The organism is Streptococcus hillyeri, assembly GCF_003686955.1.
GTDB lineage: Bacteria > Bacillota > Bacilli > Lactobacillales > Streptococcaceae > Streptococcus > Streptococcus hillyeri.
This window is the reverse complement of record NZ_RCVM01000009.1, coordinates 1-57,671: the sequence shown is the minus strand read 5'-3', so window position 1 is coordinate 57,671 and position 57,671 is coordinate 1. Positions and strand designations below refer to the sequence as shown.

The following is a 57,671-nucleotide window of genomic DNA, read 5'->3' as shown; positions in this document are numbered from 1 at the left end:
TTTGATAAAAAAGTCTGTAAAGTCTGCCACTTGAAGACTTCTTTCGATAATCCAGTGGTTGCGTCAAAATCACAATTAACTTATCAAAACCCAAACTTTTCGCAAAATCTACGGGAATCGAATCCGAAAGACCACCGTCTAAATACTTTTTCCCCTTATAAGAGACAATTTCATTGGCTAGGGGCAAAGCAGAGCTGGCACGAAGGGCTTCCATTTGTTCAAAAACATCATCAATTTTAATATAATCTGGTTTGCCTGTTTCAATATCAGTTGTAACCACATAAAAAGGAGTCCCTGACTGAGCAAATCTTTCCTGGTCAAATTTATCTAATTCCATAGGAATTTTATAGTAAGCCATATCCTTATTGACAACATTTCCTGTTTTCACCCAAGAACGAAATCCCATGTAATTTTTATCTTTGATAAAACGCTTGTTATAACGAAGAGCTCTGCCTTTTTGCTGAGAAAGAAAATTAACACCAAAAAGAGCACCTGCAGATACAGCTACAACCCCATCAACTTTGATTCCTGCATCCAAAAACGCATCTAAAACGCCAGCGGTATAAAGTCCACGCATACCGCCACCTTCCAATACCAATCCAACAGTCATCTCCCTATCCTCCTTCATGGTTTTGGTGATTATTATAACAAAATTTCCAAAAAAATGGTTAAAAAGAAGGCCGTAGCCTCCTCATTTATTGACTGATATTGCCATACATCTCTGGGCGTCGGTCACGGAAGAGCCCCCAGTTCAAACGCTCATTGGCACCTTTGTCAAGGTCGTAAGTTACGATAAGAACCGCTTCTCCTTCACGCTCAGCAACAGTTAATATTTCTCCTGTCTCGTCTGTCATAAAGGACGAACCGTAGAAATTCAAGCTCGATTCCTGTCCACCATTTTCCACAGATGGCGTCACATGCTCCACGCCAAAGCGGTTAGCTGAAATAACTGGTGTAATATTAGCTGCAGCATGACCTTGCATGGTGCGTTGCCAGTGATCTTTACTGTCTGTATCCAAAATAGGTTCTGATCCAATTGCTGTTGGGTAGAATAATAATTCTGCACCGTTTAAAGCAAGGCTTCGTGCTGTTTCTGGGAACCATTGATCCCAACAAATGCCAATCCCAATCTTGGCATAGCGTGTAGCCCAAACTTTGAAACCAGTATTTCCTGGAGTGAAGTAAAACTTCTCTTGATAATAATGGTCATCTGGAATGTGGGTCTTACGGTAAACACCTAACACCTCACCTGTCGCATCAATAACAGCAATGGAATTATAGAGGACATTACCATCTTTCTCATAAAAGCTAATCGGTAAAACCACCTGCAACTCTTTAGCAATTGGTTTGAAGTGTAAAATAGCCGTATTTTCTTCTACGGATTGAGCATATTGGTAATACTCATACTGGCGTTCTTGGCAGAAATAAGGACGTTCAAACAATTCTGGCAAGAGAATAATCTGCGCCCCTTGCTCTGCTGCTTGGCGAACCAAACGCTCTGCTGTTTTAATGTTTTCAGCCACATCAAGCTGACACTGCATCTGAATGGCAGCAACGGTTACATGTCTCATCATTTTCCTTTCTCTACAATGGAATTTGCTGGGTGATACAGTGAATATTTCCCCCACCTAATAAAATATCACGTGCTGGAATACCTACAATTCGGCGATAAGGGAACAACTCTTGCAAAAGTTCACAGGCCAACTTGTCTTTAGAGTCATTAAATTGAGGAACAAGCACAGCGTCATTGGTAATGTAAAAATTCACATAGCTAGCTGCAAGACGTTCTCCAATTTCACGTTCGTCTTCCCCTTCAGCAAATTGATAACCTTGCAAATCATGTTCATCAATGACCTGAGTTTTATCTGGAATATGCATTTTATAAACCGTTAACGGGCGTCCTTTGGCATCTGTTTCTGCTTCTAAGACTTTAAGATTAGCTAATGACATGGCATATTGAGGATCATTTTCATCATCTGTCCAAGCAAGGACAACCTTGGCTGAGCCAACAAAGGCTGCAACATTATCCACATGCTCATTCGTCTCATCTTGGTAAATGCCGTATGGTAACCAGATAACCTTTTCCATTCCTAAAAATTCTTTTAAGCGTTCTTCAATCTCTTCCTTGGTTAATTCAGGATTTCGCCCTGGGCTGAGCAAACAAGACTCTGTCACTAATAAGGTTCCTTGACCGTCTGTGTGAATAGCTCCGCCTTCAAGCACAAAAGGTTTAGCATTATAAATAGGCATATTCAGATGACGAGCCACGGCATCCGCTAGCAAATTATCTTCCTGATAGTCTTGATAAAGACCGTCAAAATCACCGCCCCAAGCGTTAAATTCCCAATCAAGTGCCAATTTATCACCTTGTGTATTGGTCAAGATTGTCGGCCCCGTATCACGCGCCCAAGCGTCATTACTTGGAATATCAAGGTAGGTAACCGCATCTCCTAGATAGGATTTTGCTTCCTCACGGTGGGCATCATCCACAATCAAGTACACCTTTTCACTATTGGCAATTTCTGTCATGATACGCGTAAAGGCTTCCTTAGCACCTTTTCCATCATAGGCCCACGAACCAGGTCTTGTTGGCCAAATCATCAGGGTGCCGTGGTGAGGATAATACTCAGCAGGCATGCGAAAGCCTAATTGTTTCGGTGACGTCATTAAGATAACCTCCCCTTGAAATCTTCGTAGCCAAAGGCTTTGATCAAACGGCAATCCCCATTCTTATCCATAAGGTAGAGACTTGGTAGTCCAATACCGTTAAAGGTATTATTTTTAACAAAAGAGTAGATGGCCATATCTTCAAAGTAAAGGCGGTCGCCGATTTCGACAGGCTTTTCAAAGCTATAATCACCGATAATATCCCCTGTCAAGCAAGTATTTGAAGACAGGCGATAGGTAAAGGGCTTTTCATTAGCCTCAAAACCATTGCGAAGTGGAGGACGATACGGCATTTCCAAAACATCTGGCATGTGACAGGTCGCTGATGTATCTAGAACCAAAGTATTGATCCCATTTTCGACGATATCCAAGACCTCTGTCGCCAGATAACCAGCATTAAGGGCAATAGCCTCGCCCGGTTCAATATAAACGTCCACATCGTACTTGGCTTTGATGCGCTTGATTTCAGAAATCAGTAAGTCAACATCATAATCCTCACGCGTCACATGGTGACCACCACCAAAATTCAACCACTTGACTTGATACAAATACTGTCCAAACTTCTCCTCAACTGCTGCCAAGGTTGTGACCAAGTCATCGGAATTTTGCTCACAGAGGGTATGGAAATGGAGACCATCCACCAAATCCATCACCTCTGGATTAAACTTGTCAATCGTCACGCCAAAGCGTGAACCGTAGGCACATGGGTCATAGAGGGCATGGTCACCTTGCGTTGAACACTCTGGATTGATCCGCAAACCGACACTAACGTTAGCCGCTCTGCATTTATCACTATGCTTGCGCAACTGGCGCTCCGAGTTAAAGACGATGTGGTCTGAGATTTCCAAAACCTCATCAATCTCACTGTCTTTAAAAGCTGGAGCAAAAACGTGAACTTCCCCAGGAAATTCTTCACGTCCTAAACGAGCTTCATAGAGCCCACTGGCTGTTGTTCCAGAAAGGTAACGGCTAATCAAGGGATAAGTCGCATAAAGGGAGTAAGCCTTCTGAGCCAATAAAACTTTACAGCCTGCTTCCTCCTGAACACGCGCCAAAATCTGTAAATTCTTTTCCAACTGCCCTTCATCAATGACATAAGAAGGCGTTGGGACTTGTTCCAATCTCATTAGTCCACCAATTGAGGATTTTCAACCACTACCCACGGAAGTCCGTATTTGTTCAAAGCTTCCATGAATGGGTCTGGATCCAATTCTTCCAAGTTAAAGACGCCAGGCTGTTTCCACGTACCGTCCATCACTAATTTTGTTCCAATCATAGCTGGCACACCTGTTGTGTAAGAAATGGCTTGAGAACCCACTTCTGCATAGCATTCTTGGTGGTCACAAACATTGTAGATATAGATGGTTTTTTCAACCCCATCTTTGATACCAGTAAAGATACAGCCGATATTTGTCTTACCAACCGTACGTGGGCCAAGGCTGGCTGGATCGGGAAGTAAGGCTTTCAAAAATTGAATTGGGACGATTTCTTGTCCATTAAAGTTGATTGTGTCTGTACGAAGCAAACCAACATTTTCCAAACATTTCATGTGAGTGAGATAGCTTTGACCAAAGGTCATAAAGAAGCGAATGCGTTTCACACCTGGAATATTTTTAGCCAAAGATTCGATTTCTTCGTGGTGAAGAAGGTACATGTCTTTTTGACCAACTTCTGGGAAATCATATTCACGTTTGATTGACATCGCCTCTACTTCAACCCATTTACCATCTTCCCAATAAGAACCTGGTGCTGAAACCTCACGAAGATTGATTTCAGGGTTAAAGTTTGTCGCAAATGGGTAACCGTGGTCACCACCATTACAGTCCAAAATGTCAATGTAGTGAATTTCATCAAAATAATGTTTCAAAGCATAGGCAGAGAAAACGCTCGTCACACCTGGGTCAAAACCAGAACCAAGTAGAGCAGTCAAACCAGCTTCCTTGAATTTCTCTTGGTAAGCCCATTGCCATGAATAGTCAAAGTAAGCTGTGAAACCAAGTTCCTCACAGCGTTTTTCATAAATGGCACGCCATTCTGGATCCTCAGTATTTTCAGCCTCATAGTTAGCTGTGTCAATATAGTGCACACCCGTTGCCAAGCAAGCATCCATAATGGTCAAATCTTGGTATGGAAGAGCAACGTTCAAGACTGCTTCTGGTTTATAGCTGTTAATCAACGCAATAACTTCATCCACATTATCCGCATCAAGGGCTGCTGTTTCAATTTTCGTGCTTGTTTTCCCCTCTAGTTTAGCCTTCAAGTCATCACATTTTGACTTGGTACGGCTGGCAATCATAATTTCTTGAAAGGTATCGCTATCCTGACAGATTTTTGAGATAGCAACTTGGGCAACGCCCCCACATCCAATAACTAATAAACGACTCATTTTCTTCCTTCTTCCTCTTCTAAAATATCCTCAACGTACTTGGGCAACATAAAGGCCCCCACATGTAAATTGGCAGTATAATATTCGGTAAATAGCTGGCGCTCTTTCCATTGGTCTTTTTTAAAATCCTCAATGGGATGGTATTTTTTTGACGCAAACCCAAACAACCAATAACCAGCTGGACTGGTTGGAATATGCGCTTGATACACACGACTAATTGGGAAAGACTGGGTAGCCTTACGATGCATGCTGCGGCAAGCCGATTCATCCTCATCAAAGAAGGGACTTCCATGCTGATAAATCATAATCCCATCTTCTTTCAGTGCGCGGTAACTATTGCCATAAAATTCCTTGGTAAACAAACCTTCCGTATGTCCAAAAGGATCTGTAGCATCGTTGATGATAATATCGTACTCTGCTTCGCAATTTCTCAAAAAACGCAGACCGTCTTGGTGGTAAATGTTCACTCGAGGGTCGTCCAAACCCTGAGCAAAATCAGGGAAATACTGGCGACAAACCTCAACCAACATCTCATCAGGCTCAACAATATCAATTTGTTCCAACTCTGGGTACATGGTCAATACCTGAGCAACACCACCATCACCACCACCTAATACTAAAACTTTTTTAGGATTAGGGTGAACTGCCATCGGTACATGAGCAACCATCTCATTGTACACAAAGTCATCTGCGTCTGAGAAAAGGACATGCCCATTCAAGACAAGAATTCGACCAAAAGCAGGTGTTTCCAACACCGCAATATCTTGCCATTCGCTTTTTCCTGAGTACAATTGCTGCGCGGTACGAAGCGATAATTTCACATCTGGTGTGTGAACTTCTGAAAACCACATATCCATCTAGCAGCCCTCCTTGATAATATTGATGACATTAACATCTGGATCTTCTGTTCCTTGAAGCGAACAGCCTCTGTCTTTGGCAAATTGAATGTAATCAACCAAGTCCTGTGTTACTCGCTCACCCGGAGCTAAAATAGGAATCCCCGGTGGGTAGCACATGACAAATTCACCACAGACAGACCCAACAGCCCCTTGCAGGCTAACACTCTCTCGGCTAGCATAGAAAGCTTCTTGTGGCGACATAACCACCTCTGGTTGAATATACTCTCCCGTAATCAAGTCCTTGCCATCTCGTGAATAGAGGCGTTTAATATCTGCTAAAGCACCGACCAAACGTTCAATATCCTGAATACGGTCTCCAATCGAAATGTAGGCTAGAATATTACCAATATCGCCAAACTCAATCTGGATATCATATTCATCTCGCAAGAGGTCATAGACCTCAATACCAGTCAAGCCAATTCCTTGTGTATAGACTGATAACTTGGTCACATCATAATCATAAACCGATACACCATCAATCAATTCCTTGGAATAAGCATAATAGCCACCAATCGCATTGATTTCACGACGCGCATACTCCGACAGTTCAATAACTTTTTCAAAGGATTCTTTGCCACGAAGAGCCAGATTGCGTCGAGAAATATCAAGACTTGACATGAGCAAGTAAGATGCTGATGTGGATTGTGTCAGGTTAATGATTTGACGCACGTATTCCGCATTCATATCCGGTCCAAGCAGAAGAATCGAGCTCTGTGTTAAGCTACCGCCTGATTTGTGCATGGATACTGCTGCCATATCAGCGCCAGCATCCATTCCAGAAATCGGTAATTGCTCCGTAAAGTGTAGGTGGGCACCATGTGCCTCATCAACCAACACTTTCATTCCTGCTGCGTGTGCCATCTCTGTCAGACCTTTCAAGTCTGAACAAATGCCATAGTAGGTTGGATTATTGATTAATACAGCCTTAGCATCTGGGTGTTCCTTGATAGCCTGTGCCACTCGGTCATTTTCCAAGCCCAGAGCAATTCCAATTCGAGGATTAACGCTCATCTCAATGTAAATCGGAATCGCACCGCAAAGCACCAAGGCATTGATCGCAGACTTATGCACATTTCGTGGCAAGATAATCTTATCTCCAGCCTTACAGGTCGCTAAAATCATCGCCTGGACTGACGACGTTGTCCCTCCAATCATCAAGAAGGCATGTGCTGCGCCAAAAGCATCCGCCGTCAATTCCTCAGCCTCTCGGATAATCGACACGGGGTGGCCTAAATTATCCAAGGGTTTCATGGAATTGACATCAATCCCAACACATTTTTCGCCTAAGAGTTCCACTAATTCTGGATTGCCTCGACCACGTTTGTGCCCTGGCACATCAAAGGGAACAATGCGTTTCTTGCGTAAATTCACCAACCCATCGTAAATGGGTGCACGGTGTTGATTTTTTCTTGTCACTGTCTCTCCATTCCTACCATCTTCTCACGGTTGAAAATGCCTTTCCAAACCGTTTCTTTCTGTCTCTTGTCAAACAAAAAGAGCAGGGTATGCTCCTGCTCTACAATCGTTTTTTGTTCACGTTTTGATTTCTTCTTTATGAGTATCTGGGGCTAGATGTTTCCTACTCTCAAGTGCAAATATGACGTACTTTATTGACCGTTTCACAAGATGACGTGTGCTTTCACCACACTAAAATAACTATGAATTAGGAATCTTTCCTAACATCAACTGTAAAATTTGGGCTTCTAACCCAATCAATAATGGGAGCAGAACATTACTGTACGATTCCCGCTTCGGCATTCCCCTGCCTGTCCGTAGGCATTTTTTACTCGGGGTATATTTGCTAGAAACATCTTTTGGATACTTATTCTAGACAAAAAGTATTCTAACAGAATCTTAAGAAACCGTCAATAACTTTTTATCATTTTTGTATTTTTCTAAAATTCGTTCGTTATTGACGAACAAAAAAGAGATTGAGACAATTCTCAACCACTTTTGTTATCATAGATAGACCAACTTACAATTCAGCAATTTGATAAAGTTCCACTTCTGCCTGTGTTTCTGTACCAAACATGCTGAGCATTAATTTCACTTTATTACCATCAATTTCTACCACACGACCTTCTTGTCCCATAAAGGCACCGTCAATGATTTGAACAACATCACCAGCTTTAATATTGGTATCAATGATATCCACTTTTTGTCCCATTGAAATGAGAATAGCGCGGATTTCTTCTTCCAAAAGTGGTGTTGGTTTTGAACGGTTACCATGTGATCCAACGAAACCTGTAACGTTTGGCGTGTTACGAACAACAAACCAAGCTTCATCTGTCATCACCATTTCAACCAAGACGTAACCAGGGAAACGATTCTCTTCAACTTCTTTAGTTGTTCCATTTTTTTCAAAACTAACGGTTTGTGTTGGAATAATAACCTGTAGGATATTATCTAACATGTCATAAGTCTGAGCGCGTTGTAAAAGGTTCTCTTTTACCTTGTTTTCGTAACCTGAATAAGTTTGAAGGACAAACCAGCCCTTATCAAATGAATCTAACATTTCATGCTCCTTTGAATAATTATAGTCTTTTGTTTTTCTTGAATTTTAGATGGTACCATAAGACCTGAAAAAAAACGATATAAAAAAGCCGGCGATGCGGCTCTATGTCTTACTGATATTATACCACAGTTTTGACCAAATAAGCCATAACATCTGCTTATTTTATAAGACTTTTTCTTAGAATTTATCAAATAAACTCAAGAGACCACCTGAAATCAAACGGTCAAATAAGAAAATGATCAAAGTGAAAAATGCGGTATATTCAAGAACTGAGATAAAATCATACCAACGTTGTTTACGAGTTGGCCAAGTTGTATTTTTCAAAACTTGAAAAATGCCTTTGATAAACATAATATTTTTGTACTCCTCATTTAAATTAAACGGTTCATTCAAATCCGTATATTACTTTTAATAGGTATTGAAAACCTAGGATAAAACAACTTTAGCTATCGCACTACTGCGAAACTCAAATACTAACTGTTTTACCCCATTCTCAATCACCACTAGCGTGTTTCTTTATGTAGAGTATATCCTTTACAGTGCTTACAAAATTTTTTAACTTCTAAGCGTGTCGGTTTTGGATTGCTACCAACAGAGATGGAATAGTTACGACTACCGCAATCTGCACACGCTAAACTTGCTTTTTTCTGTGCCATACTGCCTCCATAACTGCCATTATACCATGTTAACATGCTCTTTGCAACTTATCTAAAGTAATCAACAATACTATTCCAAATATTTTCAGCATTCTCCTGAATAGATGAGTCTTGCAAAGCTTTTTCTAAGTCTTCTTTGGCCTTAGTCGCTGAATCTCTCAAATCATCAATAATGCTACGCGATTCTTCCTGGATGTCTTGTGCTGAGGCATCATAGACAGCCTCAATGCCATTAGCAAAGTAGGCATTCGTCACCGAAAAATCGGTCCCCTGTGTATAAGGTAAAACCGTGCTAGCTACCGCACTAAAGAGAGCTGAGGAATTTCCGTAAGGATCAACAATATAATGGCCCTCATCCGTCTTGTCATAACCAATCCACTGTGAAATCACGACATCGGGTGTATAACCAATAACCCACTGGTCACTGACTACATCTGGGTTGAAGCTTGCTTCGTTCGTGCCAGTCTTACCAGCCATCGTATAGCCGTAAACATTCGCCGAAGTAGCTGTACCATTAGTAAATGTTCCCAACATCATACTTGTCATCTTATCAGCGACAGACTTGCTTACTACACGTTGAGCTGATGGTGTATAGGCCTTAACTTTTTCACCACTAGCTGTTTCAATTCGAGTAATAAGATGCGCCTTATTCATCACTCCATCATTAGCAAAGGTGGCATAAGCTTGCGCCATCTGCAAAGGACTGACGGCCATACTAGAACCTAATGCTACTCCTAATTCTTCTGGGACATCCGACATATTAAAACCAAATTTTTTCCCATAGGAGAAGGATTTTTTCACATCGATTTGGTCTAGGGTATAGACAGCTGGAATATTATAGGAATTCGCCAAAGCTTGATACATTGGTAGATCCTCCGTCTCAATTCCTCCGTAGTTTGATGGGGCATAGCCATTAAAATCGCGACGAGTATTTGGCAAGAGCTCATCAATGCTCCAACCTGACGCAATAGCAGGGGCGTACACCAGAAGTGGCTTAATAGCTGAAGCTGGGCTACGGCGTCCCTGAGTAGCATAGTTAAAGCTTCTAAATGCTGCATTCTCACTACTATTAGAACGCCCAACCAAACCTCTTACTCCTCCAGTTTTAGGATCAAGGGCTACGCTGGCAGCCTGAGTGGTTTGCCCATCAGCTGCAACAAAAATATAATTATCATTATCCAACGTCGCCTGCATACCCGTTTGATAATTTTGATCAAGCTCCGTGTAAATTTTATATCCATTATTTAAGATATCCTTTTCACTCAGCCCATAAGTCTCAATCGCTTCGCTGATAACCGCATCAAAGTAAGAAGGGTATTTATAATCGTCCATTTTTCCAGAATAAGTATCTGCCAGACGGTTTCCCATTCCCACAGTCATCGCACTATCAGCCGTTTCTTGGCTGAGATAGCCTGCCTCAACCATTCCTTGTAAGACGGTATCACGACGATTGGTCGCCTGTTCAATAGAATAATAAGGGTTATAAATCTCCGGTCCTTTAAGCATTCCAGCTAGGGTGGCTGCTTCATCTAGAGAAAGATTAGCTGCGCTGGTACCAAAATATTTCTGGCTGGCATCTTCAACTCCCCAGACCCCATTTCCAAAGTAGGCGTTGTTCAGATACATGGTCAAGATTTCTTGCTTGCTATATTTTTTGGTTAGTTCTAGTGCAAGGAAGAATTCTCGTGCCTTACGCTTTACCGTTTGGTCCTGAGTGAGGTAAGCATTTTTTGCCAATTGTTGTGTGATGGTAGAGCCACCACCCGATTTCCCAAGGGTCAGCACTGCTAAAATCGTACGCTTAAAATTAATCCCTTTATTTTCATAAAAGGTACGGTCCTCCGTTGCCAGCACCGCATTTTCCAAATCATCAGAAATCGCATCGAGTTCAACATAGGTTCCCTTTTGTCCAGTCAAAGAGCCTGCATATTCCTCATTGCGATCATAAATGACTGTCGTCGCTTTGAGGGCTTCTTGAAGGTCAGAAACCTTAGCAGTCTTTGCGAGGTAAAAAAGATAACCACTAACCAGTAGGACAAAGCCTGCCATGGTAATCAAGACAATCTTCCCAAGATGGTAACGACGCCAGAATTGACGCAGAGGATTTTGAGGGGCTAGCTTTAAACGATCCGCCTGCTTCAAAAACTCAGGCTTCCTCACCTCTTTTTGCTGATGGTTACGGCTACGTTTATAGCGTGAAACTGGTTCTTCAGTCTCAGCAAGCTCAGGCTGAGCAATATCAACGTCATTCTGATCTACTTCTTCATCAGTCGCCATATCCATATCAACTGCGTCTTGTTGCCTTTGGAGCTCAGCCTTTTCTTTTTGATATTGGCTAGGTAAAAATTTTTTCTTCAATAATTCTAAAAATGTCATAAGAAAATTATATCACAGCTATTTCTTTCTTGGCTTAACCAACCATTTTGATTAAGAAAAAATCAGCCCTAAGGCTGATAAAATAATAAAAAGCCAGCTGCAACTGGCTTAGTTTGCTATTAACGAAGTTTACTAATCACGACGTAGCGGTTAGGGTCATCTCCTTCAGAGTAGCTTTCAACGCCTGCAATTTTTCCAACGGTTTTGTGGACGATTTTGCGTTCGCTGTTACTCATTGGATCCATCACATAGTCATGACCTGTTTCTAGGACACGTTTTGCCATTTTCTTGGTGAAATCAATGACAATCTCCGTGCGGTGTTCAACATAGTCATGAACATTAAGAACTACTGAGAAATAACGTGAATAGCGGTCATGCAAGAAATTCTGTGCTAAAAGTTGCATTGATTTCAAAACTTTTCCGTGGTAACCAATCACACGACCAGCTTCAGGCGTTTCAATTTGAAGGGTGATTTGACGACGATTAATGCCCACTTCCAAGGTTGCTTCAACATCCATCTCATAGATGATTTTTTCAATGTAGGCAGCCACTTCTTTAGCAGCAGTCTCAATCTCTTCTGAAACAACTTCTTCTTGTTCCGTTTGACTAAATTCACTAGAAACAAAGGCTTGGAAATCATCTTCTTTAGCCGTTTCTGTCAACTCTTCTGAAACAACTTCTTCTACTGCTTCAAGAGGCTCACCTGGTTCCTTACCTTGCAATTCTTTGAGGACTTCGATATGACCTGTTTCCTCTAAAATCGTTTGTGGCGATTTTTTATTGTTTAAAAATTGCTCTTTGACCTCTTGATCAACCTCAAGTTCCCCACGCGCTTCCATTTCCTTAATGAGACTAGTCACTTTACTCAATTCGATTGTATCTTCAAGACTGGTTGTCACAGGGGCATTTTGTTGGTTAACCTCATCTGGTACGCCTTTTACAGCCTTTTGATCTGCCTTATGCGCCGTTTTCTCATCAATGTTTTCAATTTCAACCTGCGCAGGCTTTTTGCCAAAACCAAGGAAACCTTTTTTCTCTCTTGAAACGACACGAATATGTGCTTTCATACGTGGCAAACCTAGCTCACGCAACCCTGCTTCAATAGCATCTTCTACCGTTTTTCCTGTAAAAATAGCCATAATTTCTCCTTATTTACGTCTATGTGCTTTCTTTTTAGCACGACGAATCCTAGCTTCTTTTTCTTTTTCGGCTTGCGCCAATTGCTCCCGCTCTGCAATGAGTTTGAACGGATTATTGAACAGTAAGGTTTGGACGACTTGGTAAGCATTTGACACGGTCCAATAAAGGGACACACCACTAGCAATGTTCAGGGAAACCATCAAAATCATAATTGGAGCCACAACTGACATAATGGTCATTGCAACATTTTTCTCTCTAACTCCCTTGTTAGTCAACCATGTTGATAAGAAGGTAAATGCTGCCGCCAAGACTGGAAGAATAAACAAGTGATCTGGCTCTGCCAATTTGAACCAAAGAAATGAACCTTCTTTAAGAAACTCAACCCTTAAGAGTGCTTGATAGAGGGCAATCATAAGAGGAAGTTGAATGAAAAGTGGCCACATGCTTGTATAAGGATTGACACCTTCTGCTTTGTAAAGAGCATTTGTAGCTTCCGTCAAAGCAAGACGACTTTCATTGTCCTTACCAGAATACTGTTTTTGTAGCTCTCTCAACTTTGGTTGCAACTCTTGCATTTTACGACTGGACTTGATTTGCATGTTGTACAGTGGCAAAAGCACTGTTCTAATCAAAATGGTAAAAAGGATTATCCCGACACCAATATGTCCAAACGACAAGCCATCAATCGCCTGCGCAAATAAATAAACTAATTTAGCCCAAAAGCCTGTACTTTCTGCTGTGATAGGAGCCATATCCTGAGGGTTACGACTACACGCTGAGAGTAGAACACCACCAGCCAACATCAACCCGCTGAATCTTAATTTTCTGTTCACCTTGATTTCCTTCCTGATAACAATTAAATCTTGTGTCATGCCTCATCAAAACTGTTTTCTGAGAGAGTAGCCTGATGGTCATTTTGATAAAGTTTTCCAAGTTTTAACACATGAACGAGATTACTTTTCATTTCCTGATAGGTCAGTGTTTCAACTCCCTTACGGGCAATGATGACAAAGTCTGTCGTCACAAGATGAGGCGACAAGTCTTTGACTAGGTGACGGAGTCTACGTTTGATACGATTTCTGACTACCGCATTGCCCAGCTTTTTACTAACTGAGAGACCCACCCTAAAATGGGGTTGATCTTTTGGAAGACTATAAACTACAAATTTTCGATTAGCGACACTCGTGCCTTTCTGAAAAACTAGCTTAAAGTCTTTATCACGCTTGACGCGATAGCTTTTTTTCACGATAAGACTCCAAGTTCTATATTTTTTTCATTATAACATATTTCGGAAAAAGCTAAAACCCCTAGAATAGAGGTTTTTCGCGGATTTTTTAACTGTTCTTAGGCTCTCCAATGTTTTGCAACATCAAATGGCTCACCAATCACTGCCGAATCGTCTAGTTCAATGATCCCACGAACCTGTGGTGCATTTGGCAAAGCAAGCTCACGCGGGCTACACATCATGCCAAAACTATCTTCTCCACGAAGTTGACCTGCAAAAATCAAACTTCCGCTTGGCATCATCGCTCCTGGTAAAGCAACAATCGTTTTAAGTCCAACTGCTGCATTAGGCGCTCCTGCTACAATCTGAATCGTTTTGTCTTCCGCAATTTTAACCTGACAAATATTGAGATGGTCACTATCAGGATGTGCCTCCATCTCTACAATTTGACCAACTACAAAAAACGGACCCTCATCATTCACAAGTTCTTCTTTGAAACCTTCTTTAGAAAGCTCCTGATTTAAAGTTGCAACATCCTCATCTGACAAAATGACCTGACCATTGCCTTCCACAGTAATCAGACTAGATACCTCAAAAATATTCCAAGCTAAGGTTTCATTTGTCGCTTCGGCATAAACACGCGCAACCTTACCACGGCGCTCAACGTTCCGTTTCACATCAGCTGTATCTTGTAAAATAACTAATAAGGTATCTCCGACCTGTTCTTTATTGTATGCAAAAATCATCCGCTTATGCTAACTCCTCTAAAAATCTTATAATTTCTTCTTTACTCTTACGCAGTTTATTAACAAATCGTCCCAACTCTTTTCCATCTTGAGTCACAACGAAACTTGGAATGCCAAAAATATTCCATGTTTGAGCCAGTTCAATATGCTCATCTCTATCCACTCTGACAAAGGTCATTTCTGGAAATTGCGCTTCAATTTCTGGCATAGCTGGATAGATAAATTGGCAATCAGGGCACCAATCTGCCGTGAAAAAGAAAACGACTTTCTCAGAACTCTCGACATATGTTGCCAATTCTTCTACAGACTTAGGAATAATCATTTATCCAAATCCTCCTCTAAGCGATAGTTAATATCACCATGATCATAACTAAAATAAAAGGTTACGCCATCTTCAAAGACTACACCACCTGTCACCAACCTCCTAATGGACTCAAAATCATTGACATAGACAACTGAAATGGTTCCAAAGGACTCAAAAAACTCACGCACTTCCATAAGGATTTGCTGCCGCTCTTTTTCTAACTGCTTTTGTCTGGCAACTACCCCAGCAGCTGCTAGACCACCTAGCCCTAATAAGCCTGCTAGGAAGGCAAATTTCTTTTGTTTCATAATCATTATTTTATCATAAAAGCACTGCTTTTGTCTCAATTGAATGAAGAAAGTTCGCTAATGTTTCGATAAAAAACTGACAAAGTGACCGTATAGTGATAAAATAAAACATAACTATTCAGATTGAGGAGACCAAAATGAATCATTTATTTTCAAAAATCAAAGAAGTTACGGAATTGCACGGGATCGCAGGTTTTGAGCACGATGTCCGTCACTTTATGCGCCAAAAAATCACCCCACTTGTTGATGAAGTCGAAACAGATGGCCTAGGGGGGATCTTTGGTATCAAACACAGTAAGGCTGATAACGCCCCTCGCATCATGGTGGCTGCACATATGGATGAAGTTGGTTTCATGATTAGCGATATCAAGGCTGACGGTACTTTCCGCGTGGTCGAAATCGGTGGGTGGAACCCACTCGTTGTCAGCTCACAGCGTTTTGTTCTCCACACACAAGCAGGTGACAAGTTGCCAGTTATCTCTGGTTCTGTTCCACCACACTTGATGCGTGGCAATGGCGGAGCTCCTAGTATACCTCGTGTGGCTGATATTATTTTTGATGCTGGTTTTGCTGATAAAGCTGAGGCTGAAAGCTTTGGCGTGCGCCCAGGAGATATTATCATCCCAGAATCTGAAACCATTTTAACTGCTAATCAGAAAAACATCATTTCCAAGGCTTGGGATAACCGTTACGGTGTCCTTATGGTAACAGAACTTTTAGAGCACTTAAAAGGTCAAGAGCTTCCAAACACGCTTATCGCTGGTGCTAACGTTCAAGAAGAAGTTGGTCTTCGTGGAGCACACGTGTCAACCACTAAATTTGACCCAGAGCTTTTCTTTGCGGTAGACTGTTCACCTGCCGGTGACATTTACGGTGACCAAGGAAAAATCGGTGATGGTACCCTCCTTCGCTTCTACGATCCAGGTCACATCATGCTCAAAGACATGAAAGATTTCTTGCTGACTACTGCCGAAGAAGCTGGGGTTAAATTCCAGTATTATTGTGGTAAAGGTGGTACCGACGCTGGTGCAGCCCACCTTAAAAATGGTGGTGTGCCGTCAACTACTATCGGTGTCTGCGCTCGTTACATTCACAGTCACCAGACGCTTTATGCCATGGACGATTTCCTAGAAGCACAAGCTTTCTTACAAGCTATCGTGAAGCGACTTGACCGTTCAACTGTTGATACAATCCGAGGTTACAAATGAGAATAGGGTTCATTGGCGTTGGCAAAATGGCTAGCGCGATTATCACCGGCTTAAAGACCACCGAGCATGAGCTAATCATTTCAGGATCTTCTTTAGCACGTTCTCAGGAAATTGCAAAGCAGCTTCATGTTGATTTTGCTCAGTCACATGAAGACTTGATTGAACAAGCCGATTTGGTCATTTTGGGAATCAAACCACAATTATTTGAAACCGTACTAGCTCCCTTGACCTTCAAACAACCTGTCCTATCAATGGCAGCTGGTATCAGCTTGAAATGCTTGGCACAGCTGACTAATCCTGATTTGCCACTCATTCGTCTCATGCCAAATATCAATGCGCAACAATTAGCCAGCTCAACGGCTATCTGCGCCAATGATAAGGTACCCTCAGATTTACTTGACGTAACTAAGGAAATCTGCAATAGTTTTGGAGCCACCTTTGAGATTGCTGAAAAAGACTTCGATACCTTTACAGCCTTGGCGGGTTCTAGTCCTGCTTACATTGCTTTATTCATCGAAGCTCTTGCAAAAGCTGGGGTCAAAAATGGTTTTCCAAAATCGTTAGCTCTGAATATCGTTGCCCAAACGGTTCAAGCAACCGCTCAGACTATCTTGTCTGGACCAGATAGTCCTCATGACTTGATTGACAAGATTTGTAGCCCTGGCGGTACAACTATAGCTGGTCTGATGGAACTAGAACGCTTGGGTATGACCCACGCTACCAGCTCTGCTATTGACAAAACCATCGAAAAAGCAAAAACCTTGTAGAAATCTACAAGGTTTTTCATTACTCAAAATTACCAAAATAATGGAACCAGACTATTGTTCAGTATATGAAGTGCTATGGGATAGGCTATATCGTCTGTTATTTCATAAACCGTAGCAAAAATCAATCCACTACCACCATAAATAATCCACGATGGAAGATTTGTTGGTCCATGCAAAGCTCCAAATAATAAAGAACTCGCTAGAATACCAATAAACCGCCAATGGGGAAAAAATAGCTTATTCAGCAAGCTACGGCAAATAACTTCTTCTGCAATTGGACCAAAAATAACTGTCCCTATCGCAGTAATCACAATAGGTAGTTTATCCGCTTCTTCAATGAGGGCAAGTTCATTAGCCGTTGTTACCTCACCTAGCGCGTAAAGCCATAATAAGCCAAGATAATCTACCAGAAACATCACGCCATAACCAATCACAACATAGCCTAAATAGCGCCATTGAAAATGTTCTAAACTAAAGGCTCTCACCTTATAATGCCTAATAACCCAAAAAATCAATGCGCTAAGTAAACCTAAAGTCATTGCATAGAGACCGTAGGCTAATAAGGGTTGCCAACTTTGACCCGTCCACCAAGCATTTGGAATATAGACTTCCGGAAAAGTCATAAACAGTATCGCTACTGTCAGTAATAGAAGTTTTCCCTTTTCCATCACCTGTCTTAAAATCATTTGATTGTATCCCTCTCGCTTTTTGTTACATCGTACAAAAAAGAATTGATACTGTCAATAGAACTTCACATAATTTATGAAATCTTAAGATTATCTTTAGAAAAATCATATCATCTAAAGATTGTTTTAATATTTCAACATCATCAAAGATTACTTTTCGTTTCTTTTCTTAATAGTTTAGATGCTAAAAAGGGGTAATAAAACTGACAGAACCATCTTAAAAAACCTTCCTAACGGAGTTTCTATTGCTTATTTTCAAACCCAAGATCTTGAGAAACTCCCACTCTCATTCCCCACAATCGTTAAGGTCTGAGAGACCTTTAGAGGTTGGATATAAAATGAACGACGTTCATCACATTCGTATAGGAGTTTATTTCCATCAACCTTCCAGTCGCATTTTAAGCTAATGCTAAGAAGTTTAACCTGAAAATAAGTTTTTAACAGGACTCTAATCCCCAATATAACCCATCAATCTGGTTGAATTTCCAATACAAATGATCGTCTGACACACTCTTATCATTTTACACCACACGATATGGGGTCTACAGTTTCAGATTGTAATCATTTTTACAGGTACTAGGACAAGAAAAGGAGAGTGGGACAAAAATCGTTAAATCGTCAAAAAATGACGATTTCGATTTTGTCGTCCCACCTCCGCACAGTTGATTAGGATGGCCGCTAACGATTGCGTAGCAAGGGTTTAGGACTTCCAATCAACCACTGCATCAATCTGTTAATACCATTAAGAATAGAAGGTTGAGATATTTATGTCCCAACCCCTGTAGGAATAATCATGCTATTTTAATTGACTAATCATAGTTGCCAATACAAGTGCATTGTGTATCGCATGTAGGATAATGCTGTATTCGATACGTTTCCCAAAATAGCGAACAAGAGCAAACACCATTCCCATGCTAACATACTGAATCACACTTCCTAAATCTGTTGGATTATGAATGAGCCCAAATAACACTGCACCAATGAGAAGCCCTACCCATTGCCATTTTTCAGGAAACATCTCTGGAATAAACCCTCTAAAGATACTCTCTTCAACAATTGGTGCCCCAAGGATTAGCATTATAACCATGAGCACCATCGGTACTTGTTGCATCAAATCATTGGCGATTTCTTGGTTAGCAGCAACAGCAGCATCTCCCATAATCAATTTAATAATAACCGCAATCAAACTGAAGGCAAAGATTGCCACCTCTCCTGCAAAAATAGCAAGTGCTAAATATTTCCAATTTAACTTATGCTTCAAATCTATTACTTTTGCATAAATACCTATGATCAATGTTATGACAATCAAAGTCAAATAAGCACCTATGGCAATAAGCGACTGCATGCTTGTTAATGCCGACTCCTTATTTTGCTCAAGGAAGTAAAAAATTGGTAGCTGGGCAAATTGAATGCCAAAAAATAAACCTAACGCAATTAGTCCAGAAATTAAAGATTTGGTAATTGTTTTTGTCATTATATTCCCCTATTCTTTCACTTTTTTACGTCTGATTAAAGCCCCAGCGATAAGAAGCGCCAGCACTAGCCATACTAGTAAGATGAGGAAGGTTTTGTCTGTCAAGACATACTCAGCACCCTCGACATTCCATTTTGTATAAGCACCTAGTGGGGTATAATGAATCATTTTAGCAAGTCCTTCATCACCCATTGCTAACATTGGTAAAAGCATGGTCGCAAACATGACTGGCATTGCTGCTAGACTCGCTTTTGATTGGGTGTCACATAGCAGAGCGACAATCATATATAAGGTTAAAATCACAAAACTAGTCACAATATTAACCGCTAAATAAGCCAACCAATTAGTCAAACCCACTCTCAGTAACAGTGGTAAGGTCAGTAAATAAAGAATAATGACCACTAAAGGAATGATGATATTCGCTAGGAGATACACTTCATAAGTCACACCAGACAACAGTAAACTGCGTTGGTTATGCTTCTCATCTTCTTCTGAAACGGTAATGGGAAGAATCATTCCTACCATTCCAGATAAGGTCGCTGTCGTAAACATGAAGATAAATTGATTACCATCAGGCATATCCTTATACATAAAGCTATAAATTGCCGTAAAAATCAAAGGAAATAATAGGGCAATAGAATTTTGCTTATTCGCTAAAAGGAGTTCTTTTCTGCTCCAAAGCAGGGCTTTCAGTTGTTTAAACATTTAAGGTACCTCCTGTCAATGTGATAAAGACATCTTCTAAGGTTGGTTCACATGAGTGAATGGTTTCGATAGCATTAAGCTCTAAAGTGGCTAGGTCTGGGTAAGCAACTTCTTTCGTGCTACCATCTTGATAAGCAACAACCACTTTTTTGTCAGTATAATATTTCTTAATAAGACTTGCTGGACTACCTGTTTCGACGAGTTTTCCTTGGTGAAGGAGGGCTAGATTGTCACAAAGTAGCGTTGCTTCGTGCATGTCATGCGTTGTTAAAAAGATCTTTGTTCCTTTCGCTTTTAAATCCAACAATAACTCATGAATCACACGAGACGTTGACGGGTCAAGTCCACTAGTTGGTTCGTCTAAGAACAGCACCTCAGGTTGATTGATGAGCGCACGCGCCAACAGCATGCGTTGCTTCATCCCTGTTGATAATTTCTCAGCTAGCTTATCCTTTGACTCATAAATGCCAACGGCTTTAAGCAAGTCATCCACACGTTCATTACTCACACCGAAAAGTTTAGCGTAAACCTGCATATTTTTATAAAGCGTCAGCTTTTCATAGAAGCCACTGACATCACTGACAATACCAATCTTCGCTAGGTCATCTGATGTTAAAGCCTGCGCAGCTTTTCCAAAAACCTCTGCCGAACCTTCTGTCGCCAACAACTGACCAGTTAAGATGTTGATGGTCGTGGTCTTTCCTGAACCAGAAGGACCAAGGAAACCAAAAATCTGGCCTTTCCCAATCTCAAATGAAATCTTATCCAAAGCCACTTGTGTTCCAAAATGCTTTGTTAAGTTTGATGCCTTAATCACCATAATTATTCCCTCCATTAACTATCCTTAGTTTTGTTTGTTAGTCCTCTTGTGCAGTAATGCTACTAGAGCAATGATAAAACCTGTCATGCTATAAAATGCCACATCTCCTAGAACTCCTTCTCTTACCAAGTAAGTGATGCTCAATTGAATCGCACATACGACTAACACCAACAACCAAGTTATAACCGTCTTTTTCATTAGTTTCCCCTTTTCTTGTATTGTCCCTTTGATGTCCTTAGTATATAATACCTATCACCTTTTTAAACACCTTTGTCCTGAAATGTCAGTTTTTTATCTTGAATGACTATTTTATACTTAACAAACATCAAAAATTACTTTTTTGTTTCTTTCTTAAATGTGCGGACGCAAGCAACCTCCTATGGAGTTTCATTGCTACTTTTTGAGCCTAAGTCTCAAAAAGTCCGTTCTTATCAGGCAAATTACCCTCGCTTTTTTATTTCTGAGCTTGGGCTAAAACTGTCCACTGGACAGTTTCACTAATAAGAATACCACTATAGCGAAAGAAACGTTTTAACCTCACTTCGTTCGGTGGTCTATCAATAATATTAGAAGTTCTAAAATGCTAATTTTGATTTTGGATGAGTATTAGGCAGTTATTTTTAAATTAATTTGTCTAAAATAGCCTTAATCACTGTTTGACCTAACAATGTGGTAAATAATAGCACAACCAGCAAGGTATGATAGTCTAGTTTTACCTGCCAAAAAGCAAACAAGACGATAAGAATCATGATAAATAAAACTAATAGGGCAAAGGTTAGCTGCGCTGCTAAATTTCTGATATGACGACTCCTCTCATCATAATAGGAAATGTAATAGCGATTAAAGGACTTCTCATTTCCGACTAAGATAAGAACTCTTAGACTGAGCGACAAGACACCAATGGCTATACCTATTAAAAATCCTAGCGTGTAAGAGCTTAATGATAAGCGAAAAAGCGATAGGAAGACCAGTAAACTAAATACCATCCCAAATTTTGCTTTTGCAGCCATCTCTTTTTTAAAACGCTCTTTGGGCTGTTGTTTTCCAAAGTTTTGTAAGACATCATTTAATATGTTTAACACGATTAACTCTCCCTTAATTTGCTTGGCGTAACTGTTTCATGACGACTTGTCCCGTAAAATAAACAAGACCCGCTACTATCACCATTCCAATACGTTGAAGTAGTGTATAGTCACTAATCGCATGACTTGCTCCAAAAACAATTCCCATCATTATAATAGTTTCTTTAAATGGTTTTTTCATTTCTCATGTCCTCCTAATCCTCAAATATAAAAACTTCTTCGATGGCTTTTCCACTATCACGTAATTTCTTAAGACCAAAAATGGCAACAGCGGCTAATATCACTAAGCCGAGCAAATTCTCCCAAATACTATAAAGTACAATTCCCATCGCAATACCAATAATAAATAGATTAAACATTTTTTTCATCTTTCATTTCCTCCTAATCTTCAAAGATAAAGACTTCTTCGATGGTTTTTCCAAAAAATTTAGCAATTTTATAGGCTAGCTCTAGTGAGGCATTGTAGCGACCTTTTTCAAGGGAGATGATGGTTTGTCTGGTGACTTCCATCTCATCTGCCAACTCCGCCTGACTGAGCTTTTGAGCTTTTCTTAGCTCTTGAATTTTAGTTTCCATAATAATCACACCTTAAGGTTCTAAGCATATCAATCCCTCGTTTACACCTAAACGTTCCTTTCTTTTTTATCAAAGTTGACGTGAATAATAATATTTGATTGCATGAAACAGTCCAAAAATCGCTAAACTAAATCCAAATATGACTAGTACAATCAGCCCTCTTTGTTCTACCGTTAGTTCATCATATAAATAGCCAAAAACAGTTCCAGAAAGAAAGACTCCTCCAACCATTAGGATTTGCAGCATTTTTCGATAAGTGAGATTCTCAACCTGAACATTTCGTTCATCATTCTTTTTAATAAGGTATCGCTTACGATAGGTTTTATCTAATAGTAAACGAGTATTTTTATAACCATCTGCTAAAACTAACAAAACTGTCATTACTATAAATAAAATCCAGTCATTGCTTTGGATAGCTTGCCACAGAAAAAATCCTAATAAAACTGGTATTGCAAATAGAGTTTGCTTAGCATCTGATAGAATCTTTTTTTCTGTTAGCTTTTTCATCTTGATTATCTCCTTTTTGTCAAGTTTGCTTTACAAAATAAGTATAGCTTGCTTTACATAAAATATCAAGCGTGTTTTACAAAAAATGTAAAATTTTTTTGACATTTTTTTGCTCTGCTATTTTCCCAAAAAGAAAAAACCGCCGAAGCAGTTTTTTGAATTAATCTTTTACCAAAACATTAACCAAACTTGTCAAGAGGAATAGGATAATAAAAATCATGGTAATCGTCGCACTAGCTGGTGTTTCCCAGTAGTAAGAAAGGAAAATCCCTGACACCATACCGATAAAGCCAACCACGATGCCTAAGCCAATCACGGAACGGAAATTATTGCCAAGGCGCATAGCGATAGAGGCTGGAAGAACCATGATAGTTGATACGAGAAGGGCTCCTGCCGCTGGAATGGTAAGGGCAATCGCCACACCCGTGACAACATTAAAGAGGGTAGACATGAGGCGAACAGGCAAACCATCCACAAAGGCGGTATCTTCATCAAAGGTCAGCACATACATGGGACGAATAAAGAGGGCAGTCAACAAAAGAACAACTCCTGCAATCACAAAGAGGGCAACGACCTGCTCCTGACTGATTGTGATAATCGACCCAAAAAGATATTGCTCCAAGCTCACACCTGACGATGAGTCTGATTTACTCATCAATATCAAAGATAAGGCCAGACCCATTGACATCAAAATCGCTGTTGAAATCTCCATATAGTGACGGTAAACCGTGCGGAGATATTCTAAAATGACTGCCGCAATGGTTACGACTAAAATCGTCGTCCAGGTAGGGTTAACACCACTGATGACACCAAGAGCTACCCCAGTCAAGGACACGTGACTAAGCGTATCAGACATAAGACTTTGACGACGCAAGATTAAAAAGGTTCCTAAAATTGGGGCAAAAATTGAAATGGCAACTACTGCCCATAGAGCACGTTGCATAAAATCATAGGCTAAAATCTCAGTGAACATGTGTCTCTCCTCCCTCATCAGTTTCATGTACGTTAAAGCAACGCCAAGGAAGGTCATGATTTCTAACCAGATGAATATTGCGATCCGTATAGTCTTTGACCTCTTCTGGGTCATGAGTAATCATCAAAACAGACTTGCCATGCTTATGGGCAGAATGGTGCATCAACTCATAGAAAGTCTTAGCCGTACCAGAATCCATTCCTGTTGTTGGTTCATCGAGGACGAAAATATCTGGATCACTAGCAAACATTCGCGCAATCACAACACGTTGTTTTTGACCACCAGACAAGGCTCCCAAACGTTTATGACGGTTTTCCCACATGCCAACCGCCTCAAGACTAACCTTGATGTGTTCTTCATCATGCTTGGTCAATCGGCGGAACCAACCTTGTCTTGGATAACGCCCTGAGCGGACAAATTCATAAACGGTACTTGGAAATCCTGCATTAAAGCTGGCAATCTGCTGGGGCAGGTAAGCAATTCGGAGCTTTTTTCCATCCTTATTTGTCTTGGAAATTGTCACCTGTCCTTGTTTAGGTTTTAAAACACCCAAGGTGGCTTTAATTAGCGTGGATTTTGCTGCGCCATTTTCACCTGTCAGCGTGACAAATTCCCCACTGTCTAAATAATAACTGACTTCACTAAGCACAGGTTCTCCATCGTACTGAAACGACAGATTTTCAACGGTAATATAGCGCATCTAATCCTCCAATTTCTGTGAAAATGTCGTAATAAATTGACTGATAACAGACTGGTCTTCAGGAGAAAATTCTGATAAGAGTTCGTCGTATACAGCAAGTGTTTTTTCGTGATGATGGCTATGCTCCTCAGCAATCGGAGCGGCATCAGCAGTCAATGTCAAATGTAGACTGCGACCATCTTCTTCTTTTTTAGTCGTCTCAAGCATCCCTTTTCCGACCAAACTTTTAACAGCTTTCGTCACAGCAGCCTGACTGATATTCAATCGCTTAGCAAGGTCAGAACTTGTCAAATTTTCTTGAGACAAAAGCATGAGAATGTGTTCTTGAGTATTGGTCACTTTCACATGACTTTCACAAGAACCAATCAGTAATTCATGCTGATTTTCTGCTTTTAAGAGAATGCGATTGATTAGGGCATCTAATTGGTGTGCTAATTCTGTCATCTTAAACCTCCAGGGAGAAATCATTTTGAAAATGATTCCTTTCATTCACATCATATGATTTGATTCTTTTTCATTGGTGAAGCATCACGCTTCATTAACTGGTTAATTATACCACAATAAAAAGGCAGGGGCAAGATTTACCCCTGCAAAATACGAACTTTATAAACTTCTTTACAAAATCCCTTCATGCTATTAACCACACGATCGGCACGTTTTTCTGTTGGACAAAGGGCGAAAACAGTTGGTCCAGAGCCCGTCATCAGTGTGACATCGGCGCCACATTTAAGCATACGGTCCTTGATTTTTTGGATAAAAGGCTTGCGCGCGATAGTCACGTCTTCCAAAGAATTCCCCATATGGCTTATCATGCCTTCGTAGTCTTTAGCCAGCAGCGCTTTTTTCAAAGCAGAAATATCAACCCTCGAAATGGTTTCTAAATCAATTTCAGGAAAAACTGTTCGTGTCGAAATGCCAAAATGAGGCTTGACGAGAACGACCCAAGAAGAAAGTGATGTCTCAAGGCGTTCCACAATCTCTCCCTTACCTGTCACCAAGGAACAACCCGCTTCCAAGCAATAGGGCACGTCACTTCCAATCTGAAACCCAACCTCAATCATCTCTTCCCTAGTCATCTCAAGGTTCCATAGCTTATTTAGGCCTCGAATAGTTGCGGCTGCGTCGCTAGATCCACCGCCTAAACCTGCACAAATCGGGATTGATTTTTGAAGCGTGATCTCAACTCCTTTTGTGATGCCGTATTTTTCTTTCAAAAGCAGAGCTGCTTTATAGACATCATTTTTTTCATTAAGAGGCATTTTGTGGCTATCAGAGGTCATTGTAATCGTGTCACTATCAAGCAAGGTTAAGGTCACATAATCATTTAAGTCAACACTGACCATAATCATCGACAGCTCATGATAACCATCTGGACGTTTCCCAGCAATGTCCAATCCAAGATTAATCTTGGCTGGTGCTTTTTCAATAACTTCCATCTTCATCCCCCTTCAAGTGATTTTTAATCATTATACCATAAAATAAGAGACAAAAAAGAGGGAATTGCACCCTCATCCTATACCTTATCAAATGCTATCTCAATTTCTAATCCAAAGTGGTCAGAAAGTATTGGGGTTACCTTGCCATCAAAAATAACTTTTGAAGAAACAACGTTCAATGCTTTACTGACAAAGGCGTGATCAACTTTTAGAGCCTGCTGATTATCTTCCCAGCCATCAATATCCGCTAAAATCGTATACTCTCCTGACACCTGACCCGCCGCTTGATGACTATCAACCAGATTTAAGGGACTATTGACAATCATCTGATACCCTTCTTGGTCAGTTGGATTGTTAAAATCGCCCATTAAAACGAGTGGATTTTGATAAGATAACAAGTGTTTTTCGATAATCGCCCACTCATCTTCAAAGCCTTTGCCAAACCATGACAGGTGAAGACTGGCTAAGGTCACCGCTCTGCCTTTAACCTCTGTCGTCGCCAAAAGAATCCTCCTCGTGTGGTAATCTGTCTCGTCATCGACCTCGGAAACCAAAAGTTCTTGAGCATCAATTGGCGTTTTACTGAGCAAAGCAACTCCCTCATGGTAACGGTCATAACCAATGTGATTATAAGACCAAGACCAATAGTAACGTTTGCCTTTTTGTGCTAGCTTCTCCGTCAAAAGGTAAGCATAATGATCCTCATGTAAAACTGGCGCAGAAGGCAAGGCTTGATAATCCGCTGGTGCTGTTATATGTGAAGTCGTCATCAACTGGTTAATTTCTTGAAGACAGACCACATCGTAGTCTTCTCGCAGAATATGCTCCACCAACTGTTCCAGCTTCTCTTCTGGGAACTCTTCCATCCAAGAATGGGTATTTAGGGTTAATAATTTCATAATCTCTCCTTTAGTCGCTATCAACTCTACTGTGTTTGTTAATAATGGAAAAAGCTGAGCAGACCATCACTCAGCTATTCCATAATCACGTTTATTTTTCAGTTGTCGGAATCGTCACACCTGAATCTAGGAGGTCTTGAATATCAGATTTTAGGATATCAGCTTTTGGTCCGTAAACCGCTTGAACACCGTTATCTTTCAAGAAGAGACCAAGGGCACCAACTTTTTTCCATGCTTCTTCATCGGCAACCTGTGACGCATCTTGGACAGTCACACGCAGACGTGTCATACAAGCATCAACGTCAACAATATTGCTACGACCACCGAGAAGGTTGATGATTTGAACACTTTGTGAATTTGTATCAACTGTAGCTGATTCGTCATCTTGTGACGCTTCTTCATTTTCATAGTTACCAAGACGACCAGCAGTTGCAAGTTTCATTTTACGAATCATGATATCAGAAATGAAGTACATCGCTACGGCAAAGAGAAGTGATACCCAAACAAAGTTAATCAAGTCACCACCCAAACCTGCCTTAATCGCCATTGGTGTACGTGTTAAAAGTTCAATATTACCAAATGAGTGAACACGAAGGTTAACAAGATCGGCAACCGCAAATGCAGCACCTTGAACAAAGGCATAAACAACATAAAGTGGCATTGCAACGAACATGAGCATGAATTCAAGTGGTTCGGTAACACCAGTCAAGAATACAGCTGCCGCTGCTGAGATGAACATCATTTTATATTGTTTTTTCTTATCAGCATCAACATTTTTGTACATGGCTAGCGCTACACCCATAAGTGTACCAGTCGCACCAATCATTTGTCCAACTTTGAAACGAGCTGGAGTAAATGCTGTAAACAAATCATTGTAAGCTGCTGTATCACCTGCATCTTTAAAGTTAATAAGGTCTGTTACCCAAGCCAACCAGAGTGGGTCTTGCCCAAATACTTGAGTCCCTTGAGCGGCACCTGTCAAAACATCATAAGTACCACCAAGCGCTGTGTAGTTCATTGGAATGGTCAACATATGGTGCAAACCAAATGGTAAAAGAAGACGTTCCAAGGTACCATAAACAAATGGGGCAAAGAATGGTGCTGATTCTTTTGAGGTCGCAATCCACATACCAAAGCCATTAATTCCTGATTGGATAACTGGCCAGATAAAGGCAAGAGCAAGAGCTGTTAATACTGAGCGCCAAATCACGATAAATGGTACAAAACGTTTCCCGTTAAAGAAGGAAAGCACATCAGGGAGTCTACGGTAGTTGTAGTATTTGTTAAAAGCTGTCGCACCCACAAAACCTGAAATGATACCAACAAAGACACCTGTGTTAAGCGCTGGCGCTTCAAGAACGCTAGTAAAGTAGTTAGCGACTGCCATTTTAGTGCCAAGGAAGCTCGTAACAACAGCTTCTGAGTCAGATAGCATAGCACTAGAAATACCATAAATCGCACCAGTAATACGGTTAATCAAGACAAAGGCAAGACCAGCAGCAAATGCACCTCCAGCACGTTCTTTAGCCCAGCTTCCACCAATAGCTAAAGCAAAGAGCAAGTGAAGGTTACCGATAATCGCCCAACCAATCTGTGCTACCACATTACCAATCGTTGCTAGAACAGCATTACCTGGTGCAATAAGTGGAATCGAGTTCCCAATACTGACCATCAATCCAGCAGCAGGCATAACAGCGATAACAACCATTAAACACTTACCGAACTTTTGCCAAAATTCAAAACCGAATTTTTCTTTTAAGGTTTTCATAATTCCTCCTATGCTAACGTTTGCATTTATTCGCAAACGTTTGCGTTGTTTTTGATAAGTTCATTATAGCACACTTTTTTGTTTTGTAAAGCGTTTTCTTGGAAAAATTTCATCAATTTTAACTGGATTAAATCTTACGTTTCATATCGGTCATATTTAGCACAAAAAGCCTAATCAGAAATTCCAATTAGACTTTTGAAGAGTTGCGTTCTATGATTTCGTGTACGACAATCAGGTTGTCTTGGGTGTCATCTGGGCTAACCAACTGTTTAGCGGCTAGTTCTCCTAATTGGTATGGGAAAACATCCACAGACGTCAGAGAGGGACTAGCAAGTTCTGTCATCATTGAATTATTGAAACTTATCATGGCATAGTCGCTCGGTGATTTGTCAATTCGGAATAAAAAGCGTTGTAAGCGTAGAGCTAGCATATCGTCAATGCTAACAAATCCTGTGACAGTTTCTTTGGCTAAATACTGTGACAACCGTTCTTGATTAGTATCATCTTCTTGCCTTGGAAGGTGAAGTAATTTAGGTGATAGTCCTGCTTCTTCCATCGCTAAACAGTAACCTTCAAAACGGTTTGCTTGGACCAGCTCTGCCATGTCTGTAAAGGCATAAACTAAGTCTTTATAGCCTTTTTCAATCAGAAATCGGGTCGCATCTTCTCCTGCTCTGCAATTGTCATTATCCACGAAGGTAACCCACGAAGGGACCTCACTATAGGGCTGCCCGACGACGACACAGGGGATTTTCTCTTTTTGTACAGCCTCAAAGACAGGGTCATCTTTTTTAGCGTAAAGAAAGATGAGACGACGGATGTTTCCACTACGAATGAGCGTTTCAACATTTTTAAGTAGCTCTGCTTCACTACGCCCGGTAGCTAAACTAACCATGAAATTATAATCCGTACAGACGCTGCTAATGCCTTGAATAATTTGCATGAAAAAAGGGTTATTACCAAGCGATTCCTGATTTTCACGCACTGGTAAGACAATTCCGACCATATTAGAATCACGTTTGACGAGATTTTGGGCTGAGTAGTTGGGAGAGTAATTCAACTCCTCCATTGCTTTTCTAACTTTGGCCTTGGTAGCTTCACTAATCATGCTATTGTTGTGGAGCACGCGCGAAGCGGTCGATGCGGAGACGCCAGCTAATTTTGCGACATCTTTGATAGTTGCCATATCACTATTTTCTTTCCTATTTTTTCTTAATAGCCTTAGGATAGCATTTTCTAAAAAACTGTCAACTCAAAAACTTAAAGTGCCCTACTATCTTAGAAAATAGCAATGATAAAAGTGAAAAAACATCTCACACTAAATGATTTTCAGCGGTGTTTTTTTGTAAAATAGCTGTGCGATTTCCCATTTTCTATGTTAGACTAGAAAATAAGAACTAATGAAAGGCATCCAGATGATTAACGTTGAAGAGATTCTCTCACGCATGACTCCTAATCAAAAAGTCAACTACGATAAGGTCATGCAACAAATGGTCAAAAAATGGCAGACAGAAAATACCCGACCAAGTGTCCTTATGCATGTCTGCTGCGCCCCTTGTAGCACCTACACTCTAGAATACATCACCCAATTTTGTGATGTGACCATCTATTTTGCCAATTCCAACATTCATCCTAAAGTCGAATATGAACGCCGTAGCTATGTCACGCAAAAATTTGTCAACGACTTTAATCGCAATACTGGTCAAAATGTGCAATTCTTAGCAGCCCCTTATGAGCCTAATGAATTTTTCCGAAAAGTTCACGGACTTGAGGACGAACCAGAAGGCGGTGACCGTTGTAAGGTCTGCTACGACTACCGCTTAGACAAAACCGCAGCCAAGGCTGTCGAGCTAGGCTTTGACTACTTTGGCAGTGCCCTAACCATCAGCCCACACAAAAACTCCCAGACCATCAATGCCGTCGGTCTGGAAGTGCAAAAAATCTATGATACCCAGTATCTCCCTAGTGATTTCAAGAAAAACCAAGGCTACAAACGCTCTGTCGAAATGTGTGCTGAATACGACATCTACCGCCAATGCTACTGCGGCTGTGTCTTCGGAGCCCAAGCCCAAGGCATCGACCTCATTCAAGTCAAAAAAGATGCCAAAACCTTTATGGCAGATAAGGACCTTGAACGCGACTACTCCCATATCCGATTTGTCGTGAGCGGGAAAGAAATCTAGCATCACCATTCAAAACAACCTCACCTATTTATGGCGACTATAAAACTGAATCAATCAAAAAAGAAACGAGGAATCTACTCCATTTGTCAGAGAGATTCCTCGTTTTTAGTTCTATTTATACTTAAGCAAATTCAAAAACTACTTTTTTGTTTCTTATTGCGCCATCTCCAAGGCATAACTCACTGCGCTTAGGGCGTAGAGCGGTGCCGTTTCGGTACGCATGATTCGAGGACCTAGACCAACTTTGATGCCACCTGCTTGTTCAAAGGCTTCGATTTCTTTTGGTGAAATGCCACCTTCTGGACCGAAGATAAAGAGAAGTTTGTCCCCTTCTTTCACCGTCTTTAATTCACGCGCCAAGGCTGATAATTCACCTGCTTTAGCCGTTTCTTCGTAGGCAATGAAAATCTTGTCAAAAGCTGATAGCTGCGCTACAAAATCTGCCTTTTTCTCAAACAAAGTGACGTTTGGAACACGATTGCGTTTACTCTGCTCTGCAGCGCCGAGGGCAATTTTCGCCAGCTTTTCTTCTTTCTTGGCTAATTTTTTGCCATCCCATTTGACCACAGACCAGTCCGCTGGAAAGGCCCAGATAGCACTGGCACCTAGTTCTGTTGCTTTTTGTGTGACCAAGTCTAGCTTGTCTCCCTTTGGAAAGCCTGAGGCGATGGTGACCTGCACTGGCATTTCCACATTGTCAGCTAACTCTTCTACCAATTCAAATTGATGGGCTGCGCTGTCTGACACTTTCGCCAAGTGCTTCACGCCATCTTCAAAGACCAAAACAACCTCATCACCGTCCGTCAAGCGCATGACTTGAAACATGTGCTTAACAGTATCCTTATCGGTGATGGTTACTAGCTTTTCTGCTTTGCCATTTACAAAATACTGCTGCATTTAGCCTCCAATCACGCCCGACATATCGTCGGTTTTCTTAAAGACCACACAGTTCCACTCACCCTGAATCATGTGCGTTTCGAGGAAAAAGCCTGCGCTGTAAGCCGCTTCGAGGACCATATCCAGTTTTTCGGCAATAATTCCAGACATGATGAGATAGCCCTCGTCCTTGACCAAACGGTATGCATCATCGGTCAGATGAATCAAAATATCCGCCAAAATGTTGGCAACGATGACATCAGCTTCTTGCGTCACGCCTTTAAGAAGATCTCCTGCTGCCACATGGATATTCTCCATGCCCGGGTTCATGTCAATATTTTCCTGAGCCACGCGCACCGCCACATCATCAAGGTCATAGGCGAAAATCTCCTTGGCCCCAAGGAGCGAGCTGGCAATGGAAAGAACGCCTGAACCTGTTCCCACATCAATCACCGTCTCCCCACCACGAAGCACCTGCGAAAGAGCAAATAGGCTCATCTTGGTTGTTGGGTGTGTCCCAGTACCAAATGCCATACCTGGGTCTAACTTGATGATTTTCTCCCCAGCCGTCGCCTCATAGTCCGTCCAAGACGGCACAATGGTCAAGTCACTCGTGATACGAGCAGGCTCATAGTATTTCTTCCAGTTCTCTGCCCAATCTTCCTCAGCCAAATCCTGACTGTCAATACGAACAGCCCCTGTCGCCACACCAAAATCAGGCAATTCCGCAAGACCAGCCTCAATCTCAGCTTTGACCGCCTCCAAATCCATAGTATCAGGATAGTAAGCCGTTACCGCAATCATCTCAGATTGCTCCACCTCAGGATACAGCTCGCCAAAACGATCCTCCTGCCCAATATAATCCGCCGAGTCACTAATCGCAACCCCCTGACTCCCTGTCTCAATCAATAAATTTGAAACAGCCTCCTCTGCCTCACGATGCACGTGAACCGTTAATTCCTTCCAGTTGTTCATCATTAAGATACCAAGCCCGTAAAACACAACGTCAAAATAGGAAAGACTCCGACGATGCTTGCATCTAGGAGAACTTTATCTTTTTGACACAGTGTTTAGGGCGGGTTCAGTTAGACATACTAACTGACCATTTCCTTTCTAGTTGTTTTTATTGAGAAATCAGTTCAGACATAATTTACGTGTGAACTTACGAGCTCTATCTTTTTTCCGAGGATTTAGCCCGTGTTCAGTTAGACGAACTAACTAAACGATTTCCTTTCTAAATTTATTTAGGGCGGGTTCAGTTAGATACACTAACTAAACTATTTCCTTTCTATTTGTTTTATTTAAGACAAGTTACCAAGTTCTATGTCTTCCAATGATTTTTTGAAATGCGGCACTAATAAATTCAATCATCATTTAGTACTAGCGCTTTTATTCCAAAAAATAATTGAGTCATTTTTCTCTCCTTACTTAGCTCCCCCTACCTAAACACCTCAATCCAATTGCGCTTTTGGTACAGCACTCGCAATACAGCGATGGCTTTGTCATCGACGATGTAAAAGACGAGATAGTTCCCAGCAAGTGTCATCCATAGCGTATGGTCCTTGGAAAATTGTCTCCCTATGCGTTCTGACACATCAATACCTAGGTCTGGCACTTCTAAAAGCCACTCTATTGCTAAACGAATGTTGGTCATGGTTGTTTCGGCAGCCTGAGGTGCTAAAAAACGCTTCAAAATATAGTGGTAAATCTCATCTAAATCAGCCTCGGCTTCAGGCATAATCCGCAACTTACGAACCATATTTTGAAAATACCTCATCAACCGACTTCCCTTTACCATCAAGGTAGCTGGTATAGCCTTTTTGAATTTCAGAGAAGAGGTCATCTACAATGCGATCTTTTTTTGACTTTTCATTGTCTAATAGCATAGCAGGCACACGCTCTTGCTCAACGACAGTCTGTAACAGATTATTAAACAAGGTCGTCATATCTAAGTTTTCATAACCAACAATCTCTTTCGCACGTTGCAATAAATCTGCACCCGTCCGAAAACTAAACTGAGAATTCTTTTGAATCGTAGCCATTCTTTCTCCTTTGTATATTTTGTATATACATTTTAACACATTAACCACTATTCAGCAATTTAAATCCCTATAAGACTCACCCTCATAGAACTACGAATTCTTTTATTTTTTGTCTCTAATACTTAACAAAAATCAAAAATTACTTTTTGTTTCTTTCTTAAAAGTGCGGACGCTCCAAAGGTCTGGGAGACCTTTGGAGGTGGGAAATAAGACGAACAGAGTTCGTCACAGTCGATAAGGTTTGGGGGAACCTTTTGAGCGCCCCACACCACATTAGGAGAAGTGCTAACAAAAATACTAAATAAAAACTAATTGACTTTAAAATGCTAATTTTGATTTTGGATGAGTATAAGGACATCATAAAATCAAATGTCAACAATCAAAATAAAAGCATAAAATCAGCTATTTTATTACTAATACTGATTCTATGCTTTTTATGTTTTATTTAGTTTATCAAGCAATCTTTCAGAGAAAAACGACCGCCTTTAATTTCTCTGTTCTAAATAATCCTTCAATCGCGCTTTGAGACTGCCATAAACTTGATCATCGTTTAAAAATGCTTCGATCGGCATCATCTTCCAACCCTGTCCCTCATCTCCAAAGACAATTTGATTAATGTCTGCTTGGCTAATCGTTCCGACCATAAAGATAGAGTCTTTTGTTGGATCGATCATACCTGGATATTGTTTAACCCAGCGGATGCTTTCTTTGGAAATCGTAATCCCTAACTCTTCAAACGTCTCGCGTTGGACACACTCAAAGGGCGTTTCGTTATCCTCACGACCACCTCCAGCTAGGTCCCAAGTATTTGGATAGGGGATGGTTGGAATATCATCACGCAAAATACTGAGAATATTGTCCCCATTTAGTAGGGCAATTTTCGCTCCCGAAAAGGGAAATCTTTCATCTAATAGATCCATGTTTTCCTTCCATTATTCTTGACAATAGCTGAGCGGTACTGTTAAACACAGTCATAATAGTATTTTTGAGCTCCTTAAGCTTTACCACTACGGTCCATGTTCCAGAAATCGGTAACAGCACCTTTTGCCGCTGATGACACGGTGTGGGCATATTTACCGAGAACCCCACGGCTATAAAGTGGTGGGATAACAGTCGTTTTCTTGCGCTCTGCTATTTCGTCATCAGAAACATGCATGGTGATTTCTTTCGTGTCTTGGTCAACAGTGACAAGGTCGCCTGTACGCAAGTAGGCAATCGGGCCACCATCCTGCGCCTCTGGGGCAATGTGTCCGACAACGAGACCATAAGTCCCACCTGAGAAACGACCATCGGTCAGAAGGGCAACCTTATCGCCTTGACCTTTACCAACAATCATAGATGATAATGACAGCATTTCAGGCATACCTGGGCCACCTTTTGGACCAACGTAACGCACAACTACCACATCACCGTCAACAATCTCATCGGTAAGAACCGCTTCAATAGCAGCTTCCTCCGAGTCAAAGACCTTAGCTGGACCCGTGTGGTTACGAACCTTAACCCCTGATACCTTAGCCACAGCTCCATCTGGTGCCAAGTTTCCTTTAAGGATGATCAATGGACCATCGGCACGTTTTGGATTCTCGAGTGGCATGATAACCTTTTGACCAGGTGTCAAGTCATCAAAGGCTTCCAAGTTTTCTGCGACTGTTTTACCAGTACATGTGATGCGGTCGCCATGCAAGAAGCCATGTTTCAACAAGTATTTCATGATAGCTGGTACACCTCCAACCTCATAGAGATCTTGGAAAACGTATTGACCAGATGGTTTCAAATCGGCCAAGTGAGGCACTTTTGCTTGAAGCGCATCAAAGTCTTCTAAGGTTAAATCAACATTAGCCGCGTGAGCGATTGCCAACAGGTGAAGGGTGGCATTGGTTGACCCACCGAGCGCCATAGTTACTGTAATGGCATCTTCAAAGGCTTCTCGCGTCAAAATATCAGACGGTTTCAGACCTAACTCAAGCATACGAACAACGGCACGACCAGCTTCTTCAATATCGGCAGTTTTCTCTGCTGATTCCGCTGGGTGAGATGATGAGCCTGGCAAGCTCATTCCCATGACTTCGATAGCCGTTGCCATAGTATTTGCCGTGTACATACCGCCGCAGCCACCAGGGCCAGGGCAGGCATTACATTCCAAAGCCTTCACTTCTTCAGCAGTCATGTCGCCGTGATTCCATTTCCCGATACCTTCAAAAACAGATACAAGGTCAATGTCCTTGCCATTCAGATTTCCAGGAGCAATGGTACCACCGTAGGCGAAAATCGCAGGAATATCCATGTTAGCAATGGCAATCATGGAACCAGGCATGTTTTTATCACAGCCACCAATAGCGACAAAGGCATCCACATTGTGCCCACCCATCGCAGCCTCGATAGAATCTGCAATGATGTCACGGGACGTCAAGGAGAAACGCATCCCAGGCGTCCCCATAGCAATCCCGTCAGCTACGGTAATGGTTCCAAACTGAACAGGCCATGCTCCAGCATCCTTGACACCCTCTTTGGCCAATTTCCCAAAGTCATGCAAATGAATATTACACGGCGTATTCTCAGCCCAAGTCGAGATAACCCCAACAATCGGCTGCTTAAAATTCTCATCCGTCATCCCTGTCGCACGCAACATAGCACGGTTGGGTGACTTGACCATACTATCGTAAATCGCAGAGCGATGACGCAGGTTAGTTAGATTATTTTCAGTCATAGCACTATCCTCTTACCTTGATTTTTATCTATTTTACCATAATTCTAAAAATTTGGTTGAATTTTCTGTCAATTTATTTTAATATTATTTTTAAAATTTTTAGGAGGAACAAAGTTGACGCTATGAAAGATATTATTCTAAAATAGGTTAAAGGCCCATCACACTAGGATGGACCCTTTAGTTACTATCAATAGCGTAGCTTGATTCTAGGATTCTGTTTTTGAAAATCGTAAATGATATCATCACGATAGACATTCCAATCAGTAATCTCAAATCTGATAGCTTTGTGGTTTTTGGACTTTATTGTCATAAACATACGACGTTCAACACCTCCCTGCGACCGATGCGTTTCTTTTTCAAATCTCAGAGACACAATTTCCTGCCAGCTTAGCTTTTTTCTCCAAAAAATAAAGAATGTATAATAGATAAAATCGCTATCTCCCCAAAGGCAAGGAGCATTTCTCAAAAATCGAGCCAAAGCAGCAAGTAAGATGATGCCATAAAACATAAGAATGACATAATAGAGTTCAGACAGAAATGGAAGAGCAGCCATCCACTCATTTTTAACATTCAAACCATAACAAGCAATTCCCATAAAAAAGATTGCCACAATCATAAACTTCACATCATTAGAACGACGAACACGATAAGTAAATTGCATAAAACCTCCCTTACTATACTATTCGTCATTCAAATTGCTTTTAGCATTTTCCGACGTTATGACCTTAGATTTGAAGGAAAGGCAGATAATTCTGATGGTTTAGGTTTCCTAACAAAAGGGAGCATCCGTCTCTCTGAGGCACCCATAACTGTAAAATTTTCCCTTGCTTCTATCAAGCTAACGGTATTGGCTCCACCGCGCATTGCAGGTTTTTGCCTTTGTTGCCAATCATCTTCCCAAAAACAAACCTCACAAATTTCATAAGAACCATCTGGTACTTCATCCAAGGTATAATAGCCACAACAATGACACTGATATTTTCGAATTAGCGGCACCCGGCCCCAGGTCTGCTCTGCGATTCTGCCGTCTCCCAACTGGTAGATGGCGTCTGCTTGCTGCGTGAGGGCGTCCCAAGGTTCTGCGCCGATTCGAGCGACGATTTCCACAGACTTTTTCACAGCTTTGAGGTGCTCGCGCCCTCTGTCGGTGAATCCGAGGATATGGACGGCTTCTGGTAGCGGTTTTTCCACAGCATTGACCAAGATATAGGTCAACAATCGTCGCACGCGCGCTTTGGTATAGCGCTTGGTGGCGACTTTTTCCACAAGGTCTTCTACCGTCGCTACGCTCCGAATGGCAGAGCGGATACGACTTGCTAGTTCCTCATTGACTTGAAAAACCTGGGTTAAATCTGGATTCGTCAAAATCTGATATTTCAACAATTGGAAATAGTTATTCCAAGAAACCTGTGGAGAATTGAGTATCAAGTCGCTACTTGGTACTGACTTTTCCACAAAGGATTGGTCAGAAAGATGTTTTCGGATGGCTGTCGCAGAAGCGATGGCTACCTTTTCTTCCGAATGAAAGCCTGCTCCAATACGCTGGATGGGCTGTAGTCGTATATTCTTTCCAGCGCAGGCTTTGGCGTAAGCAAGCCCTAGAATGTGATTTGGGGTATCTCCTGAAAAGTTTATCCCAGCAAAAGTTTCCCACATTTTCTGTGTTTTCTGTGGATAAGTCATGGCATCTGGTAGCGTTTGGACAAAAGCCTCCATCTGCTCTGCCATTTCCCCATAAATAGCCGAAAACCGCTGATAATCAAGGACTTCCTCCGTGCCAAATGCCAGTGTGTCGATGCCAAGGCGATGCAAGAGGTCAACTGCGCCTCGGGCGAAATGGTCGGCGGACTGGACAGAGACGAGGAAGGGGAGCTCCACCACGAGGTCAGCCCCATGTGCCAGCGCCATCTGCGCCCGCGTCCACTTGTCAATGAGGGCAGGCTCCCCCCGCTGCATGAAATTCCCACTCATGGCAACAATCTTCATCCCTTTAGTCTGCGCCAAAAGGTGCTTGTGCCCATTGTGGAAAGGGTTAAATTCGGCGATGATGCCTGTTACGGTCATGTGTGGCTCCTTAGTTTAAATGGTAACGGTGATTGCGATTGGTACTGCTCTGTGTTAATAAATCAATCTTGACAAACTTAGCCAGATAACAGCTGGCTGACGCTTCACTAAGCCCTTCTAGTTTTTGTAATTGACTATGTGAAATCTCATCGTATTTTTGTAGGTAGGTTCTCACTTGCTCAAAAACTGCGATTTCTTTATCGCTCATCGGCGTAAACGAATACTCCTGTAAGGTTTCTAAAATGGCATCTAACATAAATTCGATAAAAACAGTAGCATCATTCTGATGATTGCTGAGGGATAAGCTGTCAATTATGCCTATAACATTATTGAAACCAGAGAAAATATAGAGACATTTTTATCTTATATAGCTTCTATAATACTATTATTCTTTTCGAAACAAGTTTCATATTACTTTTAAGATACGATACTTAGTTCTCTTGTTTCGATAATAATTTATTAAATAATTCATCATACATACTTTCTAATAAAAGTGGTTTACTCACTTCAATAATTTGTACATCTTTCTTTTCAATATACTGTAAATTATCTTTTATTATAGCGAATATAGTTTGATTAGGTAGAGTCAAAAAGTAATCATTCACAGACTGATACATATTTTTCTCAGAGGCTTTATCTAACTCGTTTTTAGTAAATGAATCAATTGAAATAGGAAATCTGTAATTTGAATGTGCGCTTAAAAGATTAATGTAAATCAGGTATAAAGATAATAATTGCTTATTCTTTTCAGTGCCACTACCACCAACTTTAGAAAATTCACCATACTTACGATTTGAGATTCCTAATGTTCCAATACTTGTCTCAATATTATTTTTAAGAATTTCAAATTCTTGATTTATATCTGACTTCTTCTTTCGTATTTCAGTTTGAATTTTTCTTATCTCTTTAGCTAAATCATCATAGGTTGACTTTAGCGCCTCTTTATCATTATTTTCTTTTCTTCTTAATTTTCCAAGTTCATTTAATACATTTTGATTTACGTATTTTTTTATACTAATTAAATCATTAATCTCTGAAATTCTCTCTTTATATTCTGCAAATTCATTTTTTAATTGCTTAAGTTGAACTTTATTTTTTGTTCCAACGTCCTGTAGTTTTACAATTTGAAAATCAATCTCTCTTTTCTTTGCATAAATTTGTGATAAATCATCATTCAACTCTAACCTAGTTAAAGACTGTTCTCGTGTAAGTATTGAATGACAATAACTACACTCATAATCAATTGTATCCAATCTTTTTTCTATGTTTTTAGATATTTTTTCTAATTCTAGACTATCTTGTCTATTTATATCCATAAGAACTTGATTATCAGAGATTTTTTTCATAATATTTGAGATTTTACCAGACAATTCATTAGTTTTATCCAAAAATTCATTGACTTGATTTTCTAACTCCTGAATATCTATAGTATCTACTTCTGAAACATTATGTTGCTTTTTATAACTATTATATACATTATCAATTTCATTAATAGAAAGAGCTTTCCCATCTATTTTCTTTTTTATTTCTACTTGTTCTTGCTTATAATTTTTTAATTCCGAATCACCTAAACCTAAGTAATAATCTATGATATCCTTCTGAAAATTTGGAGACTTATACTGCCCTAAACCATTGAATGTATTTTTAAATAGTGTACCATCCCATGATGAATCTTGATCAATATATATTGGAGCAAAAATTGCACTAGCATAAGCCTGTGATATGATATCATTTTTAACCCCTACTAAAGTCAGATTCATCTTTAGAATTTTTTGCAACCAATCTGAATACTCTCTGAAATCCTTAAATATCCTAGTTGTTTTGTTTTCATTTACAGAGATTATTTTATTCTGTCGCTCAATTATATATTCAGTCTCATCAACTATTATGACTATTTGAAATATATAACCATCAATATTCCATCCAGTTGGCAATGATTTCAAATCTGTCCCTAAGGCGTAGTATATTGATTTTATCAAACTGGACTTTCCAGTAGTATTTGATTTGCTAACTATTAGATTAGTATGTTCTCCAAAATTAAACTTGTTTGCTCTTTTGGAGCCATAATCAATTATAGTCAGACTTTTAATACTGAAATTGACCAAAACTAACCTCCTCAATAATATCACAATACGCTGAAATAATAATTGCTATACTCATGTTATCATCTAATTCCTTCAATACATCTAGTTTTAAACACTTGGCTATTAACTCTACTTCTGATAACTCATCTAGCTCTGAAACAAGCTCGGTTTGGATGAACTTTGTAACACTTTGCTTTTCATACATTTGCTGAGTAGAAATTTTTGATTTTTCTAATTTGATTTTAGACTTCTTTAATGGACTATAGGGTAAGTTATCTATAATATTACTAAACATTTCTAAAGATGAAACTTTCAGAAGTATGTCTCTTAGTTCTTTAGAAACCAACTTCTTATATTTTCTATCTGAATCTTGTTTAATAACATATTCTGATTTTCTGTAAATTATAGTTGTTAATTCGCCTAAGACCTGGCCTACTCTATTATCTACAGCAATACCAGTCTTTGCCATTTCACCAAGTAAGTAGTTTTGGGCAACTCCCATGTCATTTTCAAAAGGTGTTTTAATCAACGAAAATCTTTTTACTTTAGAGTTATTTACAATAAGTTCTTGTTCTGCAGATAACTTTAAAGATTGCTGAAATAATTCATCTTCTTCAACTGTCATTTTTTCTAAATCTGATTTAGTAAAATCATATACAACAAATTTATACTCTGAACTACTATCGCCAGATTCAAAGTGTTTGTCAAGCATCGATTTTTTCATCTTTCCCATTCTATCTTTCTTGTGGTTTATCATTTTACTTAAACTAACTGCTTTTTCTCCCTTGACTTGAATATAAGCATGGTAGTTATTATATAGGACCTCAAAATCATCATCTGCCTCAAGTACTAGTTCAAATCCTTCTTTTTCAAAATTTCGAATAGCTACTAAACTAATCACTGCATTCTGATAGTTCATTCCTTTTATAGCAATTGCTCCGCCATTATCAGCTACCATCTACACCCTCCTTATCCTAAATAAAATTATAAATCAGTGACTTTCTTTATTTGTGTATATTATGAATTTATTTTATATCAATCTTTCTCACATCCATCAATATAGTATCATTATACCACAAAAAGCCCTTGGTTTAGGGCTTTCTACTTGTTTCACAATTGACAACTAGTTTAACAGTTATCGTTTTTTGAACAAGAAAAACGTATCATATAAATATCTGATTTTTGATTAAGATGGAGTATTTATGCCTATTTAACTATCACTACAATTTTCTCAAAATTTCCGAATAAATAGATATAGGAAAGTTCCAAAAGGAGCGGGACGGAAATCCAATTTGAAGGGGTGATGCTTATGGCTAAACCTACTAAATTAAGGAGTTCCTGTCATGACTGTTGCAGAGGCGTTACAGCTGATGTTAGAGTTTGGTCTATTGATGATAGCCATTCTGACTTTTAACGATAGAAAAAAGTAAAACAGTAAAACCGCTACCTATCTAACTTTGCATGGTTCAATGTAGCGGTTTTACTGTTATCATCTATCCGTCCCGTCTTTAAAACGGTCCTATATCGGAGTTGGGTTGCAGCCCAACTCCTTTTGTATGTTTAGGATAACAAAGATAGTGTCAGTTGTCAAACGGAACCCATCTTTCATTACGGATTTATATCTGGCGTAGCATTAAAAAAACTCAGTACATATTTGTACCGAGCCTTGGGCTTTTACAGAGTAGTAGAAAATCAGATAGTTATCTATCTTCCCTACTTCTGACACACAAAGAACCATCTCTTACTTGTCTCTGTTGGCTCTTTATCTTCAAAGTCAGCGTAAACTTTGAACGATTTGAATCCTGCTTGTTCCAAGAGGATGTCGTAGGTCAACATATCGTAGGTACGTTCTTCGTGGATTTCATCGTAGCGGGTGAAGCGGCCATCCTCATCCTGAAGGAAGAAGGTCAGCTCATGCACAACAGAGTGGGGCGCTTCGTCTTCGTAAGTATCCCAAACCATGGCAAAGTCATCCGCATTTTCATGGTAGGAGTAACCTGGAAAGACCTCGTCCGTCTGATGGGTCGAGTGCACATCAAAGATAAAAACACCACCCTCATTGAGATGCGCGTAAACCTCCTTAAAGGTATCGCCAACTTCCACTTCATCCTGTAAATAGCAAAGCGAGTCAGAGTAGCAAGTCACAAAATCAAACGTTCCTAGCTCAGACAGGTCCATCATATTGCCCTGCTGAAAAGCGATGTGCTTCTTAGCAGATGCCGCTCGTTTTTCTGCAATATTCAACATCTCTTGGCTGAGGTCAAATCCTGTCACCTCAAAGCCTGCCTGCGCAAAACGAACCGACTGAATCCCAGTCCCGCAAGCCAATTCTAAGAGTTTCTTTTTATCTTTTGCTTTTGGCAAATGGCGGAGCGAAAAGTCTGTCCACAAATCATAAAGTGAGTCGTCCATGATGGCATCGTAGACCGATGCGAATTTTTCGTAATTTTTTTCCATAATCTTTTTTATTTTTTCATTGTTGCCTTTGGTAGTGGAGTCAGAAGCGACCTGCTTCGCAGTTCCATTCTTAAATCGAAAATCTAGTTTTTTCGATTTCCCTCGAACCTAGCTCGCAAACGCTAGGTTCTTTTCACTACAGTGGCAACAATGGCCTGTCGGGCTCGCTTTTCCCGCCCTACCTCTCTCATCTTTTTTCCTTAAAAACCTTGCCATCGGCAAGGTCTATCTATTATGCAAGACATGTTGACACGTCCACAAGTGGGGCTTCGTGCCAGAGTTTTTCAAGGTTGTAGTGGGCACGTTCTTCTTCTGAGAAGATGTGAACGATGACATCATTTAAGTCAAGGAGCACCCAGCCGTTTTCACCTTCGATGTGGCTGGCATCGCCACCAGCTTCTTTGACTTTTTCACGGATGTTTTCCGCAATAGCTTCTAATTGACGGCTGTTCATCGCTGACAAGATGACAAAGTAGTCGGTCAAGCTAGTCAAACCTTCTAAGTCAAGTGCGACAATGTCCTCGGCACGCTTTTCATCAGCGGCACGGACAACAAGTTCTAAAAGTTCATTTTTATTCAAATTTATTTCTCCATTAGTTCAAATACTTCACAAAAGCATTATAGGTTTCTAGCGTTTGTGGATAAATCGGCTGCGCTTTGCTTGCCAAATGTGCGATGGTTCTAGCCGTCTCAAAAGCGACAGCCTTGTCCAAATCCTCTTGAGCGATTTGGCGAGCCTCATCAACACCAGGAAAATCACGACCTGGCTCGATGTAATCCGCCACATAAAGCACTTTATCAAGCAAAGACATGTCCTCATCGCCAACCGTATGGCGTTCTATGGCGATAAGAATCTCCTCATCTTCAAGGTTGAATTCTTGGCTAATGATAAAAGATCCCACTATACCATGCCAAATGTTGTTGCCCCATTTTTTTAGGTCAGGGTCTAAGTCACAGTCATCAATGACACTTAAAAAATCCTCATCTGGACGCTCTTTAGCGTAGTCATGCAAAAGTGCCGCAAGGCCTGCTTTGGTTTCATCTGCTCCGTAGCGCTTAGCCAATGCCACAGCAGACTCCTCTACACCAAGTACATGTTTAAACCGTTTTTCGCTCATGGCGCTTTGCACTTTTTCCAAAATAGCAGAGCGAGAAAGTCCGGTATACGTTTCATAGGTCATTTGTAGAGCCCTGCCTTTTTGATGTAATCAAGCACGGGAGCTGGCGTCATAAAGTTTGGGGTACGACCTTTTTTGATGAAATCACGGATGTTGCTCGAGCTGATGTCCATGAGAGGTACGTCAACCCAAATGACTGGATAGCTTGTCCCTGCCTTGTATTTAGGGCGTTGCACACCGACAAATTGAACCATCTCAACCAGCTCATCAATGCGGTGCCACTTAGGAAGGTACTCGACCATATCCGCACCTATGATGAAATAATAATCGGTGTCAGGATTAGCCTCTGTTAGTTGCTTCATCGTGTCGTAGGTGTAACTTTTACCCTTGCGCTCAATCTCAATCGTCTCGATATCCAGACCTTCTAAGCCATTGATAGCTAATAGCAACATATTCAGGCGGTGCTTTTCATCAATAGTCTCTTTTTCATCAACATGTGGCGGTTCATATTCAGGCATGAGATAAACGGCATCCAGACCCAATTGCTGGCGCACTTGATCAGCAACAATCAAATGGGCATTGTGAACGGGGTTAAAGTTACCACCTAAAATCCCAACTTGTTTACGATTCTTATCCTTGACCTCAGTCTCTAACTCAACCTTGGTAAAGGGAGTGAGTAATTCTATTGCCATAGGCTTTCCTTCATTTTCTAATTTTTCATTATCCGTGTTTAATCGCTTTGACTTTTGGAGACAGTTTGCGATTTTCTTTTTTAGCTGATTCTTTAAACAAAATCAAGATACGTCCAATTTTAAGAACGGTATCACATCCGATTTCATCTTCCAAAATTTCAGCCACTTCATGGATGTCCTCGTCCGTATTTTGTAAAAGAGTGACCTTAATCAGTTCACGCGCATCCAAAGCGTTACGAACACTGGTCTTGATTTGGTCGTTAAGACCATTTTTCCCGATTTGGATAATCGGTTTTAAGCTGTGTGCTTCTGATTTTAGAAAAGCACGTTGTTTTGATGTTAGCATGTTTTATTTCCTTTAATTTCTTTTTAAATCAACGCCTTACGCAAGACAACTCCGACACCTTCTGGCGCCCAGGCAGCAACGACTGTTGGTTTCTCCGCATTGCCATTGACCCGAATCCAACCAAGCCCTGAATACACGATGTCCATCTTATCTTTGATGGTAAATTCATGACGGACGAGTTTAGGAAAATCGGCAACTTCCTTAGTATTTGGCGGTGTTAGCAAGGTTCCTAAGTGCTTGTCGTAAAAAGCATCCGCTCCTTCAAGCTTGGTACGATGAAGGTTAAGATTATTGTCAAAATAAGCTGTGAAGCCCTGCTTTTCTCCAGACACGAAATCAAAGCGACCAAGACCACCCAAGAAGAGGGTTTGTTCTGGGTTCAACTGGTAAGTTTTTGGCTTGATTTCTTTCTTAGGGCTAACGTATTTGAGGTTTTTAGCCGTCAAATAATGCGCCATTTGGTGACGGTGAATAATCCCTGGCGTGTCAAAGATGTAACTTCCGTCATCCAGTGGAATTTCAATCTTATCTAGAGTTGTCCCTGGGAAACGTGAGGTGGTAATCACATCCTTGTCTCCAGTAATTTCTTTGATAATGGCATTGATAAGGGTTGATTTCCCAACGTTAGTCACCCCAACCACATAAACATCACGTCCTTTACGCAAGTCATCAATGCGTTCAATTAGCTCTTTAATGACGTGATGGTTTTGAGCACTGGTCAAAATGACATCAACTGGTCGCAAGCCCTCTTCATGAGCACGTTCTGTTAACCACTGAGTGACCTTACCATCTTTAACGGATTTCGGTAGGATATCTTTTTTATTTCCCACCAAGAGCACATCATTTCCAGACACAAAACGTGACAGTCCTGGAATAACTGAACCATTAAAGTCAAAAATATCAACAACATTAACCACAAGAGCATCGCTGTCACCAACTTCATGGAGGAGTTTCAAAAACTCATCATCTGTGATATGCACATCAACAATCTCATTATAATGACGCAAACGGAAACAGCGTTGACAGTATAGTTCACCTGTTTCTTCTGCTTTTTCAATACTTGACTTTGGGGTATAACCCGCTTTTTCTTTATCTGTGGTTTGAATTCTCGCCCCACAGCCAATACAAAATAATTCTTCCATTAAATTCCTTTTTTATAAGTAATTTTGCCATATTTGGCTTCAATTTTTTTCAACACACGACGCTCACGCCAACGATTAAACTTGGTATTCCAAGCATCTGATTTCACCAGTGGTTTCACCAAAATGGACTTAATTCCAGCTCTGTGACTGGCACGAATATCCGTCATCAATTGATCACCTACCATGACCACTTCGTCACGATCAAAGCCATAACGCTCAATAGCCATGTCAATCCCACGTGTGAAAGGTTTCATTGCACGACTGACAAAATCCACGCCAAAAGGCTCTACTGCACGCTCGACACGGCTATATTTATTATTTGAGACCACAACCACAGGAATATCAGCTTCGGTCATATCATCAAGCCACTCACGTAACTCTGGGGTCCCATCTGGATTATTCCAAGCAATCAAGGTATTATCCAGGTCCACTAAAACAGCACGAATCCCATGCTCACGTAACATCTCAGGTTTCAAATCATAAACAGCCTCAACCACAAAGGTGGGCAAATAGTCGTCTATACTCATGCTTTCTCCCATAATATTATAATCCTTATTATTATAGCATATTCCCAGATTTTTTGGAAAGCTCACGCTAAGGCTTTCGGAAAATAGCAGAGCTACCTAAGCCTATCATGTCATCACACAAAAAGAGCCCGTAGGCTCTTGGTTAGATACTATAAAAACGAATATGAAATGTTGTTCCCTGTCCCTCTTGACTCGTCACAGTAATTCGACCGTTTTGTTTTTTAATAATGTTATCTGCCAAAGAAAGCCCTATTCCTACACTATCATTTACAGAACTCTGCCCACGATAAAACCGTTCAAAAATATGAGGAAGATCTTGCTGACGTATGCCAGAACCGGTATCTGAAATCACAATATCAGTCGCGATGTTTGTTTGGCTAACTGAAATGGTAACCTTCCCATCAGCAGTATGTTCTAAACAATTTTTAATGATATTCGACAAAGCCTCTGCCGTCCATCGTCTGTCGCAAGTCATTACTAAATCGTTTGGACAGGATAAGCTTAAGCTAATTGCTTTATCATCAGCTAGAGGCTGCAAACCACTCACAATATCCGTTAGGAAATGACGAACTACTACAATTTCCTCTTTCAATTGCAATACCCCAGCATCCAACCTCGCCTCTGTCAATAAAGTGGTCACCAACCAGCTCATACGGTTGATCTGCTGGTCTATATTGTCTGTAAATTGTTGACGTTCATCTGCCGATAACTGATCATCTTTAAGTAAATTCGTCATCAATTGAATCGCCGCTAACGGCGTCTTTATCTGATGTGAAATATCTGACAAGAGGTCAGATAAATACAAATTACGCCTTTTCTCTAAACGATAGGCTTGATGTAACAGACTCGCTAGCTTATATAACTCACTACGAAGAACCTGCATTTTTCCTTCCGCCTGTTCTTCAATTTCTGGTAATTCTCGACCTTGTTGAACTTTGACCATAAAGGATAGTAGCTCCGCCATTTCTCTAGAAAATAACCACTCGCGATAAAGGTGATAAGCTAATAAAAGGACAACGGCTAAGACTAAAAGATAAAGAGCTACTGTCATCGCTCACTCCTTAAGCGATAACCTTGACCACGCACAGTTTCAATCCAATCGCCGTCACTATCTGACAACTTTTGTCGCAATCGCTTAATAGTCACGGTCAATGTGTTGTCGTTCACAAAACGAGCGCCATCATCCCAAAGAGCTTCAAGTAGCTCCTGACGCGTTAGAAGACGACCAAGATTCCGCGCCAAGGTCAGTAATAATCTGTATTCTTGACTAGTCAGTAAAATCTCTTGATCAGCCAAAGTCACTTTCCCCAGATTAGAATCAATTGAGAGCTGGCCTATCTGAATCAGAGATTGACCTTGTTGCTTCTGTTGCCGTCTCAATACTGCACGAATACGGGCTTGCAATTCTCCAAAACGAAAAGGCTTAGTGATGTAATCATCCGCTCCCTCTTCGAGTGCTAAAACAGTATGCACTTCATCATCCTGTGCTGTAAGAAAAATGACCGGAGTATCTGAAACCTGCCTTATCTGGCGGCAAATGTCAATACCATCGCCATCAGGAAGACCAATATCTAAAAGACACAACTTTAACTCCTTTTGATGACTGTTAAAAAGAGCTAGCGCTTCTTCCTGACTTTGAGCAGTCAAAATCTGCCAACCCTCCCTTTTTAAGGAAAGTGATAATCCCTGTAAAATCACAGAATCATCTTCAACAATTAAAAGCATAGCCACTTCCTTTCTAAACCGTTTCTCTACGAATATCATCAATCAAAGAGCGCTTATTTTCACGTACAATAAGCAATTGTACCAACAACAAGACCAAGGCATAGCAAATCAAAATACTCAACCAAAAATAAACGGGTAAAATAACCTTAAAGTATCCAAAGCGTTGCACAACACCCCAATTAATCAGCCAGCAGGCTAATCCTGATAAAGGAAGACCTACCAGTAAACTTTTAGCAAACAACACATAGAATTCACGTCTAATCATTGTAGCGAGCTGCTGACTTGTCATTCCGAGTGACCTCAGTATAACAAAATTTTGACGTCTTGTAACCATAAGACCCGCTACAGCATTATAGACATTTAAAAGGCAGATTAAGGAAGTGAGCAGCACAAAACTAATCATCACAATACGGATAACAGTTGTCAGGTTAGACACATAGTTTTTCACAGCCACAAGGTCGCCTTCTAAAAATTGAATTCCTTCCACAGTTAGCATTTTTAGTTGTTTCACTCGGGACTTAGCTACTCTGTTTGTCTTATCAGCATTAAAAGAAATTGATTGCTCATAATATAGATGATTATTCGTCGCTTGGTACAACTTTTCAAAAGCCGACTGGGGCATAATCACCCAAGGCTGACTATCATGAACACTAATCCAAGATGATAGGCTGTCCTTATTACCAAGTCCAACAACCGTTAACTGAAACTCTCCTCGAATACCTTTTTCCTCTATCACATCCATCAGAAAACTGGCCGTCAACTCTTGTCCCAACGTTTTCTTAACCATCTGCTCTATTTCAAAAAATCGATAATGACGAGCTTCTTTTTGCCAAACATTGTTGTTTGTTGTTGAGATTTCACCATTTTGATAAAGGATAATCGGATAGTTTTCAGATTTATCCCACTTTCCACCAACCGCTTTAACCATCTCTTCAAAAACCTTATCATCAAAAGAAACAAGACTCAAAAAATACTGTCTAGCCTTATCTGGATATTGTTTCCAATAATCATCATAGGTCCAATTCTCATCGTAAAATTCTCTTAAGACGTTATAAACCGCCCGGTGATAGTCATCACTCATATCCTCAGCCTGTAGTTGTCCAGAAAACATACTATAGTTCACAACATCAACGTTTGAAACACCTTCCGTTTGAACCAACTCCTTAGCAATCTGGTTACTTAGGGCAACACCATCACCGTGCCCCATAAGATGGTAGTCCCAGTCACCCCTATTAGGAAAATCAAAGGTACTAGATTGTACCAATTTATAATCAACAGCTGATAACATGGCTTGCGCACCATACCCTGTTATAAGAAGGATAGCCACAAAAGCAGCTAGAGCCCTTACAATACTCTTTCCCTGATGATTTTGATACCGTAGAAAACCTCGTGCCAAGAGAGTCTCTGCACCAGATAATCTTCTAACTTGTTTTTTCTTACGTGACTTTTTAGGAGAAAATGTGCTTCGCAACCCTTCCAAAGGTACCTGCTTTGCCATTTTTCTAGCCGGCAAATAAGCCGCTACAAATACCGTAATTGCTGTCGCAACGATAATCCATATAAGTGACTGCCATGTCACAACCAACAACAGTGTAACACCTTTTTTAACCGCAAATAAGGAAAGAAGAGATGGTGATATCACTTTTAAAGCAAAATAGATAACTCCTAATCCTAGGATAATGCCAAGTGGCAAAGCAAGTAGCACCAATAAAAATGCCTCATAATAAACACTAGCTCGTCTTTGCTTACGCGTTGCTCCAACACTAGTTAACAAACTTAGATAGCGCAAGCGCTCATCGTAAGAGAGGTTAAAAAGATTATAGATTAGTACGATAGACACTCCTGAGATTAGCAATGTAAAGAAAAGCTGTGCAAATATAACAATGCCATTAATCGTAGTATCCGTTGAAGCACCTTTCAAGGCTAGGACATTATTATTCGTTTCGACAGTCTTTACTCCCAGTTCACCTAAACGTTCTCGCAAGCTTGCCACCTGTGAGGTATCTTCTAAATTAAAAGAAACATTAACTTCAACATCCTTAGTTGGAAAAGAGCCCTCACCAAGAAAAGCTAGTGCTGTATAAGCAGCTCCTATTTCCTCCGAAGGCGGCTCTATAAATCCAACCACCCGATAACGACTTTCAAAGCCTGTTTCTTCATGAACTTCACTATATTCCTTTGGAAAAGATGAATCATTTCCAAAATAGGCAAAATGCCGTGGTAACTCTGTCTTAGTCATCGCAGGTAAGGTGAGATTAATAAAGGGAAAGACCAGCTCTGTACTCCCTTTATTATCAAGATAGCGCCTATACGTGCTAACCGATAGTTCATCACCAATAGCTACTTTACTACCCTCATCAAGTACCGCTTGACTGAGAACAACCTCCCCCTCTTTTTCTGGTAAATGACCTGTCACTAATCGGATACGATGCCAATCAAAAGCGGATTGACTATAGCGTCTCACACTAATAAAAGGACGATTAGGATTACCAGTTTCTGTAAAATCACTATAGTAATTATCTGTTGATAGAGCAATTTCCTGTGAAGAAATTGTTTCAAGTAGTTTCCTATAACCTTGTTCAGATAAGTCATAGCCTACCAAATCCCACTTCCCATACTCCGATTCACCTGAGCGCGTGAGATGAGTTATTAAGGTATCTTTACCAACAAAGACACAGGTCATCAACAAGGTCATCAGAACTATTCCTATAAGCGAAACAAGAGAACGCTTTCGATTTTTCAAAAGATAGCGTCTGGTTACCATATGAATGAGTTTGTGATTCGTCATATTATTTCTCCTTCTGATTCCTCATCTGATGGCGGATACGCTCATCTCTCATAATCTTGCCATCTTCAATATAAATCAAGCGATCTGCCTGTAAGGCTAAACTTTCATCATGGGTAATCATCATAACCGTTTGTTTTAGAGTTCGATTCGCTTCTTTTAATAGGAGCATAATATCCTGTGTTGCTTTCCGATCTAAATTACCTGTTGGTTCATCGCAGAGCAAAATATCAGGACGGCTGTATAAAGCACGGCCAATAGAAACACGTTGTTGTTGCCCACCAGATAATTCACTCGGGAGATGGCTACGACGATTTTCCAAACCCAAATAGTGTAACACCTCATCTAACCTTGCTTTATCTAATTTCCGCCCGTCTAATAAATGAGGCAAAGTAATATTTTCCTCAGCTGTTAACACAGGCATAAGGTTAAAAAATTGGTAGACCAAACCTACATGACGACGACGAAAAATCGCTAACTTATCTTGATTTAACTGTGATAAATCCGTTCCTGCAATAAACACTTTCCCACTATCAGGCTTATCAACACCAGCCAACATATGAAGAAGAGTTGATTTACCTGAGCCAGATGGCCCAAGAACTGCAATGAATTCGCCCTTTTCAACCGACAAAGTAACATTATTAAGCGCAATAACTTGATTCTCTCCTTCTCCATATACTTTTTTCAATTGTTGACAAGAAATCATTTCCATAGCATTAACCCTCTTTCATACTGATTTTTTCTTAAATCTATTGTAGCAAGTTTTTGATGATTGAAAATGACAAGATAAGTGACAATTTTGTCACACAAAAAGAGCCCGTAGGCTCTTGGTCACATTTATTATTCTGCTTATTCTGCGATAACTTCAGTATTGACAGTTTCCGTACTAGAGGTTGTTGTCAATTCTGTCTTCGGGGCATTTTCATCTGGATAGTAAGTCTCTGGTTCATAGCCGTAGAGCGTCTCATAGAGGACTGCATTTGTGTTCTCCAAAGCAGCTAAAGTAGGCAAACCTAACTCTGCTTTGATACGATTTTGAGTTTCGAGCAGATGTTTGGTGGTCACAATTTGATAAGATCCACCATCTTCTAATGTCGCACTTTCTCCATGCAATTGGTAATTTTCCAATGTTCCAAGCGAGGCACGATAGCCTAATAAATTAGGAATCGTTTTATCTGTTACTGCGATATTAGTCTGCATGTTATTACTTACAGCCTTTAGAACTTTTTTATAAGAACCAACACTATCCAACGCCAGCAGTTTTTTGACAATAAGGCCAATCACCTCACGTTGACGACGCTGACGCCCATAGTCCCCTTCTGGGTCCTGATAACGCATTCTTGAAAACACCAGTGCCTGATCACCATTAACTTTATGAGTTCCAGGAGCAACCGTTGCAGTGTATTGGGGTTCTTGTTCCTCAATAGAAATATCGAAGTCAAATGGATTTGTGACCTTGATTCCACCTACGGCATCAACTAAATCAACCAAGCCCTGCATGTTGATCTGCATATACTTGTCAATCTTAATATCTAGCAAATCTTCAACCGTCATAATCGCCATCTGCGCTTCACCAGACGCATAAGCCGCATTTAACTTAGCATCAACACCATTCATGTCATTTTCTTCTGGACCTGTTAGAGTTGTTAAAATATCCCGCTCAAGACTGGTCATCGTCGTTCTTTTGGTCACAGGATTGACAGTTACAACAATCATTGAGTCACTATTCCCTGCCCACGGATCCTTACGATCCCCGGATCCTGTATCTACTCCCATCAATAGAATAGAAAAAGGTTCCGTATGTTCAATGGCGTTACTAACAGAGCCAGTATCCAACTCTTTGAAGGTTTTTTTGAATTCTTCCGTTGAATATCTGAAAGCTGAGGTGACATAGATACCAGCAGCAGCTACTGTTGTCGCAATAATTGCCAACAGCATTAAGATAATTTTTTTTCCAAGTTTCATTGTTTTCCTTAATCTATCAGTTTTGCCATAGCATAAACATCAAGAAATTCTCCATTCTTAGTTTTAGCACCACGTTGTTTAGTGGCTTCAATGGCAAAACCAAATTTTTGATACAGCGCCACCGCTTTTTCATTACGAACTTGTACATCTAGTTCTAGACGACGAATAACTGGCGTATGTTCAGCCCAATCCATCAAACCTTCCATCAGAAAACTACCAATTCCATAGCCCTGATAGGATTTTCTCACAGCAATAAAAACATCACCAATATGCTCAATTCTAGCAAAAGAACCCGCTGATACATTTAGAACACCTACGACTTGATCACTAATTTTAGCAACTAGGCAAATCGCATTTGGTTTTTGTAATTGACTTTCAATGAAATCTCTTGCTTGTTCTGGTGACAGGGTAGGACTTTCATTGTCTCGCGTTAAAAAATCAGACTCTTCTTGAACCAGCTTCAATGTCTCAGCTAAACTTTCAGCATCTTCCAACTGTGCTTCACAAATCATCAATTCCTGCTCAGCCATTTCCAAAAGCCTCCAAAAGCAACTGACTCTGAGTACCATAAGCTATCATGTCTAGCTGTCTCCCTTCATTAATATGAGAAAGTTTCACTTCTAAATAATCAGCTGGTAACTCGCTCAAAAGTTCTCCCCACTCAATAACACAGACGCCATCACCGTAGAGAAAATCATCTAAATCAATAGAATCTGGATCATCACCAATACGATAGACATCTAAATGATAAAGAGGCAATCTCCCCTCATACTCTCGGACGATTGTATAAGTAGGGCTCTTAATCATCTGTTCAATGTCAAGCCCCTTAGCTATTCCTTTTGTAAAAGTCGTCTTACCTGCACCAAGATCACCAGTTAAGACAATAACCTGCCCAGGTTCAAGTAAGTTTCCTAACTTATTGCCTAAAGCAACTAATTCATTTTCATTATGAGTGTACAACATATGACTTATTTTACCAAAAAGTTAAGCAATCGTCCAAATTTTTCTAAAAAGAAAACCCGCCTAAGCGAGTTTGTATATCCATGAAATCCTATCTTATAAGATAGCTAAAATCACAAAGTTCAAGATAAAGAGAGCTGTCGCACCCCAAAGAATTGGGTGGATTTCTTTAGTTTTACCAGTTGACACTTTAACTAAGCAGTAGAAAATAAAGGCTGCCGCGATACCGTATGAGATAGAGTACGCAAGTGACATAAAGAAGGCTGCGAAGAAGGCTGGAAGTGCTTCTTCAAAATTTTGCCAATCGACATCTAGGAAAGATGATACCATCATAACCCCAACGATGATAAGGGCTGGTGCAGTAGCCGCTGCTGGTACAATTCCAATAACTGGTAATAGAATAATTGAAAGCAAGAAGAAAGTTGCTGTTGAAACAGCTGTCAGACCAGTACGTCCACCCTCAGCAATCCCCGCTGCAGATTCAACATAAGTTGTGGTATTTGAAGTACCAAAGAGAGCGCCGATTGAAGTACCAATAGCATCCGCAAAGAGCGCACGGTCCATTTTAGATGAGAATCCTGCTGAATTTTCAAGCGCAGCTTCGTCTTCAGCTGAAAAGATACCTGTTTTACGACCAGTACCGATAAATGTCCCAAGCGTGTCAAATGTATCAGAAAGCGAGAAGGCAAAAATAGTCATTAATACCAAAGGCAAACGTGAACTATCACTAAAGAGAGAACTCATACCATCAAAAGCGGCAAGGAAAGTTGTTCCCAATTCACCAAAGGCAGAACCGATGTTGTTTGAAAAGTTAACAGTAGACACATCCACAACTCCCATTGGAATACCTAAAAGAGTTGTCACAATAATTCCAATAAGGATCGCACCACGAACATTTTTGATCACAAGCACAGCAGTTAAAAGAAGTCCGATAACCGCCAAAATAACAGATGGGTCTGTAAAGGTTGAAATGGCAGGAACCACACCACCGCCGGCAGTGATAGAATTAACCCCATTTGACAAATCAGCTGCCGCTGGAGCCACTCCATTGATTGTCACAATATCGCTACCTGAAAGAGAAAAATCAATGATATTAGCATTTTTAAAACCAAGATAGGCAACAAAAACCCCAATACCACCACCAATAGCGTGCTGAAGACTTACCGGAATGGCTTTGATAATGCTCTTACGAACCTTAGTCACTGTGATAAAGATGTTAAACAAACCACAGATGAAAACCATCGCTAACGCTTCTTGCCACGTAAAACCTAAACCAAAGACTACGGTATAAGTGAAGAAAGCGTTAAGACCCATACCTGGCGCCAAAGCGTAAGGCACATTAGCAAAAAGCCCCATGATTAACGTCGAAATAACCGTAGCAATGATCGTTGCCAAGAATACCGCCTGCGTTGGCATTCCTGCTGCACCTAAGATAGATGGGTTAACAAATAGAATATAACTCATGGCAAAAAAGGTTGTCAAACCTGCCATAATTTCTGTAGAAACGGCTGTTCCGTTCTCTTTTAATTTAAAAAATTTTTCCATTTGGAAAATTTCTCCTTAATATCAATAAATTATCCGTAAATTACGAACGACTAAGATAGTTTAACAAATTTTTGTTCACAATTCAACTCTTTTAGCTTCAAAATTTAAAAAGAGTGTGAACAGAAACCAAATTTTTAGAAAAAATGGTACCGCTTCCTACCCAAATTTCAAAGCTCCGAACAAAACTTTCCACAAGACTATTTTAAAGTCAATTAGTTTTTATTTAGCATTTTTGTTAGCACTTCTCCTAATGTGGTGTGGGGCGGAAGCGACCTCCTACAGAGTTCCATTCCTTCTTGGCAAGCCTAGGTCTTGCCAACCCCTTCACACTAAAACTAATTAGTTTTAGTGTTATCACCACTGCGGAAAGTGCTAGTTGTGGCGACTTCGTCGCTCGTAATGATTGCAGAAAATACCAACAATAAGATATTATTAAAAAACATATATTGAAGGGGAATTCATTGTGACTGAGACAATTTATCTTAAACGAGTTTACTATTTTAAAGATAAAACACTATAACAATCAAAAACTTCGTCAAACTACTTATTATCAACTACAAAATGAAAAGGCTGGAACTCTTTCCAACCTCTCCCTATTTCACTATTAATCACCAAGTAAAAGCGCCAAAATCATTTGAATGGCTGCAAAACCTAACAAAAAGGTCAAATCAATTGTCGCTGCATTAGCCACAGCCACTTGAACAAAGTTCAGAGGGCTAACAATAAAGTCCATCCATCCGATATTAGCTGTTCTCATAAAATGAATGGCAAATCCTGAATACACCGTAGCAATAACCATAATAGCAAGCTCAGTGTAGACCCCTAACTTAAGAACTTTCATCAGAGATTTCAAACTAACTGTTGCTGCCCCTAGAGCAAAAAGAAGGCTCGCTAGGTAGGTTAAAAAGCTTGGTAAATCTCCCGCTGTCCAAATTTGCTCACCACTCCACGACACCGAAGCAATGCTAAACAGCTGATAAAAAGTCACTGGATAAAAATAAAACCAAGCACCTGCGGTAAACAAACGTACCATACCGTTTTTTGAATTAATCCCTAAAAGTCCTAATTCTAAAGTAATAAAGGAAGTTACTGCATTAAACAATAGCCCCTCAACACTCGGCTGAAACACTAAAATACTAATAACTAAAAAAACAGCAATAATATGCCCAAATATAACCTTATGCATGCGCCAATCCTATCCTGAGAAGTTCAAATTTATTATATCATATTTTAAAGTTATATTTAGGATTTAAAACAATTTTTTATAACTTTTTAACTCAATAACTATACAACTTTTTTTACTAAGCAAAATCAACTCTCCATTCCCATAGAGGGATTATTATTTTAGTTCCGATTATTCGACATAAACAGCCAATATGATTGTTAAAATGAAACAAAACTTTGAAAACACTCTATTAAAACAACACTTGAGCGTAAAGTGTTTATTCGTTTTGGTTGCCAAATTTCAAGTTCAAGTTAGGCAGTCTGTAAAAACTCTATAGGAGATTTATAATTGAATAGTTTCTTTGGATAGTTGTTAATCCAGTTTTCAATAAATGCGACTTGTTGTTGAGTCGCATTTTTGCTTCCCTTAGGCAACCAACGCCGGATGAGTCTATTATGATTCTCA

At 40.3% G+C, this 57,671-nt stretch carries 63 protein-coding genes and 4 pseudogenes (1 of these 67 running past the window's edge); 4 read left to right on the top strand and 63 right to left on the bottom strand.

All coding sequences use genetic code 11. The features are described from left to right. From EAF07_RS05705 to EAF07_RS05625, 17 genes are all read right to left on the bottom strand, one after another. Window positions 1-610 carry the 5' portion of a patatin-like phospholipase family protein gene (locus EAF07_RS05705; protein WP_121835527.1) on the bottom strand. It extends 233 nt beyond the left edge of the window, so 610 of the gene's 843 nt are visible here — the first part of the coding sequence; the start codon lies at window positions 608-610; its stop codon lies off the left edge, out of view. Between the two features lie 85 nt (window positions 611-695). Continuing rightward, window positions 696-1,571 carry an N-carbamoylputrescine amidase gene (gene aguB, locus EAF07_RS05700; RefSeq protein ID WP_121835525.1) on the bottom strand — a complete coding sequence of 292 codons (876 nt, stop codon included), beginning with the start codon at window positions 1,569-1,571 and terminating at the stop codon, window positions 696-698. A gap of 13 nt (window positions 1,572-1,584) precedes the next feature. Continuing rightward, on the bottom strand, window positions 1,585-2,667 hold the full coding sequence (gene aguA, locus EAF07_RS05695) for an agmatine deiminase (RefSeq protein ID WP_121835523.1): 1,083 nt from the start codon (window positions 2,665-2,667) through the stop codon (window positions 1,585-1,587). Next, entirely contained in the window at window positions 2,667-3,794 is a 1,128-nt protein-coding gene (gene nspC / locus EAF07_RS05690; protein WP_121835521.1) for a carboxynorspermidine decarboxylase, read from the bottom strand. Before nspC ends, aguA begins: the two co-directional genes overlap by 1 nt. Beyond that, window positions 3,794-5,053 (bottom strand): saccharopine dehydrogenase family protein, encoded by a 1,260-nt coding sequence (locus EAF07_RS05685; RefSeq protein WP_121835519.1) that lies wholly within the window; start codon window positions 5,051-5,053, stop codon window positions 3,794-3,796. Before EAF07_RS05685 ends, nspC begins: the two co-directional genes overlap by 1 nt. Next, window positions 5,050-5,910: a polyamine aminopropyltransferase gene (gene speE / locus EAF07_RS05680; protein ID WP_121835517.1), complete on the bottom strand. Its 861-nt coding sequence runs from the start codon at window positions 5,908-5,910 to the stop codon at window positions 5,050-5,052. Before speE ends, EAF07_RS05685 begins: the two co-directional genes overlap by 4 nt. Further along, window positions 5,911-7,368: an aminotransferase class I/II-fold pyridoxal phosphate-dependent enzyme gene (locus EAF07_RS05675; RefSeq protein WP_121835515.1), complete on the bottom strand. Its 1,458-nt coding sequence runs from the start codon at window positions 7,366-7,368 to the stop codon at window positions 5,911-5,913. 559 nt (window positions 7,369-7,927) lie between these two features. After that, a complete protein-coding gene (gene nusG, locus EAF07_RS05670; protein WP_121835513.1) occupies window positions 7,928-8,467 on the bottom strand; it encodes a transcription termination/antitermination protein NusG in 540 nt (179 codons plus the stop codon). Between the two features lie 177 nt (window positions 8,468-8,644). Next, entirely contained in the window at window positions 8,645-8,821 is a 177-nt protein-coding gene (secE, locus tag EAF07_RS05665) for a preprotein translocase subunit SecE (protein ID WP_121835565.1), read from the bottom strand. A gap of 149 nt (window positions 8,822-8,970) precedes the next feature. Then, the gene (gene rpmG / locus EAF07_RS05660; RefSeq protein WP_121835511.1) at window positions 8,971-9,123 is read right to left on the bottom strand and encodes a 50S ribosomal protein L33; all 153 of its coding nucleotides are present in this window, start codon (window positions 9,121-9,123) and stop codon (window positions 8,971-8,973) included. A gap of 48 nt (window positions 9,124-9,171) precedes the next feature. After that, entirely contained in the window at window positions 9,172-11,499 is a 2,328-nt protein-coding gene (pbp2a, locus tag EAF07_RS05655) for a penicillin-binding protein PBP2A (protein WP_121835509.1), read from the bottom strand. A gap of 119 nt (window positions 11,500-11,618) precedes the next feature. After that, entirely contained in the window at window positions 11,619-12,638 is a 1,020-nt protein-coding gene (gene jag / locus EAF07_RS05650) for an RNA-binding cell elongation regulator Jag/EloR (protein ID WP_121835507.1), read from the bottom strand. A 9-nt stretch (window positions 12,639-12,647) separates the two neighbouring features. Next, window positions 12,648-13,490 (bottom strand): YidC/Oxa1 family membrane protein insertase, encoded by an 843-nt coding sequence (locus tag EAF07_RS05645; protein ID WP_425452093.1) that lies wholly within the window; start codon window positions 13,488-13,490, stop codon window positions 12,648-12,650. 17 nt (window positions 13,491-13,507) lie between these two features. Then, window positions 13,508-13,885, bottom strand: a complete 378-nt coding sequence (rnpA, locus tag EAF07_RS05640; protein WP_121835503.1) for a ribonuclease P protein component — start codon at window positions 13,883-13,885, stop codon at window positions 13,508-13,510. A 98-nt stretch (window positions 13,886-13,983) separates the two neighbouring features. After that, complete coding sequence (ytpR, locus tag EAF07_RS05635) at window positions 13,984-14,610, bottom strand: YtpR family tRNA-binding protein (protein ID WP_121835501.1); 627 nt, start codon at window positions 14,608-14,610, stop codon at window positions 13,984-13,986. Between the two features lie 4 nt (window positions 14,611-14,614). Further along, on the bottom strand, window positions 14,615-14,932 hold the full coding sequence (locus EAF07_RS05630) for a thioredoxin family protein (RefSeq protein WP_121835499.1): 318 nt from the start codon (window positions 14,930-14,932) through the stop codon (window positions 14,615-14,617). Next, window positions 14,929-15,228 carry a DUF4651 domain-containing protein gene (locus EAF07_RS05625; RefSeq protein ID WP_245962699.1) on the bottom strand — a complete coding sequence of 100 codons (300 nt, stop codon included), beginning with the start codon at window positions 15,226-15,228 and terminating at the stop codon, window positions 14,929-14,931. The genes EAF07_RS05630 and EAF07_RS05625 overlap by 4 nt, the downstream gene beginning before the upstream one ends. 131 nt (window positions 15,229-15,359) lie before the next feature. Between EAF07_RS05625 and pepA the strand changes: the two genes are divergently transcribed. Together pepA and proC are read left to right on the top strand one after the other, a co-directional pair. After that, window positions 15,360-16,430 (top strand): glutamyl aminopeptidase, encoded by a 1,071-nt coding sequence (gene pepA / locus EAF07_RS05620; protein ID WP_121835497.1) that lies wholly within the window; start codon window positions 15,360-15,362, stop codon window positions 16,428-16,430. Continuing rightward, window positions 16,427-17,197, top strand: coding sequence for a pyrroline-5-carboxylate reductase (gene proC, locus EAF07_RS05615; RefSeq protein WP_121835495.1), 771 nt, complete (start codon window positions 16,427-16,429; stop codon window positions 17,195-17,197). The genes pepA and proC overlap by 4 nt, the downstream gene beginning before the upstream one ends. 29 nt (window positions 17,198-17,226) lie before the next feature. Here the strand turns inward: proC and EAF07_RS05610 are convergent, their stop codons facing one another. The 17 genes and pseudogenes from EAF07_RS05610 to EAF07_RS05545 all read right to left on the bottom strand — a co-directional run bounded on the left by EAF07_RS05610 (window position 17,227) and on the right by EAF07_RS05545 (window position 30,009). Next, a complete protein-coding gene (locus EAF07_RS05610) occupies window positions 17,227-17,883 on the bottom strand; it encodes a CPBP family intramembrane glutamic endopeptidase (protein ID WP_121835493.1) in 657 nt (218 codons plus the stop codon). 796 nt (window positions 17,884-18,679) lie between these two features. Then, entirely contained in the window at window positions 18,680-19,357 is a 678-nt protein-coding gene (locus EAF07_RS05605) for a CPBP family intramembrane glutamic endopeptidase (protein WP_121835491.1), read from the bottom strand. 9 nt (window positions 19,358-19,366) lie between these two features. Beyond that, window positions 19,367-20,062 (bottom strand): ABC transporter permease, encoded by a 696-nt coding sequence (locus tag EAF07_RS05600; protein ID WP_121835489.1) that lies wholly within the window; start codon window positions 20,060-20,062, stop codon window positions 19,367-19,369. Then, window positions 20,055-20,882 carry an ABC transporter ATP-binding protein gene (locus EAF07_RS05595; RefSeq protein ID WP_183121662.1) on the bottom strand — a complete coding sequence of 276 codons (828 nt, stop codon included), beginning with the start codon at window positions 20,880-20,882 and terminating at the stop codon, window positions 20,055-20,057. The genes EAF07_RS05600 and EAF07_RS05595 overlap by 8 nt, the downstream gene beginning before the upstream one ends. A gap of 24 nt (window positions 20,883-20,906) precedes the next feature. Further along, window positions 20,907-21,080: a hypothetical protein gene (locus EAF07_RS10610; protein WP_183121661.1), complete on the bottom strand. Its 174-nt coding sequence runs from the start codon at window positions 21,078-21,080 to the stop codon at window positions 20,907-20,909. A gap of 422 nt (window positions 21,081-21,502) precedes the next feature. Next, window positions 21,503-21,964, bottom strand: coding sequence for a hypothetical protein (locus EAF07_RS05590; RefSeq protein ID WP_121835485.1), 462 nt, complete (start codon window positions 21,962-21,964; stop codon window positions 21,503-21,505). Window positions 21,965-21,977: 13 nt separating this feature from the next. Continuing rightward, the gene (locus EAF07_RS10605) at window positions 21,978-22,145 is read right to left on the bottom strand and encodes a hypothetical protein (protein WP_183121660.1); all 168 of its coding nucleotides are present in this window, start codon (window positions 22,143-22,145) and stop codon (window positions 21,978-21,980) included. Window positions 22,146-22,158: 13 nt separating this feature from the next. Then, on the bottom strand, window positions 22,159-22,323 hold the full coding sequence (locus EAF07_RS10600; protein ID WP_183121659.1) for a Sec-independent protein translocase family protein: 165 nt from the start codon (window positions 22,321-22,323) through the stop codon (window positions 22,159-22,161). A 22-nt stretch (window positions 22,324-22,345) separates the two neighbouring features. Then, window positions 22,346-22,540: a helix-turn-helix transcriptional regulator gene (locus EAF07_RS05585; RefSeq protein WP_121835483.1), complete on the bottom strand. Its 195-nt coding sequence runs from the start codon at window positions 22,538-22,540 to the stop codon at window positions 22,346-22,348. 69 nt (window positions 22,541-22,609) lie between these two features. Continuing rightward, window positions 22,610-23,047 carry a hypothetical protein gene (locus EAF07_RS05580; protein ID WP_121835481.1) on the bottom strand — a complete coding sequence of 146 codons (438 nt, stop codon included), beginning with the start codon at window positions 23,045-23,047 and terminating at the stop codon, window positions 22,610-22,612. Window positions 23,048-23,207: 160 nt separating this feature from the next. Next, a complete protein-coding gene (locus EAF07_RS05575; protein ID WP_121835479.1) occupies window positions 23,208-24,020 on the bottom strand; it encodes a metal ABC transporter permease in 813 nt (270 codons plus the stop codon). Then, on the bottom strand, window positions 24,010-24,720 hold the full coding sequence (locus EAF07_RS05570) for a metal ABC transporter ATP-binding protein (protein WP_121835477.1): 711 nt from the start codon (window positions 24,718-24,720) through the stop codon (window positions 24,010-24,012). Before EAF07_RS05570 ends, EAF07_RS05575 begins: the two co-directional genes overlap by 11 nt. Further along, window positions 24,721-25,164: a zinc-dependent MarR family transcriptional regulator gene (locus EAF07_RS05565; protein WP_121835474.1), complete on the bottom strand. Its 444-nt coding sequence runs from the start codon at window positions 25,162-25,164 to the stop codon at window positions 24,721-24,723. 137 nt (window positions 25,165-25,301) lie between these two features. Then, entirely contained in the window at window positions 25,302-26,156 is an 855-nt protein-coding gene (ispE, locus tag EAF07_RS05560; RefSeq protein WP_121835473.1) for a 4-(cytidine 5'-diphospho)-2-C-methyl-D-erythritol kinase, read from the bottom strand. A 77-nt stretch (window positions 26,157-26,233) separates the two neighbouring features. After that, complete coding sequence (locus EAF07_RS05555) at window positions 26,234-27,058, bottom strand: endonuclease/exonuclease/phosphatase family protein (protein ID WP_121835561.1); 825 nt, start codon at window positions 27,056-27,058, stop codon at window positions 26,234-26,236. A gap of 103 nt (window positions 27,059-27,161) precedes the next feature. Then, window positions 27,162-28,823, bottom strand: a pseudogene (locus EAF07_RS05550) (PTS transporter subunit IIBC); the annotation flags it as partial. A gap of 187 nt (window positions 28,824-29,010) precedes the next feature. Then, complete coding sequence (locus tag EAF07_RS05545; RefSeq protein WP_121835471.1) at window positions 29,011-30,009, bottom strand: LacI family DNA-binding transcriptional regulator; 999 nt, start codon at window positions 30,007-30,009, stop codon at window positions 29,011-29,013. A gap of 229 nt (window positions 30,010-30,238) precedes the next feature. Between EAF07_RS05545 and EAF07_RS05540 the strand changes: the two genes are divergently transcribed. Then, window positions 30,239-31,006: an epoxyqueuosine reductase QueH gene (locus tag EAF07_RS05540; protein WP_121835554.1), complete on the top strand. Its 768-nt coding sequence runs from the start codon at window positions 30,239-30,241 to the stop codon at window positions 31,004-31,006. A 153-nt stretch (window positions 31,007-31,159) separates the two neighbouring features. Here the strand turns inward: EAF07_RS05540 and EAF07_RS05535 are convergent, their stop codons facing one another. The 12 genes and pseudogenes from EAF07_RS05535 to EAF07_RS05485 form a co-directional block, all read right to left on the bottom strand. Next, entirely contained in the window at window positions 31,160-31,903 is a 744-nt protein-coding gene (locus EAF07_RS05535; protein WP_121835469.1) for a 16S rRNA (uracil(1498)-N(3))-methyltransferase, read from the bottom strand. Continuing rightward, window positions 31,904-32,857 (bottom strand): 50S ribosomal protein L11 methyltransferase, encoded by a 954-nt coding sequence (gene prmA / locus EAF07_RS05530; protein ID WP_121835552.1) that lies wholly within the window; start codon window positions 32,855-32,857, stop codon window positions 31,904-31,906. A 463-nt stretch (window positions 32,858-33,320) separates the two neighbouring features. Further along, complete coding sequence (locus tag EAF07_RS05525; protein WP_245962698.1) at window positions 33,321-33,659, bottom strand: type II toxin-antitoxin system RelE/ParE family toxin; 339 nt, start codon at window positions 33,657-33,659, stop codon at window positions 33,321-33,323. After that, window positions 33,631-33,924: a type II toxin-antitoxin system RelB/ParD family antitoxin gene (gene relB / locus EAF07_RS05520; RefSeq protein WP_121835465.1), complete on the bottom strand. Its 294-nt coding sequence runs from the start codon at window positions 33,922-33,924 to the stop codon at window positions 33,631-33,633. Before relB ends, EAF07_RS05525 begins: the two co-directional genes overlap by 29 nt. 485 nt (window positions 33,925-34,409) lie before the next feature. After that, window positions 34,410-34,844, bottom strand: coding sequence for an NUDIX hydrolase (locus EAF07_RS05515; RefSeq protein WP_121835463.1), 435 nt, complete (start codon window positions 34,842-34,844; stop codon window positions 34,410-34,412). 74 nt (window positions 34,845-34,918) lie between these two features. Then, window positions 34,919-36,631 (bottom strand): dihydroxy-acid dehydratase, encoded by a 1,713-nt coding sequence (gene ilvD, locus EAF07_RS05510; protein WP_121835461.1) that lies wholly within the window; start codon window positions 36,629-36,631, stop codon window positions 34,919-34,921. A gap of 187 nt (window positions 36,632-36,818) precedes the next feature. After that, the gene (locus tag EAF07_RS05505) at window positions 36,819-37,292 is read right to left on the bottom strand and encodes a hypothetical protein (protein WP_121835459.1); all 474 of its coding nucleotides are present in this window, start codon (window positions 37,290-37,292) and stop codon (window positions 36,819-36,821) included. A gap of 56 nt (window positions 37,293-37,348) precedes the next feature. Then, the gene (locus EAF07_RS10770) at window positions 37,349-37,627 is read right to left on the bottom strand and encodes a CPCC family cysteine-rich protein (RefSeq protein WP_245962700.1); all 279 of its coding nucleotides are present in this window, start codon (window positions 37,625-37,627) and stop codon (window positions 37,349-37,351) included. Next, window positions 37,616-38,695, bottom strand: a pseudogene (locus EAF07_RS05500) (nucleotidyltransferase); the annotation flags it as partial. The pseudogene EAF07_RS05500 and the gene EAF07_RS10770, both read right to left, overlap by 12 nt. 10 nt (window positions 38,696-38,705) lie before the next feature. Then, window positions 38,706-38,903 (bottom strand): hypothetical protein, encoded by a 198-nt coding sequence (locus EAF07_RS05495; RefSeq protein ID WP_121835455.1) that lies wholly within the window; start codon window positions 38,901-38,903, stop codon window positions 38,706-38,708. A 223-nt stretch (window positions 38,904-39,126) separates the two neighbouring features. Beyond that, complete coding sequence (locus tag EAF07_RS05490; protein ID WP_121835453.1) at window positions 39,127-40,800, bottom strand: coiled-coil domain-containing protein; 1,674 nt, start codon at window positions 40,798-40,800, stop codon at window positions 39,127-39,129. Continuing rightward, entirely contained in the window at window positions 40,781-41,737 is a 957-nt protein-coding gene (locus tag EAF07_RS05485) for a DUF4297 domain-containing protein (protein ID WP_121835451.1), read from the bottom strand. Before EAF07_RS05485 ends, EAF07_RS05490 begins: the two co-directional genes overlap by 20 nt. A gap of 385 nt (window positions 41,738-42,122) precedes the next feature. On the opposite strand from EAF07_RS05485, the gene EAF07_RS10930 reads away from it, so the two are divergent. Further along, the gene (locus EAF07_RS10930; RefSeq protein ID WP_220702227.1) at window positions 42,123-42,209 is read left to right on the top strand and encodes a putative holin-like toxin; all 87 of its coding nucleotides are present in this window, start codon (window positions 42,123-42,125) and stop codon (window positions 42,207-42,209) included. Between the two features lie 283 nt (window positions 42,210-42,492). Here the strand turns inward: EAF07_RS10930 and EAF07_RS05480 are convergent. From EAF07_RS05480 to EAF07_RS05400, 17 genes and pseudogenes are all read right to left on the bottom strand, one after another. Further along, window positions 42,493-43,254 (bottom strand): annotated as a pseudogene (locus tag EAF07_RS05480) (class I SAM-dependent DNA methyltransferase); the annotation flags it as partial. A 214-nt stretch (window positions 43,255-43,468) separates the two neighbouring features. Beyond that, the gene (rsfS, locus tag EAF07_RS05475) at window positions 43,469-43,816 is read right to left on the bottom strand and encodes a ribosome silencing factor (RefSeq protein ID WP_121835448.1); all 348 of its coding nucleotides are present in this window, start codon (window positions 43,814-43,816) and stop codon (window positions 43,469-43,471) included. 13 nt (window positions 43,817-43,829) lie between these two features. Further along, complete coding sequence (yqeK, locus tag EAF07_RS05470; RefSeq protein WP_121835446.1) at window positions 43,830-44,417, bottom strand: bis(5'-nucleosyl)-tetraphosphatase (symmetrical) YqeK; 588 nt, start codon at window positions 44,415-44,417, stop codon at window positions 43,830-43,832. After that, window positions 44,414-45,046 (bottom strand): nicotinate-nucleotide adenylyltransferase, encoded by a 633-nt coding sequence (locus tag EAF07_RS05465; protein ID WP_121835444.1) that lies wholly within the window; start codon window positions 45,044-45,046, stop codon window positions 44,414-44,416. The genes yqeK and EAF07_RS05465 overlap by 4 nt, the downstream gene beginning before the upstream one ends. A 28-nt stretch (window positions 45,047-45,074) precedes the next feature. Beyond that, window positions 45,075-45,392: a ribosome assembly RNA-binding protein YhbY gene (yhbY, locus tag EAF07_RS05460; protein WP_121835442.1), complete on the bottom strand. Its 318-nt coding sequence runs from the start codon at window positions 45,390-45,392 to the stop codon at window positions 45,075-45,077. Window positions 45,393-45,415: 23 nt separating this feature from the next. Next, window positions 45,416-46,534 carry a ribosome biogenesis GTPase YqeH gene (gene yqeH / locus EAF07_RS05455; protein WP_121835440.1) on the bottom strand — a complete coding sequence of 373 codons (1,119 nt, stop codon included), beginning with the start codon at window positions 46,532-46,534 and terminating at the stop codon, window positions 45,416-45,418. Beyond that, window positions 46,534-47,061 carry a YqeG family HAD IIIA-type phosphatase gene (locus EAF07_RS05450; protein ID WP_121835550.1) on the bottom strand — a complete coding sequence of 176 codons (528 nt, stop codon included), beginning with the start codon at window positions 47,059-47,061 and terminating at the stop codon, window positions 46,534-46,536. Before EAF07_RS05450 ends, yqeH begins: the two co-directional genes overlap by 1 nt. Window positions 47,062-47,203: 142 nt before the next feature. After that, window positions 47,204-48,112: a sensor histidine kinase gene (locus tag EAF07_RS05445; RefSeq protein ID WP_121835437.1), complete on the bottom strand. Its 909-nt coding sequence runs from the start codon at window positions 48,110-48,112 to the stop codon at window positions 47,204-47,206. Beyond that, complete coding sequence (locus EAF07_RS05440) at window positions 48,109-48,786, bottom strand: response regulator transcription factor (RefSeq protein ID WP_121835435.1); 678 nt, start codon at window positions 48,784-48,786, stop codon at window positions 48,109-48,111. Before EAF07_RS05440 ends, EAF07_RS05445 begins: the two co-directional genes overlap by 4 nt. A gap of 13 nt (window positions 48,787-48,799) precedes the next feature. Next, the gene (locus EAF07_RS05435) at window positions 48,800-51,574 is read right to left on the bottom strand and encodes an ABC transporter permease (RefSeq protein WP_121835433.1); all 2,775 of its coding nucleotides are present in this window, start codon (window positions 51,572-51,574) and stop codon (window positions 48,800-48,802) included. Between the two features lies 1 nt (window position 51,575). Next, complete coding sequence (locus EAF07_RS05430; protein ID WP_121835431.1) at window positions 51,576-52,283, bottom strand: ABC transporter ATP-binding protein; 708 nt, start codon at window positions 52,281-52,283, stop codon at window positions 51,576-51,578. Between the two features lie 137 nt (window positions 52,284-52,420). Further along, entirely contained in the window at window positions 52,421-53,536 is a 1,116-nt protein-coding gene (gene lytR, locus EAF07_RS05425) for a glycopolymer--peptidoglycan transferase LytR (protein ID WP_121835429.1), read from the bottom strand. Between the two features lie 8 nt (window positions 53,537-53,544). Further along, window positions 53,545-54,066 carry a GNAT family N-acetyltransferase gene (locus EAF07_RS05420; RefSeq protein ID WP_121835427.1) on the bottom strand — a complete coding sequence of 174 codons (522 nt, stop codon included), beginning with the start codon at window positions 54,064-54,066 and terminating at the stop codon, window positions 53,545-53,547. Next, window positions 54,059-54,499, bottom strand: coding sequence for a tRNA (adenosine(37)-N6)-threonylcarbamoyltransferase complex ATPase subunit type 1 TsaE (gene tsaE / locus EAF07_RS05415; RefSeq protein ID WP_121835425.1), 441 nt, complete (start codon window positions 54,497-54,499; stop codon window positions 54,059-54,061). The genes EAF07_RS05420 and tsaE overlap by 8 nt, the downstream gene beginning before the upstream one ends. Window positions 54,500-54,592: 93 nt before the next feature. After that, complete coding sequence (locus EAF07_RS05410) at window positions 54,593-56,041, bottom strand: NCS2 family permease (RefSeq protein ID WP_121835422.1); 1,449 nt, start codon at window positions 56,039-56,041, stop codon at window positions 54,593-54,595. A gap of 604 nt (window positions 56,042-56,645) precedes the next feature. Beyond that, complete coding sequence (locus EAF07_RS05405) at window positions 56,646-57,227, bottom strand: DUF1361 domain-containing protein (RefSeq protein ID WP_121835420.1); 582 nt, start codon at window positions 57,225-57,227, stop codon at window positions 56,646-56,648. A 256-nt stretch (window positions 57,228-57,483) separates the two neighbouring features. Continuing rightward, a pseudogene (locus EAF07_RS05400) lies at window positions 57,484-57,671 on the bottom strand (IS30 family transposase); the annotation flags it as partial.

Bases quoted from the DNA above. Each gene is read 5' to 3' on its own strand.
- aguB (WP_121835525.1), bottom strand. From the start codon at position 1,571: ATGAGACATGTAACCGTTGCTGCCATTCAGATGCAGTGTCAGCTTGAT.
- aguA (WP_121835523.1), bottom strand. From the start codon at position 2,667: ATGACGTCACCGAAACAATTAGGCTTTCGCATGCCTGCTGAGTATTAT.
- nspC (WP_121835521.1), bottom strand. From the start codon at position 3,794: ATGAGATTGGAACAAGTCCCAACGCCTTCTTATGTCATTGATGAAGGG.
- EAF07_RS05685 (WP_121835519.1), bottom strand. From the start codon at position 5,053: ATGAGTCGTTTATTAGTTATTGGATGTGGGGGCGTTGCCCAAGTTGCT.
- speE (WP_121835517.1), bottom strand. From the start codon at position 5,910: ATGGATATGTGGTTTTCAGAAGTTCACACACCAGATGTGAAATTATCG.
- nusG (WP_121835513.1), bottom strand. From the start codon at position 8,467: ATGTTAGATTCATTTGATAAGGGCTGGTTTGTCCTTCAAACTTATTCA.
- rpmG (WP_121835511.1), bottom strand. From the start codon at position 9,123: ATGGCACAGAAAAAAGCAAGTTTAGCGTGTGCAGATTGCGGTAGTCGT.
- pbp2a (WP_121835509.1), bottom strand. From the start codon at position 11,499: ATGACATTTTTAGAATTATTGAAGAAAAAATTTTTACCTAGCCAATAT.
- jag (WP_121835507.1), bottom strand. From the start codon at position 12,638: ATGGCTATTTTTACAGGAAAAACGGTAGAAGATGCTATTGAAGCAGGG.
- ytpR (WP_121835501.1), bottom strand. From the start codon at position 14,610: ATGATTTTTGCATACAATAAAGAACAGGTCGGAGATACCTTATTAGTT.
- EAF07_RS05630 (WP_121835499.1), bottom strand. From the start codon at position 14,932: ATGATTATTCCTAAGTCTGTAGAAGAATTGGCAACATATGTCGAGAGT.
- EAF07_RS05625 (WP_245962699.1), bottom strand. From the start codon at position 15,228: ATGATTATGAAACAAAAGAAATTTGCCTTCCTAGCAGGCTTATTAGGG.
- pepA (WP_121835497.1), top strand. From the start codon at position 15,360: ATGAATCATTTATTTTCAAAAATCAAAGAAGTTACGGAATTGCACGGG.
- proC (WP_121835495.1), top strand. From the start codon at position 16,427: ATGAGAATAGGGTTCATTGGCGTTGGCAAAATGGCTAGCGCGATTATC.
- EAF07_RS05610 (WP_121835493.1), bottom strand. From the start codon at position 17,883: ATGATTTTAAGACAGGTGATGGAAAAGGGAAAACTTCTATTACTGACA.
- EAF07_RS05605 (WP_121835491.1), bottom strand. From the start codon at position 19,357: ATGACAAAAACAATTACCAAATCTTTAATTTCTGGACTAATTGCGTTA.
- EAF07_RS05600 (WP_121835489.1), bottom strand. From the start codon at position 20,062: ATGTTTAAACAACTGAAAGCCCTGCTTTGGAGCAGAAAAGAACTCCTT.
- EAF07_RS05595 (WP_183121662.1), bottom strand. From the start codon at position 20,882: ATGGTGATTAAGGCATCAAACTTAACAAAGCATTTTGGAACACAAGTG.
- EAF07_RS10610 (WP_183121661.1), bottom strand. From the start codon at position 21,080: ATGAAAAAGACGGTTATAACTTGGTTGTTGGTGTTAGTCGTATGTGCG.
- EAF07_RS10605 (WP_183121660.1), bottom strand. From the start codon at position 22,145: ATGAAAAAACCATTTAAAGAAACTATTATAATGATGGGAATTGTTTTT.
- EAF07_RS10600 (WP_183121659.1), bottom strand. From the start codon at position 22,323: ATGTTTAATCTATTTATTATTGGTATTGCGATGGGAATTGTACTTTAT.
- EAF07_RS05585 (WP_121835483.1), bottom strand. From the start codon at position 22,540: ATGGAAACTAAAATTCAAGAGCTAAGAAAAGCTCAAAAGCTCAGTCAG.
- EAF07_RS05580 (WP_121835481.1), bottom strand. From the start codon at position 23,047: ATGAAAAAGCTAACAGAAAAAAAGATTCTATCAGATGCTAAGCAAACT.
- EAF07_RS05575 (WP_121835479.1), bottom strand. From the start codon at position 24,020: ATGTTCACTGAGATTTTAGCCTATGATTTTATGCAACGTGCTCTATGG.
- EAF07_RS05570 (WP_121835477.1), bottom strand. From the start codon at position 24,720: ATGCGCTATATTACCGTTGAAAATCTGTCGTTTCAGTACGATGGAGAA.
- EAF07_RS05565 (WP_121835474.1), bottom strand. From the start codon at position 25,164: ATGACAGAATTAGCACACCAATTAGATGCCCTAATCAATCGCATTCTC.
- ispE (WP_121835473.1), bottom strand. From the start codon at position 26,156: ATGGAAGTTATTGAAAAAGCACCAGCCAAGATTAATCTTGGATTGGAC.
- EAF07_RS05545 (WP_121835471.1), bottom strand. From the start codon at position 30,009: ATGGCAACTATCAAAGATGTCGCAAAATTAGCTGGCGTCTCCGCATCG.
- EAF07_RS05540 (WP_121835554.1), top strand. From the start codon at position 30,239: ATGATTAACGTTGAAGAGATTCTCTCACGCATGACTCCTAATCAAAAA.
- EAF07_RS05535 (WP_121835469.1), bottom strand. From the start codon at position 31,903: ATGCAGCAGTATTTTGTAAATGGCAAAGCAGAAAAGCTAGTAACCATC.
- prmA (WP_121835552.1), bottom strand. From the start codon at position 32,857: ATGAACAACTGGAAGGAATTAACGGTTCACGTGCATCGTGAGGCAGAG.
- EAF07_RS05525 (WP_245962698.1), bottom strand. From the start codon at position 33,659: ATGAGGTATTTTCAAAATATGGTTCGTAAGTTGCGGATTATGCCTGAA.
- relB (WP_121835465.1), bottom strand. From the start codon at position 33,924: ATGGCTACGATTCAAAAGAATTCTCAGTTTAGTTTTCGGACGGGTGCA.
- EAF07_RS05515 (WP_121835463.1), bottom strand. From the start codon at position 34,844: ATGGATCTATTAGATGAAAGATTTCCCTTTTCGGGAGCGAAAATTGCC.
- ilvD (WP_121835461.1), bottom strand. From the start codon at position 36,631: ATGACTGAAAATAATCTAACTAACCTGCGTCATCGCTCTGCGATTTAC.
- EAF07_RS05505 (WP_121835459.1), bottom strand. From the start codon at position 37,292: ATGCAATTTACTTATCGTGTTCGTCGTTCTAATGATGTGAAGTTTATG.
- EAF07_RS05495 (WP_121835455.1), bottom strand. From the start codon at position 38,903: ATGAGCGATAAAGAAATCGCAGTTTTTGAGCAAGTGAGAACCTACCTA.
- EAF07_RS05485 (WP_121835451.1), bottom strand. From the start codon at position 41,737: ATGGTAGCTGATAATGGCGGAGCAATTGCTATAAAAGGAATGAACTAT.
- EAF07_RS10930 (WP_220702227.1), top strand. From the start codon at position 42,123: ATGACTGTTGCAGAGGCGTTACAGCTGATGTTAGAGTTTGGTCTATTG.
- yqeK (WP_121835446.1), bottom strand. From the start codon at position 44,417: ATGACCTATGAAACGTATACCGGACTTTCTCGCTCTGCTATTTTGGAA.
- EAF07_RS05465 (WP_121835444.1), bottom strand. From the start codon at position 45,046: ATGGCAATAGAATTACTCACTCCCTTTACCAAGGTTGAGTTAGAGACT.
- yhbY (WP_121835442.1), bottom strand. From the start codon at position 45,392: ATGCTAACATCAAAACAACGTGCTTTTCTAAAATCAGAAGCACACAGC.
- yqeH (WP_121835440.1), bottom strand. From the start codon at position 46,534: ATGGAAGAATTATTTTGTATTGGCTGTGGGGCGAGAATTCAAACCACA.
- EAF07_RS05450 (WP_121835550.1), bottom strand. From the start codon at position 47,061: ATGAGTATAGACGACTATTTGCCCACCTTTGTGGTTGAGGCTGTTTAT.
- EAF07_RS05445 (WP_121835437.1), bottom strand. From the start codon at position 48,112: ATGACAGTAGCTCTTTATCTTTTAGTCTTAGCCGTTGTCCTTTTATTA.
- EAF07_RS05440 (WP_121835435.1), bottom strand. From the start codon at position 48,786: ATGCTTTTAATTGTTGAAGATGATTCTGTGATTTTACAGGGATTATCA.
- EAF07_RS05435 (WP_121835433.1), bottom strand. From the start codon at position 51,574: ATGACGAATCACAAACTCATTCATATGGTAACCAGACGCTATCTTTTG.
- EAF07_RS05430 (WP_121835431.1), bottom strand. From the start codon at position 52,283: ATGGAAATGATTTCTTGTCAACAATTGAAAAAAGTATATGGAGAAGGA.
- lytR (WP_121835429.1), bottom strand. From the start codon at position 53,536: ATGAAACTTGGAAAAAAAATTATCTTAATGCTGTTGGCAATTATTGCG.
- EAF07_RS05420 (WP_121835427.1), bottom strand. From the start codon at position 54,066: ATGGCTGAGCAGGAATTGATGATTTGTGAAGCACAGTTGGAAGATGCT.
- tsaE (WP_121835425.1), bottom strand. From the start codon at position 54,499: ATGTTGTACACTCATAATGAAAATGAATTAGTTGCTTTAGGCAATAAG.
- EAF07_RS05410 (WP_121835422.1), bottom strand. From the start codon at position 56,041: ATGGAAAAATTTTTTAAATTAAAAGAGAACGGAACAGCCGTTTCTACA.
- EAF07_RS05405 (WP_121835420.1), bottom strand. From the start codon at position 57,227: ATGCATAAGGTTATATTTGGGCATATTATTGCTGTTTTTTTAGTTATT.